This window comes from Siphonobacter curvatus (assembly GCF_002943425.1).
GTDB classification, from domain to species: Bacteria; Bacteroidota; Bacteroidia; order Cytophagales; family Spirosomataceae; genus Siphonobacter; species Siphonobacter curvatus.
Genome location: NZ_PTRA01000003.1, coordinates 57,672 through 115,342, shown reverse-complemented (window position 1 = coordinate 115,342; position 57,671 = coordinate 57,672). Strand labels below are relative to the sequence as shown.

Sequence of the window (57,671 nt, the reverse complement as noted above, 5' to 3'; positions counted from 1 at the left end):
CGTCGCTTTCGACTGCTCAGATTTACTATTGTATACCTGGATTTTATCAATAGTCTCGGCTCCCAGGTTCTTGGTGGCGGTTTTAGGGTCGCCACCAAAAAAGTTCTTCCCATCGACGGTTACGCGTTTCACCTCCTGTCCCTGAGCCCGGATACTTCCATCCTGTTCAATCTGGAAACCGGGTAATCGCCGAAGCAGGTCCTCCACCGTAGATCCGGGTGGTACTTTAAAGGAGCTGGCGTTGTATTCGATGGTATCGCCACGAATGTTCAAAGGAGCCTTTGCCGTTTTCACGACTACTTCAAAGAGTTCTTTGGAAATGGGCTTCATGGTTAGCTCACCCAAATCCGTAACGGCTGCTTCGCCGGGTGTAAACTCTTTCTGAAAAGGTAAATAACCGGTGTAAGAAGTCTTGAGCAAGTACGTTCCCCGCCTCACATTCTTGAATTCGAATGCTCCTTTTTCATCTGCCCGGGCGTAGCTCACCAGAGCCGAATCCTTGGGCGTCAGTAACATAACCGTTGTAAAGGGTAAAGCAGCGTTGGTCGTATCAACCATACGACCTTTCACCACCACCCGCGTTTGGGCATGGGTACAAAAAGCCAATACGAGCAGACAGGCACTCAATAGAAAGTGACGCATAGAGAAGGTTTAGATAGGGAGGCTTGCAATCAGAGGTCTAAAGATGAACGAGATTTTTAGTTTAACAACGAATACATTAGTTAAAATGTGTTAAACGGAAAATATCGTTGCTTAATGGTATACCCCTAAAAGATGTAAATCACACCCAAAGGGTTGCATTGTTTTTGTAGAAAATATTTAAAAAATTCCGCTATTCTAATTTTATACAAAAACAATACATATTAAAAAATTCATAAATGACTATATACACTATCCTAGCGGATTGACTAGGTCGAAATAACATATTCTATCCAAGTAATTTATCTCACTTAAAAAAATGATTGCTTTTAGACTTCTCCTGCACTTTCTTTACGGCCTTTAAATATTTTTAACCTTTCATAAAATGAGAATCTTTTCTGCTTTTATTACTATTTTTCTATTTGCCTTCAGCATACAAAACTCACAAGCTCAGATTCAAATTGGTGCCCATGGAGCATATGCTATTTCTACACCCAAGGTAGAAGGTGATAAAAATACATGGGGTGGTGGTCTTCAAGCACGTTACTTTATTACACCTCAATTTGCCGCAGGAGTAGGCGTAAATCTTCTGAGTCAAAAAGTAGATTTTGCAGGTGTAGATGTAAAAACTTCTATTTTACCTATTACAGCAATGGCTGAATACTTTTTTACCGAAGAAGGAATTCGTCCCTATGCAGGCGTTAAAACGGGTATATATGTACAGAGTGTTTCTGCTCTTGGCAGTAAAGAATCTGAATCAGTTTTTGGAGTTGCTCCTAAGATTGGTTTACAAGTACCTATTGTAGATAACCTTGCTTTATTTGCTGAAGGAGAATACAATTTTATGTTTAACAAAAAGGAGTACGTAGATCAAGGTGCGGATAAAACGGAAAGATATATTCAACTTAATTTAGGAGTTGTATATACGTTAAATTTCAAATAATGACTTAAACAACAAAGGTAGGCTTCTATTAAGCTTACCTTTGTTGCTTCAAACCTATCGTAAATACAAATTCCCCAACGCATCATACGCCATTACTTCTTCACTCACTAACTCCCGAACGAGCAATAGAAAAGCGTTTTCATTCTTCGGAGCTAAACGAGCCACTAATTGCTGAATGGTAATGGGTCCACTCGCTAATGCATCTACGATTCGTTGCTTTTCCTGCGTCATCGAGCCCGCCGTTTGACGGGCTTTTTTTCGAGCCACGCAGGTATCACAAATCCCGCACTCGTAATCGGTAGACTCGTCAAAATATTCGAGTAATAGCTGCGTTCGGCAACGGGTCGTATTGCCCACGTACGCAATCATGGCCTGTACTTTGCTCAAGTCGCGGTCCCGGCGGGCCGCAATGGCCCGTACCGAAAGCGGTAGGCCAGCGGCATCGTAACGGGCCGTAATGAAGGTTAGTTGCGGTTTGGTTTTTTGCGGATCGTATTCGATCACATTTAGTTCTTCCAGCCGGTACAACAGCGTCCGTACCTCGGCTTCGGATACCAGAAAAGCTTTAGCAATGGCCGATTCTGAAATAATCAGGTATTCTGTAAATAAGGCCCCTCCGTACAGCCGTAACAGCAGTTTCGTAAAGCCATCAAAGCGTTCGTTGCGTACCTGAAATTCGTATAATTCGCGGCTGTTGACCGTAAAATGCAGTTTGGACGGATTGTGATACGATTCACTCATCTGAATGAACCCTTCACTTTCCAGAATTTTTAGGGCGTAGTAGGTCTCAGTCGTAGCCAGTCCAAACGTCGATTGAAAGTCATTCAGATCAAAATCGTAACTACTCCCCTCACCCGCTCCAATGGCCAGCCGGAAATAATTCGCCAGACATTGGTAAACCCGGCGGACAAAATCCAGTTCGGGATACTGCTGCTCTACCTGTTTAACCAACTCTTTTCCATCCCCCGGAGCTACCAGAGCTACGGCGTAGGCTTTTTCCCCATCCCGACCGCCGCGTCCGGCCTCCTGAAAATAGGCTTCGAGGGTATCCGGCAAATCCAGGTGAATGACCGTCCGCACGTCGGGTTTATCGATCCCCATCCCAAAGGCATTCGTCGCCACCATCACCCGTATACGCCCCTTAAGCCAGGCTTCCTGCCGCATGGCTCGGTCCGAGGCACTTAAGCCCGCGTGATAAAACGTCGCCGGAATACCCCGGCGGCTGAGTTCGTTGGCAATGGCCTGCGTACGGCGGCGGCTCCGGGCGTACACCACGGAGGTACCGGGGACATTGGTAAGGATTTTCTGTAAGCGTACTTCCTTATCTTCCGTCGTAATAATCGAATAGGAAAGATTAGGCCGGGCAAAGCTTTGCTGAAAAATCCGCTCGTTCCGCATGGCCAGTTTTTGCACGATGTCGGCTTTGACTTCTCGTGTAGCCGTAGCCGTCAGAGCCAGCAAAGGCAGCTTGGGGAAAAGCTCCCGGAACTCAGCGATTTGCAGGTACGGTGGTCGAAAATCGTAACCCCAGGCCGACACGCAGTGGGCTTCATCCACTGCAATCAGGTTGATTTTCATTTGCTTGGCCCGTACCCGAAACAGCTCGGTTCGTAAACGCTCGGGTGATACGTACAGAAATTTCACATCACCGTAAATACAGGCATCCAGCGTATGATCAATTTGTCGGTAGCTCATGCCCGAGTACACGGCTTCGGCGTGTATACCGCGTTTTCGCAGGTTTTCCACCTGATCCTTCATTAAAGCAATCAAAGGCGAAATGACAAGGCACAAGCCCGGCTGAGCCAGGGCCGGCACCTGAAAGCAGACGGATTTTCCTCCTCCCGTGGGCAACAGGGCCAGTACATCATGCCCAGCCAGCACTGATTCAATAATTTCCCGTTGCATGGGTCGGAAGACATCGTATCCCCATACTTGCTTTAATAGTTCGTCAATCGTCATGGTCAAAAGCTACCTCTTTTTCCGGTTTTCCAGGCTCCTTAAATTTTGTCCAAAAATAACACGAGCTTGTGCCGCGTTTGACTATAAAATCGCGTAATTGAAAGAGAATCCTTTCTGGGTTCTTACGCAAGGGTTGTAAAAACAATTCACAGATAGAATTTGTATCGTTAGAAAGATTACCTTACTCGTGCTATGAAAAAAATTTTACTCTTATGTTTTTGCTTGGTTAGTGGACTGGCCTGGGGTCAGAGAACGTTGCCACAAGCCAAGAAAATTCGTACGAACGCTTCCTCTGACCTGATCTTTTTACCCGCGAAAGGAACCGTTTGTTATTCAACAGGGCAGACCGATAGTCGTATTGGTCCTCCACCGGAATTCCTGCGGCGACGTGGTGGACGTACCACCGCCACGACAGCCCAGATCATTGTGGAATACGAAGGTTTTTCGGATAGTGCCCGCACGGCTTTTCAATACGCCGTCGATATCTGGTCTTCCCTGATTGTCTCCCCCGTTCCCATTCGCGTGCGAGCCATCTGGACTAACCTGGGCGGTACTGCCAACGGATCCATCGTGCTAGGTGGGGCCCGTCCGTACGCGTACGTAGCGGGTGTGCAGGGAGCCTTGAAAGCCAATACTGCGTATCCGATTGCACTGGCCGAGAAACTAGCCCGTCAGAATCTCAACGGCGATCAACCCGATATTTACTGTCAATTTAATAGTAACAGTCAGGTAAACTGGTATCTGGGTACGGATGGGGCGGCCAACGGTTCACGGGGTCGTCAGGATCTGGTCACCGTCGTCACGCATGAGCTGGGTCACGGCTTAGGCTTTACGAGTTCTTTCTACGCTGAAAACCCAATCGGCGTATGGGGCAATGATTCGAATTATGGCTATCCCGAAGCGTTCGACCACTTTGTAGTGAATGCCAATAATCAGCAGCTCATCGATCAAACGCTATTTAGCAACCCTTCCAACGAGCTGTACCGACAACTGACCAGCAATAACCTGTTCTTCAACGGCCCCCTTGCCACGCAACGCAATGGCGGTACAAAACCGAAACTATACGCTCCCACTACTTACAGCGTCGGGTCCAGTATTTCGCACCTCGACGAAACGACCTACCGTACGGGGACGGCCAATGCCCTGATGACGCCCTCGCTGGCCCGGGGAGAAGTCAACCAGAATCCGGGCCCCATCGTCATGAACATCTTTACGGATATGGGTTGGAAATCTACCTCTATTCTGCACGAACGGCTTCGGGATTCAGAAGATCTACTCGGACGACCCATTACGTTCCGGGCAACGGTCGTTAGTGATACCACATTGAAAGGGAACGTACGACTTTCCTACACGATCAATGATACGACCCGGGCGAATGCCACGACTGTTAACATGACCCAGTCGGGTTCGGAGTATACCTATACGCTGGCGGCGTCGAATACGCCCCGGATCATCCGTTACTGGATTACGGCCGAGGATAACTCTAACCGCGTTTTCACTAGCCCCGCCGAAGCTCCCAGTCGGGCTTTCTGGACCTTCCGTATCGGTACCGACAATACGCCACCCACCATTACACACGTTCCGCAATCAACGATTTTATCCACGGCAGATTCGCTGATTCTGGATGCCGATGTTTTTGATGACTTTGATTTCGGTATTGATACGACTTACATTGAGTACCGGATCAATGGCGTAGCTCAGGCTTCAGTGCCCATGCCTCGCTTAGGCTATTACGTCACCAATGGGATTCGCAGCAACAACATCTACGCAGTTGGCGTACTAACGTTTCCATCGGGACGGATTAAGGGCGGCGATAAGATTGAATACCGTATTGTAGCTCGTGACCGTTCCAAAGCCCGTAACCAGGGTACACTACCCGCCACGGGGTACTTCACCGTCAACGTAGCGGGCGTAGGTACTGCGGTTGCGGAGTACGTCAATGATTTTAATGCCACGACCGCAGCGAATGATTTTTCGGGGAATGGTTTCCAGATTACTACGCCGACGGGTTTCCTCGACGCAGCTATTCATTCCGATCACCCCTACGTTGATGGCCCTGCCAGTCAGGGGTACGAAGCAAACTACGTCTACACTTTACTGAAACCCATTCGGCTTTCGGATCAGGACCCCTTTATTCGGTTCGATGAAATCTGTCTGGTCGAACCAGGAGCTGCAGGTTCCATTTTCGGTAGTTCTGACTTCTATGATTATGTGGTGGTGGAAGGCTCAAGGGACGGGGGAAAAACCTGGGTTCCTTTCGATGACGGCTGGGATGCCCGGGCCAACAACGAATGGCTGACGGCCTATAATTCGCAGCTAGTTCGGGCGAACGGAGCCGAAAACTCTACCTACGCCGGTACGGCAGGGCTGTACAAACGCCGGGAAGTAAACATGCTGGGTTCGGGTTATTTCAGTCCGGGTCAGCAGGTACTGGTCCGTTTCCGCTTATTCGCCGATCAGCTTTCGCACGGCTGGGGCTGGAGCATCGATAATTTGTATATTCAACGGGCAAAACCGGTCGTTACTTCGGTAGAGCCTACGCTGCAACGGGCCATGATAGCGGTATCTCCAAACCCTAGTAATACGGGTGAATTTTTGGTGGAAGCGGACTTTCCTTCAGTCACCCAATCTTTAGGTCTTTCAGTCACGAACCTGTTTGGCCAATCGCTTTATCAGAAAACCATCGCCAATCCAGGTTCCTTGCGGGAACGCTTGTCGCTGACAAATCTGCCCGCGGGTACGTACCTGATTCGCTTCCAGACGGACGCCGAAGTCATTACCCGACGGGTCGTGATTGCCAAATAAAAACCAATACGTTACCAAAAGCCGGGTGCCTTATCTCACCCGGCTTTTTTGTGCTTCTAACGCTCTTCTTTAACCTGGTGACGCGTACCTTTAAGGCACGAATTACCCTTTCTCCCATGAAATTTCTCTGGTATTGCCTCCTTTGCCTAGTCCTGCTTGGGCAGTCTTCCTGCCGCGTAAGTCGTCAGCGGTCCTCGCTTACTTCGCTGGATACGCTCTGGCAGTCGAACGCGTTTCAGCATCACCACGCCGGACTGATGATTCTGGACGCGGATACCCGCAAGGTGGTCTACCAGCACAATGCCGAACGCTATTTTGTACCCGCATCCAACACTAAGCTTTTTACTTTTTATGCGGGAATGAAAATGCTGGGCGATTCCATCGAAGCCCTGCGATACGTCGTTCAGCAGGATTCACTAATCTTCTGGGGTACGGGGGATCCTTCGCTGCTCAATCCCAATCTGCCGAGTACCAAGGTGGTGGATTTTCTGCAATCCCGTTCGGAAAAGCTGTACTTCTGGCCCGGCAACCCGCTCCTTAAACCCTACGGACCCGGCTGGGCCTGGGATGATTACAACGACTATTACCAAGCCGAACGAACCAGCCTTCCCCTATACGGCAATGTCGTCCGGTTTACCCGAAAATCGGACCAAACAGTACAGGCTAATCCCAGCCAATTCCGGTATACACTGGATACGTTGCATCGGGATTTTCAGGTTCGCAGGGCGGAAACCGAAAACCTCTTTTACGGTACGAAGGCACCGATTCCCCTGCGGTATGAGCAGGACGTACCTTTCCGGACTTCGACGGAAGTAACGCTGCAGTTACTCAGTGATACGCTGCAAAAACCCATTACTCCTTTACCGGCTTTTACGTCGAAGGTATACCAGCCCCTGCGTTCGGTAGCGAGTGATACGCTTTTTAAACGCATGCTTCAGCCATCGGATAATTTCCTGGCCGAGCAGATTCTCCTACTCGTTTGTGCCAAACTCGAACAGCCTTTCGATCCCGGTACAGCGATTGATTACATGCTCAACAACCACCTAAGGGATCTGCCCGATGCTCCACACTGGGTAGACGGTTCGGGTCTTTCCCGGTATAATCTCTTCACGCCCCGCAGTATCGTGGCGTTACTGGAAAAACTACTCGCCGAAGTGCCCCGCGAGCGGCTTTTTCCGCTACTGGCCGTGGGTGGACAAAGCGGTACACTCAGGAATAGTTACCGCTCCGCCGATCGGAAACCGTACCTGTTTGGGAAGACGGGTTCGCTATCTACCTGCTATAACCTGAGTGGCTATTTGCTGACCAAAACGGGTAAAACGTTGCTGGTCAGTTTTATGAATAATAACTTCAACCGACCCACGAGTGAGGTACGTAAGGAAGTTGAACGCGTACTCACGGCCATTCACGAGCAGTATTGAAGCAAGGGTTGCGTGTCTATTATCCGTATTTCTTGCGTACTTTTGTCGCGGAAATCCACAATACATGCAGTCCCAAAAACCTTTCATTGTTGGCATTACGGGTGGTAGTGCGTCGGGTAAAACGTTGTTTTTGAAAAGCCTTTTAGCGGCTTTTCCCCAGGAACAAATCACATTAATTTCACAGGATAACTACTACCGGCCCCGGCACGAAATTCCGCTGGACCGGCACGGTGTCCATAACTTTGATCTTCCCGAGTCCATTGATTTTCAGCAGTACGCTCAGCACATTCACGACCTGCGGGAAGGGAAACTGGTGGAAAAACTGGAGTACACGTTCAACAACCCGGAGATTGTTCCGGCCATGCTGACGTTCCAACCTTCGCCCATCATTGTCGTGGAAGGTATTTTCGTATTTTACTTCGAAGAAATCGCGAACATGCTGGATCTGAAAGTCTTCATCGATGCTAAAAACAAGGTGAAGCTAAACCGCCGGATTCGTCGTGATGCCGAAGAGCGAGGCTACGACATCAACGATGTATTATACCGCTGGGAGCACCACGTCAAACCGACCTATCAGAAATACATCAAACCCTTCCGGGCTCAGGCGGATATTGTCATTCCCAATAACGAACACTTCGAAAAAGGGTTGGACTTGCTGGTCCATTATCTAAGAATGCTGATTACTACGTCAGGAAGCTCAAATCTGGGTACAATTGACCCTGAACAGGCTCGGTAAAAAGGCTTCTCCGGAAAATTGATTTTTCAGGACTTTCAGACCACTGGCAAAATGCGTTACTTTGCAGGGCATTTTGCGGGATCAAAGAAAGCGGACGTGGTTCGCGAAGGTCACTTGCCTTCCCTCTTTCATCTCTTTTCACGACAGGAAATCACCATAAACTTTTCTCTTCTATGAGTACGATTCAGTACGTACACGCTCGCCAGATTCTGGATTCGCGTGGCAACCCAACCGTTGAAGTAGACGTTCGCACCGAAAATGGCTTCCTGGGTCGGGCTGCTGTACCTTCCGGAGCTTCTACGGGCGTTCACGAGGCGGTTGAACTTCGCGACGACGACAAGTCTGTATACTTAGGTAAAGGCGTGTTGAAAGCCGTTGAAAACGTCAATGAACTGATCTACCCTGAAATTCTTGGTATTTCTGTATTCGAGCAGAACATGATCGACAAAATCATGATCGAGTTGGACGGTACGCCCAACAAAAGCAAACTCGGAGCTAACGCCATTTTAGGCGTGTCGCTGGCAATCGCTAAGGCGGCGGCTCAGGAAGCGGGTCTGCCCCTGTTCCGTTACATCGGTGGTGTTAACGCCAACACGCTGCCCGTACCGATGATGAACATCATCAACGGTGGTGCTCACGCTGATAACGCGATCGACTTCCAGGAGTTTATGGTTGTTCCGGCTAAAGCAGAAACGTTCTCGCAATCCCTCCGTATGGGAACGGAAGTATTCCACGCCCTGAAAGGTGTACTGAAATCAAAAGGGTACTCAACCAACGTAGGTGACGAAGGTGGTTTTGCTCCGAACATTCAGTCGAACGTAGAAGCGCTGGAAACGGTATTACAGGCGATTGAAAAAGCTGGTTACCGTCCGGGCGAAGACGTATTCATCGCCATGGATGCTGCCGTATCTGAACTCTACAACGCAGAAACGGGTAAATATATCTTCAAGAAATCAACGAAAGACGAATTGACGTCTTCTGAACTGGTTTCTTACTGGACGGAATGGGTCAACAAATACCCCATCATCTCCATCGAAGACGGTATGGCCGAAGACGATTGGGATGGCTGGAAAGCTCTTACCGACAGCATCGGTTCAAAAACGCAGCTGGTGGGTGACGACTTGTTCGTAACCAACGTGAAGCGTCTGGAAATGGGTATCGAAAAAGGTGTAGCCAACGCTGTACTGGTGAAAGTAAACCAAATTGGTTCACTTACCGAAACGATCGATACCGTAAACCTCGGCAAGCGTAACAGCTACAACAACATCATGTCGCACCGTTCGGGCGAGACCGAAGATGCTACCATTTCTGATCTGGCCGTTGCTCTGAACACGGGTCAAATCAAAACGGGTTCTGCTTCTCGTTCCGACCGTATGGCGAAATACAACCAATTGATCCGGATCGAAGAAGAACTGGGCGATTCAGCGTACTTCCCCGGCTTGAAAGCGTTCTAATTCGCTGGCAGTCTTTTGGGCTATGGGCTTGGGTTCTTTTCGGAGAACTTAAACCCATAGCCCATTTTTTTGTTACAAAGGTGTAATCCCCTCTCGACTATGTCTCGTTTCAAGCCCTCTCAATTTCGTATCCTGGCCGGAATCGTCTGGTTCGTGATGATTTGTATTAGCGACTACAGCCCCTTCAAACAGTGGGAAATGAGTCGTGAATTGGTGGCGTTAAAAGAGCAGAAGAAATTCATGGAAAAGGAAATCGTCCGGGTACACGACGAGCGGAAAGCCATCAACGAATCGCCCACATCGCTGGAAACGTTTGCCCGGGAAAAGTACCACATGAAAAAGGAAAACGAAGAGGTGTTTGTACTGGTGGATGAGCAGGGGAATCCGGTGGAGTGAGGGTTTGAGGTTTCTAGGTAGGTTTGAGATTAGGTTTAAGGTTTGACACTTGTTAGGTTTCCGTGAGTCGGCTGCAGTATTGGCTGAGGTTTGATTACAGAAGGGCGACTAGTGTACATTTCCAAACTTGTACCCACCATTAAGTAGTCTTTAACTGCCTGGTTAGCCAATCCGAAAGCGATTCGTAAAGCTCCCATGTATTGCGAATGCATAGCTGCTAAGTTCCAGATTACAAATCTGAAACAGCGAAGAGTCTACCAGACGATCTGAGCCTTACCGGTTTAGTAGCATTATGGATAATACTCCTTAGATTAACACCTTCTAGTCAGGAAATACTAATTGATCTCTTTTCAGCATTGAAAACTGCCCATTGAAAACAATACAATGATTAACGTTCTTTTTGTTTGCCTAGGAAATATTTGCCGCTCGCCGCTGGCGGAAGCTTTGTTCAAGAAAGCGGTGGAAGAACGCGGGCTATCCGACCAGATTTACTGCGATTCTGCGGCAACGAGTACTTACGAAATTGGTAATCGTCCCGATCACCGTACCCGCCGCAATGCGGAGTCGCATGGGCTGCAGCTCGATCACCGGGCCAAGCAGCTTCGCAAGTCCGATTTCGTGGATTTTGATTACATCATTGGCATGGATGATTCGAATTTTGATAACATTCAAACCATGTCCTACAAATTCAGCGGAGCGTATCCCCGTCACGAGCAGGTATTCCTCCTACGGAAATTTGATCCACTGGTGGATTCGTCCAGCATGACCATTCCTTCCCTGCCCGATCCGTATTACGAGGCGGATGAAGCCTTTGAAGAAGTATACCAGATTGCCGAACGCAGTACAAAGAAGCTACTGGACTGGATTGTTGAGCAGCATGGCTTAACGGCTCGCCAGGATTAGAGCGGCTTTTATCCGCCGCTTTTCATAAACTTCTGTCCCGATTCTGATTCCTTCAAATTACCTTTGCTCCGAATTCCATTGATAGGTCCATTCTCATCCCCTAAATATCGTGAGCAAAAAAGTTCTCTTAGTCATCCTCGACGGATGGGGCATTGCCAAACAAGGTGAAGAAGACCGTTCGGCGATCATTGCCGCTCAAACGCCTTTCTACGATTCCTTATTTGCGAATTATCCGCATTCTACGCTCGTCACCTTCGGCCCGGCGGTAGGTTTGCCCGTGGGTCAGTTTGGCAACTCTGAAGTAGGTCACATGAACCTCGGAGCGGGTCGTACCGTTAAGCAAAGTCTAGTACGGCTGAATGATGCCATCGAGCAGGATACCCTTCGCCACGAACCCGTATTGGTAGAGGCTCTGGAATACGCCAAGGCGAACCAGAAACCGGTACACCTGATTGGACTGGTTTCCGATGGCGGTGTACACGCCCATATCAATCACCTCAAAGCCCTTTGCAACGTTGCCAAAGACAATGGTTTGCAGGACGTATTCATCCACGCCTTTACCGATGGCCGGGATACTGATCCTAAGTCTGGTGTAGGCTACTTAACAGATCTACAGCATTTTTTGCCGACTTCCGTTGGGAAAATTGCTAGTGTTACGGGCCGGTATTACGCCATGGACCGGGACAATCGTTGGGAACGCATCAAGCTGGCCTATGACGTGATGGTGAAAGGCGTAGGCCAACTAACGCCCGCTGATCAGCTGATTCCAACGATGCTCCAGTCCTACGCAGAAGGCGTAACGGATGAGTTCATCAAGCCGATCTTATTGACGGAAAATGGTCAGCCGATTGCGACTATTCAGGAGGGCGACGTCGTTCTGTGTTTCAATTACCGCACCGACCGTCCGCAGGAAATCACGAAAGCTTTAACGCAGGAAAATTTCCCGGAATACGGTATGCATACCCTCGACATCCGGTATCTGACGCTGACCAACTATAATAAGTCGTTTACGGGTGTTCATGTGATTTTTGACGATTCCAACCTGCCCGCTACACTGGGTGAAATCATCTCGAAAGCGGGCAAGAAACAAATCCGGATTGCTGAAACGGAGAAGTATCCGCACGTCACTTTCTTCTTCTCCGGAGGTCGTAACGAACCTTTCGAAGGAGAAAATCGGATTCTGTGCCCGTCGCCCAAAGTAGCTACATATGATCTGAAACCCGAAATGTCCGTCTACGACGTTCGGAATGCCTTAGTTCCTGAACTGGAAAAAGGAGAAGCGGATTTCGTATGTCTGAACTTTGCCAACCCGGACATGGTAGGCCACACGGGTAGCTTTGAAGCCGTAGTTGCTGCCTGCGAATCAGTAGATGTGTCGCTGAACGCCGTTGTTACCGCCGCCCGCAACAGTGGGTATTCGGTTATCGTCCTGGCCGACCACGGCAACGCGGATTACATGATCAACGACGACGGTAGCCCCAATACGCAGCACAGCCTGAACCTGGTTCCCTGCATCTTACTCGACGATGATCACAAAACGATCAAAGACGGAAAACTCGGCGACATCGCCCCAACCATTCTTTCCCTAATGGGCATCGAAAAACCCGAAATCATGACGGGAGACGTGTTGGTGTAGGCATTCGTTTTCGTTATTTAAATAAAAAAACGTCCGGACGTAAAGTTCAGACGTTTTTTTATGCCTCTACTGTTAACTATCGCGAAGTAAAACTTTGCTGTTCACGCTTGGTATCAGAAATCCGGCTGGTTTGCACGGGCAAGGCACGGGATTACAAATCCCGTTCAGATCGCTTTCGAATTACAAACCTAAAAGAGACGCTTCCTTCATCCAGCTTATCAACCCCGAAAGGGTTCAATGTGCTTAGCCCCGTATGCAATGCGGGGTATGGGTGCGTCCCGCCCGGTAGGCACACCAACTTCTGCATCCGTAGTAAATGCTACGGACAACCCGCCCCGCTCACTTTATCGGATTGTGCCCATCACAACTGGAAACCACAGCGGCGGCCGCTCAAAACTCTAAAGCCAAAACTCCCCTACACCGCATATTCCTTCCGCCGCCAGAAGTACCAGCCTGCCCCCAACAGAGCAATCAGTACCAGCGGACCGAGCAAATTGAGTACCTGCCAAGCCGTCCGGTTTTCGTCTACCTGTATTTTGTCGAGGGGGCGAAGTTTAAACTCCTTGGTACGGGCGGTAATAACGCCGTTATCATCAAGCATGTAATCCATCGCATTCAGGATAAAGTCCTTGTTGGCGTACACGTGCCGATCCGGACTGAAGCGGTCGAAACCCAGCGGTAAGGGTACTTCCCGCTTTGGATCAAAGTCATTGAGAGCCATATCTCCATCGGCAACGACCACAATTTTTGAAGGCTGATCCTGCAGGGCAAAGCCCTTGGCTCGCGGGTCGTCGGGTAACAAGCGATTCCGGAACAGCGACGAGAACTTCCCTTCCAACAAATACGCCACCGCTTTCGGTCCACCGTTGTACTGCGTCGGATCGGGTTTACGGCCGGCCTCATTATAGGGAATCACCGCCGGAGCGTGCAGACTTTGGGTGTACGCAGAAGTAAATAGCAAGGGCGTTTTCCGAATGCCTTCCGCCCCGACCGTATCGAGTGACCCCACGTAGCGTCCGTATATCGCATCCAGATTTCGGGTGATCGGCGATTTTCCGAAGGAATTCAGTAACGGATAAAACCGCCAGGGCATGAGCTGAATGTTGGCTTTATCGCCCATCGTTCCAATATTCAGTGGAATTTCGGCGGACAGTAAATCTTTCACTACAACCGGATTAGCCCGTAATCCGTACCGGAACAACAGTTCGTCCAGCTTCAGATTCGTGGGCTGAGCATAGACCCCTTCCCGGCCTACGGAATCCGTTTGTACCTGATCAATGAGGAACATGGCTTTTCCTCCATGCACAATAAACTGATCGAGTTTGAGCTGATCATCTTCCGAAAATTCCTGATCGGGCTTCACAACCAATACGGCATCGAGTCCACCCAGATTCGGAGACGTTTGCAGGTTGACCTGATAGATTTCGTAATGCTTCTGCAAAGCCACAATCAAATCCGAAATGCGTACGGGATTGAGTTTCTTCGAAAACGTCGAAAGCAGTCCGATCTTTTTCTTTTCCTTTTGGGTAAGCTCCCGCAGAGCCGTCGCCAACGTGTACTCGATATTTTCCGCCGAGAGATTCAGGTTTTCCTGAGCGGATTTAGAAATGTTGCCTTTCAGTAGTTGAACCGCCGTTTCCTTGTTCTGGTACGTCAGCAACGCTCCCGGCCAGACGAGTTTCTGGGTACGGCTGTCCTGGCCGCCTTCGACCACATTCGTCGGAATCAGCCCCTTTTCAGTCAGACTTTCGTAAAATGCATTGCGTTTCTCGCCATTCGTTTCCGCCGAGGGGTCGATGAATCGATACTCCAGGTGTCCGCCCGACTGAGCCTTAAATTCCTCCAGCGTTTCACGTACGGATTCCCGCAGGTGACGAAAGCCCGGATTTAGGTCACCATCTAGATACACCTTCACGTACACTTCCTCGTCCAGCTGATCGAGCAGGTTTTTAGTCGCATCCGAAAGGCTATACCGTTGATCTTCCGTCAAATCCAGACGAACGTAGAAAAAACTGGCCAGGACATTCAGGGCCACCATTCCAATGATTAAAAGCAGGGGACGCAGGTACTTGGATTTCATAGTGCAAAAATCACGCTTTTTACGGCTTTAGAACTAACGCCCCGCCCGATAAAAAATTTTCTTTCCTTAGATTGTAACCTTTCCCCCACCCTGGCGTATCCTTTCCCGAATTCTGAACCTTAGCCTACTCCATGACCGACGAACAGGCCATGCTAGCTGTCAAAGGAGGTGATTTGGACAAAGCGGCCATTTTGTACGAACGCTACAAAAAGTCGCTGCTCAATTTCTTCCTCTATCGACAACCGTCCCGGGACGTAGCCCGCGACCTTACCCAGCAGGTATTCCTGCGGGTGTTGCGGTATCGGCATACCTTTCGGGAAGAGGCCGTGTTCCGGACCTGGGTGTACGAAGTAGCCCGCAATGTATTTCACGATCACCTGAAAACAGTACGGCTGCAAACCAATGAAATTCCGGAATTACTGGATACGGAAGAGGAGCCCGAAGATCGCCATCAGCAATTACACCAGGCCCTGGGCCAACTGCCCGATTCGTACCGGGATGTACTCTTACTCAGTCGGTTTCAGAACATGAGTTACGAGGAAATTGGGCAGGTACTCGGACTGTCGGTGGCGAATGTGAAAGTACGGGCCTTTCGGGGCTTACAGAAGTTACGTGAATTGTATTTCCAGTTGAATGAATAAAGTCAACCAACGCATACGCTCGTGGAAAAAGATACGGTGATTATTGATTATTTGCTGGGACGCCTGTCGGAATCCGAACGGTTGGCCTTTGAGCAACAACTCGACGCCGACCTGCCCCTCAAGCAGGAAGCCGACGGATTGCAGAAAATCTGGTCCAATGTTCAACAACAGGAAGTCGAACCGGATGCGGGAATGGATACGTCTTTCTATGCTTTACTGGATCGGGAAAAAGAAAATCAAGCCATTGAAAAAGCTCGCCAACAACCCCTCAAGGCCTTACCCCGCCGACGCTCTTACTGGCCTTATGCCGCCGTACTGGCCGCTTTCGGACTCATGTTCTGGCTGGGCCGCCTGACGGTTACACCTACCGTACGGACGCTTACCGTCGAAAAAAAGGTCATGCAACCGTTGGCAATGCCCCCTTCAGAAGAGGTTGCCCAGGTAGAAACGCCGAAGGCCGCGGAAACAAAAGAGACATCGCTAACGAAGGTTCAGCAGGAAGTAGCTACGCTTCGCAAGGAGCTGAAGGTTACCCAGGAACTGGTCGTGCTGGGCTTATTACGGAAAGAATCAGCGGCCGAGCGGCTGAAGGGCTTACAGTACGCCAGTCATCTACCCGAGTTAAAACCGGAAGTACTACGCAGTCTGGTACGAACCCTTCGGCAGGATGAGAATATCAACGTACGACTCGCCGCCATTGAAACCTTACGGGCGTATGGACAAAATCCTAAAGTTCGGGAAGCCTTTCTGGCCCGGCTGGAAACCGCTTCCGAAGTCCCTGAGCAACTAAGCGTCATAGAAACGCTGGTGGGCTTACGCATTCAAGAAGCACTGCCGCAGCTCAAACACCTGACCGAAGACGAAACGGTCGATCCCCTCATTCGCCAAAAAGCACAGCAAAGCATTCAACTATTAACCATTTAATGTCATGAAGAAAGGATTTATCGCGGGGTTGATCCTGCTAAGTAGTAGCCTTTTCGCTCAGGAAAAACCGAGCACCCAAACCTATCGTACCACATTCGCGGGGAAGAAAGTCGTACTCCGCATTGAACATGCCAACGTAACCATTCAGGGAACGGATGGTAACGAAATCCTAGTTGAAGCGCAGGGTATTACGCCCCCACCTAAAGAGGCTGAAGGCCTGCGACCCGTTGGGGGCGGCGGTACGGATAATACGGGCGTAAACCTTTCGGCTCGTACGGAAGGCGATGTACTCAATCTCACCACCAGTATCCGGCAGGATGGCATCAGTTATGTCATTCGGTTGCCACGCCGTTTGAATATAAACTGGCAATCGAATAACCGGTATGGCTTCGATGATTCTGAACTATCCATCAACGGAATACAGGGCGAAATTGAGGTTCGTACGGCTTCCACCGCGATTAATCTGAAAGACATTTCAGGACCGGTCATTGCCTATTCTTCTATGGGAAAAATCAACGCTCAGTTCAGTAAGGTGAATCAGAGCAAACCCATTTCCTTATCCTCGGGCCACGAGTCTATCGACATTAGTCTTCCCGCGGATACGAAAGCTCAGGTAGCCTTAGTAACCTCCATGGGTAATGCGTTTACCGATTTTGACATTAAGCCTTTACCTGACTCGTTGGTAATACGTCCCAAAGCGGCCGCCCGAGCCCGAGCCGTTGCTGGCGTCGGGGTTAAGGGATCGGCCATCAGCATTAACCAACAACTCGCGGCTGCCGATAAGGTCAGAGAACTGGCGGCTAAACAGGTAACGATTGTTGAAGATCCGATTTCTTCTGAAGCGATCTCCATCAACTACGCTACTGAGCCTGGAAACGCTTCTGTATTTTTTCCTTCGGAAGGAACGTCGGGTACTCGGGGCATCATTAACGCGCCCGGTGTTTCCATTAGGGTTCATTCTTCCATGGGCAATATCTATTTGCGCAAACGCAAGTAATCGATACCGAGCTTCTGAGTGTATCACTCAGAAGCTCACTAATGTTTCTATCTGCTGACGAATCAGGGTTTTGATAAACTCGTCCTGAATTTCGCCTTCGACCCAATTCTTTTTCAGGAAGGGAATCTTCACCCGCAGCCCCAATACCGTCGCGTTCATAAAGCTCATAATATCCGTCAGGTGACTCATCCCCAGCGGATTTCCACTTCCTCCATCCGAAATTCCCACCAGAGCCACCATCTTACCGCTCAATTTACTGGGATAATGGAATCCATCCAGAAACGCTTTCAGTACGCCCGGAAAAGACCCGTTGTATTCGGGAACGATGAAAATCAGCTTACTCGCGTTTTCGACCGAATCCCGAATGGCATTGAAGGCATCGTGCTTGCCAAAGTTGGCGTACAGAGCCGAGTAGATAAAGTCAATGGGCAAATCCGCCAGATCCACAATACGGGATTCGGCTCCCGCCTGCTGAATCTGTTGCCGATAATACTCCGCAATCTGGCGACTACGGGAATTTTTCTGATTCGTTGAAGAAACGATGGTGATCATGAATAATTTGTCTTTTCTTAGGTACCCTTTTGCCAGCTAGCTAGATTGCTGCAAGGTAAAAGGTTTCTCCACTTTTGAAGTGATTGTCGTTTATTTCCATTGCCCGTATGGACCATCCTTCCATCCTCAACCTGTTTGAATCGCAGGCCAATCCTCAGCGAGCGGCCTTTGTCGCCCGTTACTTCAAAACGGGTCCGGGGCAATACGGTGAAAACGATCTGTTCCTTGGCCTTTCTGTGGGACAAACCCGGGCCATCGCCAAACAGTTTCGTACCCTACCCCAGAAAGACGTTTTGGGTTTATTACAGAGTCCCTATCACGAACATCGGGCGGCGGCTCTGTTTATTTGGGTTGATCAGTTTAAGAAGGGTGATCCGCTCCAAAGGATGGAAATTTTTGAAAGCTATCTAGCCTATCGGCCGTACGTGAATAACTGGGATCTGGTAGACGTTTCCGCCCGTGACATTGTTGGGGCTTTTCTATATGATCAAGATCGAAGTCTTTTGTACGACTATGCTCAATCCAATCACCTCTGGAGCGTTCGTATTGCCGTGATTGCCACACTGTATTTCATTAAAAGGAAAGAATATACCGATACGCTGGCGCTGTGTGCCTTACTCCTTTCCCATCCGCACGACCTGATTCACAAAGCTTGCGGCTGGATGCTCCGGGAAGTAGGCCAACAGGATCGGGAAGTTTTAAAAGAATTTCTCGACGAACACACCCTACAGATGCCCCGTACGATGCTTCGCTACGCCATCGAAAAACTACCGGAATCCGAGCGACAGTATTATTTAAAGTTGAAGTAATGCAGGAAGTATTAAGAGCCCATTTGGAGCAAATCATACCGTTGACGGACGAAGAATTCACCTTCATCGAATCGCACTTTATTCTCAAAAAGTATAAAAAGCATCAGTTTCTCATTCAGGAAGGCATGCCCGTCAAGTACGTCTATTTTGTCGTCTCCGGACTTTTGAAACTAATACACACCGACGATACGGGCAAGCAGCAGATTATTTCCTTTGCTATGGAAGACTGGTGGGAAAGCGATTATCAAGCTTTTTATACGCAAACCGAAGCTACCTTTTCACTGGACTGTATTGAAGATAGCGTCGTGCTTGGTCTTTCGCTGGAAAGCTATCAGACGCTTTGCGAGCATCTACCCAAAATGGAGCATTTTTTCCTTCAGAAAGCGAACCGGGGGTATATGGCTTTGCAGCGGCGTTTGTTATCACTGATGACTAGCCAGGCCAAAGAGCGGTACCAACAGCTTATCCACCAATACCCTACGCTGGTTCAGCGGGTTCCTAAAACCTTGCTGGCTTCTTATCTGGGCGTTTCCCGCGAAACGCTGAGTCGACTTTCTTTCGGAGTGTGATCTACGTCACTCGAAAACTGTGCGGTAGCTCACCGTTGGGCCGTTCGATTCGCCGGACCTTTGTTGCGTTCATGTAAAGCAGCAAATCAAATGGAAAAGCGAATCATTAACCCCTGGCAATGGCAGGACGCACGGAATTACGTACAGGCCGTAGAAGTAAAAAATGTAACCTCCACCCTCTATTGTGCCGGGCAGGCATCCGTTTTAGCCGATGGTACGTCGAGTAATGCGGACATGAAAACCCAATTGCTACAGGCCATCGAAAATCTGGAACGGGTGATCAGTCAGGCGGGCTATGCGTGCCAGGACATCGTTCGGTTAAACGTCTACACCACTTCTTCAAAAGAGCTGTTCGCTCATTTTGATATTTTTCAGGACTGGATCACCAAACACGGGATTCAACAGGCCAGTACGTTTTTTGAAGTAAAAACGCTTTTTGAAACGTTATCGGTGGAGCTGGAAGCGACGGCGGTGAAGTAAGCTAAAATGCAAAAACGCTGGCAGAACGAATTCTGCCAGCGTTTGTAATGAAGCGCTCTCGTGGAGTGACCCCAACTACTATAAGTACTGATTTACGTTTACGGCGTTCAGATCTTCGAACGCGGCTTTCAGACGCGTAACGAAAGCCTTTTCACCTTCACGCAACCATACGCGGGGATCGTAGTATTTCTTGTTGGGAGAATCTTCGCCCGTAGGGTTACCGATTTGTGATTGCAGGTAGCCTTCTTTGGATTTGTAGAAGCCCAGAACACCATCCCAATACGCCCACTGCATATCCGTATCGATGTTCATTTTGATCGCACCGTAGCTGATGGCTTCGCGGATTTCTTCGCGTGAAGAACCTGAACCACCGTGGAATACGAAGTTTACGGGTTTCTCTGCTTCCAGACTGAATTTCTCACGGATGTATTTCTGTGAGTTGTTCAGGATGATGGGTTGCAGTTTTACGTTACCGGGTTTGTATACGCCGTGCACGTTACCGAACGCCGCAGCTACCGTAAAGCGGCTGGAGATGGCGTTGAGTTTTTCGTACGAATACGCTACTTCTTCGGGCTGGGTATACAGACGTGAAGAATCTACATCGGAGTTATCCACACCGTCTTCTTCACCACCCGTTACGCCTAATTCAATTTCCAGCGTCATGCCCATTTTGGCCATCCGCTCGAGGTATTTCGAAGAAATTTCGATGTTTTCTTCCAGCGATTCTTCTGACAAATCAAGCATGTGCGAAGAGTACAGGGGCTTGCCCGTCTGAGCGAAGAATTTCTCTCCGGCTTCCAGTACGCCGTCAATCCAAGGAAGGATTTTCTTGGCACAGTGGTCCGTGTGCAGTACAACGGGCACACCATAGCGTTCGGCCAGTAAGTGAATATGTTGAGCTCCTGAAATAGCTCCGGCGATAGCGGCTTGTTCGTTATCGTTTTTCAGGCCTTTTCCTGCGTAAAACTGAGATCCGCCGTGGGAAAATTGAATGATGACGGGAGAATTCAGGTCGCGTGCTGTTTCCAGTACTGCGTTTACCGTACTGCTGGAAATAACGTTGACAGCCGGAAGAGCAAATTGGTGTTTCTTAGCGAGTTCGAATAACTCCTGAACGGCATCTCCTGAAAGAACGCCCGGAGCAATTTGAGTTGCATTGGCCATACTAAGCGTTGAAATGTGATGATTATGAACTAAATTTTTTTACTCGTATCGAAAGAAGTTCGTCGTTTCTGAAACTGTGTATCCCGTTGAAACCAACCATACGAGGTTCGTTGTACGAGAACTTCAAGTTGATGAAGAAGAAGCATCTTACCAGAATCTTCCGGCCTGACCGGAAGGCGGCTGGCCATCAGCGGCTACAAACTTAGGCATTTTTCCTTCATCCGTCGTACTTCCATTTAAATAAGGTACAGAATCACTTTTTCGTTTCCAATCGGGGCCTGAAAAATCCAAAAAATCATAAAAAACGCATTAAAGCCGCCTCGAAAAGTACAAAAACTAACCAATAGCTAGTTTGCAAACCTAGGAATGGCCTATCTTTGATGTCCCAAATCAAGCTTTAGGTTTAGTGCCCGTCTGTTAGGGCTGCCTAAGCACTAAACTTCAAAAACTCTAACACATGTCTTGGTTCACCCGGAAAGACAAGGGTATTCAAACCCCCACTGAAGCCAAGCGGGAAGCTCCCGACGGGCTTTGGTACAAGTGCCCTCAGTGCGGGAACATCATGCATACCCGCGAGCACAAGCTGCAGGCTTATACCTGCTCGAAATGCAATTACCACGAAAAAGTCGGTTCGCAGGAGTATTTTGAACTGCTCTTCGACGATACCCTTTATACTGAACTCGATCCGACGATGACGTCGGATGATCCGCTCCACTTCAAAGATACCAAAGCTTATCCCGACCGGATCAAGGCTACCGAACGTAAAACGGGCCTGAAAGATGCGGTTCGTACGGGTTATGGCAAAGTACAGGGCATCGATATGGTGGTGGCGTGTATGGACTTTAACTTCATCGGCGGTTCGATGGGCTCGGTGGTGGGTGAAAAAATCGCCCGGGCGATGGATTACTCCCTGAAAAACCGGATTCCCCTCCTGATGATCTCCAAATCAGGGGGTGCCCGGATGATGGAAGCAGGATTCTCGCTCATGCAAATGGCGAAAACGTCGGCGAAAATTGCTCTGCTCGATCAGGCCAAAATTCCCTACATCTCGCTTCTGACCGATCCTACCACGGGCGGCGTAACGGCTTCGTTTGCCATGCTGGGTGATTTCAACATCTCCGAACCCGGAGCCCTCATCGGCTTTGCGGGTCCCCGCGTCATTCGCGAAACCATCGGTAAAGATCTGCCTAAAGGCTTCCAGAGTGCCGAATTTGTGCAGGAACACGGCTTCCTCGACTTCATCGTGGATCGCAAGGATTTGAAAGATCGTCTGGCGAAATTGCTGGAAATCATCTGGGTCAAGCCTGCGTAAAACCCTATTTCAGTATAAAAAGCCTGGGTCCCACGACTCAGGCTTTTTTCGTATCCCTACAGATCGTTTGTTCTTAGTATCTTTATCGCAACCATTTTAACTTCTTCACTGTATGCGTGGTCGCTTGTCGCTGGCTTTTCTCTGGCTCTGTACCTTATTTTTTATCGGTTGTAAATCTTCGGAACAAGCATCGGAGGGCTCTTCGGTAGCGATCTCCTGGAAATTAATTTCCAACTTCACCGATACTCCCTCTGGTTTTAAAGCCCGTTTTATCTTCAAAAATAATGGTAGTGAAACGTTGGGTAACAAGGGCTGGACGCTGTACTTCAACATGTCTCCCCGCCCGATTCTGGCTTCCAAAACACCGTCTCCGGCTACCGTCGAACACATCAACGGCGACTGGTACAAGCTCACGCCCAACGAAAGTTTTGAGCTGAAACCCGGTGCCAGTCTGGAAATTCCCTACGAAGCTTCGGTCGCTATCATCAAGGAAACAGATGCCCCGATGGGTCTGTATTTTGTGCATACGGACGGAAAAGAAGAGAAAATCGAAGAAGTAGCCGACTATACAGTCGAACCGTTCACAGAAAAAGAACAAATCCTACGCGGCCCCAACGATCAGATTCCTCTGCCCACGGCGGCCTATCAGTATCAGCAAAATGCGGCCCTGAGTCTGGTTTCGCCGGAACAACTGCCGGTCTTGATTCCGTCTCCGGTGAAGGTGACTAAAACGGCGGGCTCCATTAGTCTGACGAAGGAATGGCCCATTTATTACGCGAAAGGGCTGGCCAATGAAGCTGCGTTTCTGGCTCAACGCCTCCAGGTACTGACGGGCACCTCGTTTGTGACCAAAGAAGGAACGAGTACGGAGCAACGGATTCAGCTCAGTACGGGTTCCGTGGCTGTCAACGGTGTTACGAGCGAAGCCTATCAACTGAACATAGCTGCCAACGGTATCCAGATCGTGGGAAGTGATGCGGCCGGGGTTTTCTACGGCGTAGAAAGTTTACTGGCTTTGGCTCCGGTTGCTGCCTACCAGAAAGCGACCGCTCCCCTGGCCCTACCGCAGGTACAGGTAGAAGACGCTCCCCGCTTCAAATTCCGGAGTATGCACTTCGACGTTTGCCGAAATTTTCAAACCAAGGAAACGGTCAAACGCATGTTGGATTTACTGGCTTTCTATAAAATCAATCACCTGCTGTTTTACCTGACGGAAGATGAAGCCTGGCGGCTGGAAATTAAGAGTCTGCCCGAATTGACCGAAGTAGGTTCGCATCGCCAACATACGGCGGGTATGCAAACGGCGGCCCTACACCCCGCTTACGGCTCCGGTCCCCACGCCGATGCCAAGGGCAAATACGGCAGTGGATACTACACCCGTCAGGACTTTATTGACATCCTAAAATACGCTCAGCAACGACACATTCAGATTATCCCGGAAATCGGATTTCCCGGTCACTCGCGGGCGGCTATCAAATCCATGGAAGCTCGGTACGAGCGCTTCATGAAAGAAGGCAAAACGAAAGAAGCCGAAGAATTCCGACTGATCGATCCCGAGGATACATCGGTTTATAGCTCGGCTCAAGCTTTTAAGGACAACGTGATCTGCGTGGCTCGCGAGTCAGCGTATCATTTCTTTGAAACGGTAATTGCTGACGTAGCGAAGATGTACGACGAAGCGGGATTGAAACTGACCGTACTCCACGTGGGTGGCGATGAAGTACCGCAGGGCGTCTGGACGAAATCGCCGATGGTGGACGAATTGCTGAAGAAACATCCCGAAATCAAAGGTCCTCGCTACCTGCAGAGTTACTTCTTCGGACAAATGCTCAGCCGATTGAAAAAATATAAGCTGGAAATCCACGGCTGGGAGGAAGTAGCCCTGAACGTAGACGCCTCGGGTCAGTACGTAGCCAATCCGGATTTTGTGGGCAAAGGCGTCGTTCCCTACATCTGGAATAACGTATTCGATGTGGATCTGGGGTATCGCATGGCCAATGCAGGTTATCCGGTGGTGCTGTGTAATGTGACGAATCTGTACATGGATCTGGCTTACAACAATGATCCGAAAGAACCCGGTTTGTACTGGGGTGGCTTTGTCGGACCGAAAAACGCCTGGACCTTTGCTCCCTACGATTTTGCCAAGACTACCTATACCAATTCGCTGGGGAAACCACTGGATTTTACGGGCAAGCAGAAGCTCAAAAATCGTCAGAACATTCTGGGTCTGGAAGCTCAATTGTGGAGTGAAACCGTCAAAGGCCGCGACATGATGGAGTATTACGTGTTACCGAAACTCATCGGGTTTGCGGAAAGTGCCTGGGCGGCTGAGCGGCCCTGGGAGACGATCGAAAACCGTGACCAACGCGAGAAGTCCATGCAAACGGGCTGGAATGTGTTTGCCAATACGCTGGCTCAACGCGAACTTCCCCGCCTGAGTTACTGGAACAATGGCTATAACTATCGCATCCCAACGCCGGGAGCGGTTCTGGAAAATGGTACCCTCCAAGCCAATGCCGAGTATCCCGGCCTGCAGATTCGGTATACAACAGACGGCTCCGAACCTGGACCACAGTCTACGCTGTACCAATCGCCCGTGCCGGTACAGGGAACGGTGAAACTGAAATGCTTCGATTCGGCGGGTAAATCAAGCCGTATGGTCACCGTGGGTAAGTAAGCCTAGCTGTAAACAAAAAAGGCAGTCAGGGTCTAGGCTCTGACTGCCTTTTCATTGATTCGACCACGATTCGTCTGGTCACTACCGCAGTTGCCTGCGTGGCTCGTAGCAGCCCTAAGGGGTGTTGGTTACCCTAAACGGCAGACCCGATCACCGAACTTAACCGTACGCATTTAGTTACTTATCAAAAGTCATAAATCCCTACTTTTTCAATGTTTTAGCTTCGTTCCAAAAGACGTCCATTTCAGCCAAGGTCATGTCTTTCAGGCTTTTTCCTAACTCTTTGGCTTTCGTTTCGATATACTGAAAGCGGGTAATGAACTTCTTATTGGTACGCTCCAGAGCCGTTTCGGGATTGATGTCCACAAAGCGAGCGTAATTAACCAGCGAGAATAATACGTCACCAAACTCACTCTCGGCTCGTTCCGTATCATGCACGGCTCCGGCTTTGAACTCCGCCCGGAATTCGTCAATTTCTTCGCGTACTTTATCCCAAACCTGTTCCCGATCTTCCCAGTCAAAACCCGCTCCACGGGCTTTTTCCTGAATCCGCATGGATTTCACCAGAGCTGGTAGCGAACCAGGTACGCCACCTAGTACCGACTTATTCCCTTCTTTAATTTTTAGCTGTTCCCAATTCTGTTTGACCTGTTCTTCGGTATCGGCCTGGGCTTCGCCGTAGATATGGGGATGCCGATCCACCAGTTTCTTACACAGGCTGTCCATCACATCCGTAATATCAAAATCGCCCGTTTCGGAAGCAATGCGAGCGTAAAAAACCAGATGCAAGAGTACATCTCCCAGCTCTTTTTTGATTTCATTGAGATCCTTCTCCAGAATCGCATCCGACAGCTCATAGGTCTCTTCAATCGTCAAATGCCGTAGCGAGTCCATGGTCTGCTTACGATCCCAGGGGCAATTTTCGCGAAGCTCATCCATGATCGTCAACACCCGATCAAAGGCCATCAATTGTTGTTTTCGCCGACTGGGCAACTCCTCAAATACCCGGGGCTGCTGGGAAGGGTGAAGTTCTTTTTGCATAAGAATACCGTTAAATCTAAAAGCAGTTAGGGTTTTGAGTGTAGTGTTTTGGAAGGAACCCCAGTCAAAACGCCAAACTCAAAACCCTAAACCTACTACGCATTTATTCATTTATTCCGCTAAAAACGGATAGCGATAATCCGTTGCGGGTACAAATCCTTCTTTAATCGTACGAGCCGATACCCAACGCAACAGGTTTTGCATCGAACCTGCCTTGTCATTGGTTCCGGAGCCCCGGGCACCGCCGAAGGGCTGCTGACCCACCACGGCTCCCGTACACTTATCGTTTACGTAGAAGTTTCCAGCGGAGTTCACCAACTTACGGCTTGCCAAGTCAATGGCGTAGCGATCCTGCGAGAAGATGGCACCCGTCAGAGCGTACGGCGACGTACGGTCAATCAGGCTCAGCGTTTCTTCAAACTGCGTAGGTTCGTACAGATAGATCGTCAATACGGGACCGAAGATTTCCTGTTCCATCGTTTCCGAATGCGGATCCGTCGTCAAGATCAACGTCGGATCGATAAACCAGCCTTTGGATGAATCGTACGTACCACCCCAGATAATCTCGTTGGCCGAGTTTTGGCGGGCCCGCTCAATGAAGCCCGTAATTTTCTGGAAAGCCCGCTCATCGATGACGGCATTCACGAAATTGGAGAAATCTTCCGTCGGCCCTACTTTCATCGTTTCCAGCATGGCTTTCATTTCTGACCATACGGATTCCCACAGCGTGGTCGGAATATAGGCCCGGGAAGCGGCGGAACATTTCTGGCCCTGGAATTCGAAAGCGGCCCGCAACAGGTTCGCTGCGTAGGCTTTTACATCGGCGGATTCGTGGGCAAGCATAAAGTCCTTCCCACCCGTTTCGCCCACAATACGCGGATAGTACCGGTAGCTATCCATGTGGCTACCAATATTTTTCCAGATCGTTTTGAACACGGCGGTACTACCCGTGAAGTGAATACCCGCAAACTCAGAATGACTGAAGACCAGATCACCAATCATCGGACCATCGCCCTGAATGAGGTTAATCACGCCGTCGGGCAAACCTGCTTCTTTAAGAATTTGCATCAACACATAGGCCGAATACATCTGCGTAGGGGCTGGTTTCCAGACGACCACGTTACCCATCATGGCCGCCGAAGCCGGTAAATTTCCGGAAATAGCCGTAAAATTGAAAGGCGTTAACGCAAACACGAACCCTTCTAAGGGACGGTACTCTACCTGATTCCAGATCGTAGGATCCGGAGAAATGGGTTGATTTCGGTAAATTTCTGTCGCAAAAGCCACATTGAAGCGTAGAAAATCCACCCACTCACACGCGGCGTCGATTTCGGCCTGGAAGGCGTTCTTCGACTGCCCCAGCATGGTAGAGGCATTCAACAGATACCGGTACTTGGTCGCAGACAATTCAGCAGCTTTGAGGAAAATCGCCAGACGTTGTTGCCAAGGTAATACAGCCCAGGCATGACGGGCCTGCAAAGCTACTTCAATGGCCTCGGTCACGTGTTCCGGACCACCTTCGTAGAAATAGCCCAGTACGTGCTGGTGATCGTGCGGCGGCGTAATGGCTACTTTTTTATTCGTACGAATTTGCTGATTTCCAATGTATAAAGGGACCTCAATCTCTTTGGAACGTAACTCAGCCAGGGTAGCTTTCAGTTTTTCACGTTCGGGTGAACCGGGGGCGTATCCGTATACGGGTTCGTTCTTCGGGATTGGGACGTTATAAATTCCGTTGGACATACTACTATGATGAAGTTTGATTTTAGCAAGCTTAGGAATAGCAATGAATGAACTTTACATCTGTTGTATGCAACACGAAGGCCATTCAAATAATTCAAATAGATTTGCGAAGGTACGGCTTTTCAAGAAATCCCTTTCAGAAGAATTTTTATGAAATCGTAAAATTTCACGCTTGATAGTCAGGGTACTAAGCCGCTAGGAAATAGTCTTTAGGTATGCAGGCACAGTTTTCTATAGACTTACACCCTATGGTTCAGCCATTTTGTCAGCAGTATTGAAGTGGCAGGCTTTTGTATTCATAATAATATTTTAGCTTTAGCCCGAAAAACTTATCACAGCCATGACAGCCGACGAATTTATCGCCGTCCGGCAATATACAGAGTCCGAAAAGTACGCCATCTTCGACCGGGAGCTCATGCCGCATATCCAGTCGATGTATAACTTTGCTTTTCGCCTGACTCAAGACGAGGACGATGCCAACGATCTGGTTCAGGACACCTATCTGAAGGCGTTCCGGTTCATCAATTCTTTCGAGAAGGGGACCAACGCTAAAGCCTGGCTGTTTCGGATCTTAAAGAATAGTTTCATCAACGACTACCGCCGTAAGTCGAAGGAGCCGAACAAAGTAGACTACCAGGAGGTAGAAACCTACTACGATTCGGAAGAAATGGCGGGTACTAGTCAGACCACCGATTTGCGGGCCGAAACGGTTCAGGAATTGCTGGGTGATGAAGTTACGAATGCCCTGAATGCCTTGCCCATCGATTTTCGTACGGTACTGATCCTCTGTGACGTGGAAGGATTTACGTACGAAGAAATGGCCAAAATTCTCGATATCCCCATTGGTACGGTCCGTTCACGGCTGCACCGGGCCCGTATGTTGTTGAAGGAAAAGCTCAAAACATATGCGACCTACATGGGTTATGATACGAGTGAGCGTTCGGAAGACGAAGAATCCTTGTAAGACGGAAACTTTTTGGCGGAGAAATCTGCTATAGCATGGACTGCCTCTAGCAGTCCTATTTTTCTGTCTGCCAAAAGATTAATCGTTCGTCTTACTTTCTTCCAGCGTAACGTACCTTAAAATTTATTTTCGAAAGAATTATCTGTAACTCAGGAACCAAAAGAACCAGGTATTGATTTTGGCCTCAGTTTTCCACGTTTAGAGAGGTGCATTGAGCCCCGCTAATTATCTTATTTTATCATGACTCCCATGACACCCGAATCCAGTTCATCTGCCGAAGCAGAGAAGGTGGTTAAGAAAGAGCACTGTGAGAACCATGCCAATTGCATGAAACTCATTCAGATGGCTTTGGACGGCGAAGCCAGTCCCGAGGAACTCGAACACGTTCGCCAGAATTTGGGCAATTGTCTACCCTGTAACCGCGGTTACAACTTAGAAAAAGCAATTAAGCAAGCCTTACAATTACGCGTTGAGCAAAAAGCAGTACCGCAAAGTCTGGTTGATTGCATCAAAAGTAAGATCCACGAACTTTAAAACGACACATATAGCCTTAAGACTATCCTTCTCATTGCTAAGAAGTTACGTTTTTTATATCCAATATTGATCCGTCTGATTTATTTTTGAGGCTATATCATGACCTCGGGGTACGCTCCGGGGTTATTCATTAACAGACCTTAACTATTTCATTGGTTTGAACGGTAAAGCCATTATTTTCTGTGCACCTTCCGGTTCCGGAAAAACAACACTCGTTAAACATTTGCTGGCCTCACAGCCCGATCAGTTCGGTTTCTCTATCTCTGCCTGCACGCGGGACAAACGCGGCCGGGCCGAAGAACACGGGAAAGACTACTACTTCCTGAGCATCGACGAGTTTAAACAAAAAATTGACGAAGACGCCTTTGCTGAATGGGAAGAAGTGTATCCCGGTGGCTACTACGGCACACTTAAGTCCGAAGTAGAGCGGGTTTGGGCTTCGGGCAAACACATTTTATTTGACGTGGACGTACGCGGGGGACTGAAGTTGAAGCAATATTTTGGCGACCGGGCGCTGGCTATTTTTGTGAAAGTGCCTTCCATGGAAGTACTCGAACAACGCTTACGTTCACGGGGTACCGAAACCGAAGACAGCATCTCCAAACGTCTTTATAAAGTACGCTTCGAAATGTCCTTCCAGGATCAGTTTGACGTCATTCTGGTTAATGATGATCTGGAAACGTCAACCCAGGAAACGGAACGACTCGTTTCGGAGTTTATTGGAAGATAATTATTCGTTGATGGTTATTCGTGGTTTGACGGAGCTCGAAACAACTAACTATCTACCAACAACCAACCACTAAGATCATGCGAATTGCGTTGGAACATATGCCGGATCATGCCCGCCTTTGGGTATATCAGGCCGATCGCAGCCTTTCGACGGCTGAGCAAAAAGCCATTCAGCAGCAGCTGGAGGCCTCGTTTGAAGAATGGGCCGCCCACGGCCAACCGCTGACGAATGCGGTACAAATCGTGGAAGGACGCTTTGTGTTGCTGGCCGTTGACGAAAAAGCCTACGCGGCGAGCGGCTGTTCCATCGACGCCTCTACCCGAATTATTAGCCAGATCGGTCAACAGGCGGGTATCAACTTCTTTGATCGCTCGATTGTATTCCGTACCCCGCAGGGGATTGACTCTGTAGACGGCCTCAAGGGTAAATCAGCCGTGAAAGCGGGTACCATTCAACCCCATACAATCCTGTTTAACAATCAGGTCAAAACGGTCGGCGAGTTCCGTACCCAATGGGAAGTACCCGCGGCAGAAAGCTGGATGAAACGGTTTTTTAATTTGGTTGTGAGTTAATCGTTTTTTGTAGACCGTATAAAAAAGGCCCGAACGTTCTGTAACGTTCGGGCCTTTTTCGATGGGTAGAAACCGAGTTGATTGACCAGATTGTATAATGGATTAAAAGATCAGCCGTCTCAGCGGGACGAAAACGGATCTACTATAGCATAAAACAATCATCCCCTAACAACTACTTCTTATAATGCTCCCGAGGCAACTCCCGCAGCCGCTGAGCACTTTGCTCAGGTGTGATGTCGCGTTGGGGATTGGCCAGCATTTCGTAGCCTACCATGAATTTCTTCACCGTTGCGGAACGCAGCAGCGGCGGCAGAAACACAAAGTGCCAGTGCCATTCTTCGTGTACGTCGCCGTCGGTTGGGGCTTGGTGAATACCCGCCGAGTACGGAAATGATACTTCAAAAAGATTATCGTAGATGATCGTCAGCTGGCGGTAGGCTTCCGCCAGCCCATCGCGTTCGGCACTGGTCATTTCCAGAATAGATGCCATGGGTCGTTTTGGAATGATCATCGCCTCGTACGGCCATACGGCCCAAAACGGGATCAGAGCTACGAAATGCTCGTGTTCGAACAGAATTCGTTCTTTCTTTTCCAGTTCTTTCGTCAGGTAATCGCTCAACAGCGTTCGCCCGTGGCGATCGTAGTACTTTTTCTGGGCGATCTGTTTTTTATACGGCTCATCGGGAATGCTGTACTGAGCCCAGATCTGACCGTGCGGGTGCGGATTGGAGCAACCCATGACGAAGCCCTTGTTTTCAAAAATCTGTACGTGATTGATTTTCGGGTCCGTACCCAGTCCTTCGTACTCCTGACACCAGGCATCCACCACGCGGCGAATGTCTTTGGCTTCCATTTCGGGAATGGTCAGATCGTGCCGGGGCGAGAAACAAATTACTTTGCAGATGCCTGATTCGCTTTCTGCCTGAAACAGTTCGCCATCGGAAACCTGTCCGGCGGGCGTATCGTGAATCAACGCGGAAAAGTCGTTCGTAAAGACATATACGTTTTCGTAATCCGGATTCTTTTCTCCGTTGGAACGCGTATTGGTTGGACACAAATAGCAGGTTGGATCGTACGAGGGTCGTTTGTCTTCCGCCGACTTTTCCACCTGTCCCTGCCAGGGACGTTTGGTCCGGTGGGGCGACACCAGCACCCAGCTTTCCGTCAGCGGATTGTAGCGGCGGTGCGGATGTTCGTCAAATTGAAATTCACTCATGAGGCGTGTTGCGTTTCAGATGTTCGGTTTGGCGTTGCTTGTTTAAACCCGTTCGTTCGATGATTCCAGACGAGAAGTGCCTTTTTTGATAACGACTTTATGCGTTACTAAATCCAGATTCAGCGATTCCTTGTACGCTTTCGTCATGGTTTCGATGAAAGCATCCGCCGCTCCTTTTTCAATCAGATTGATGGTACATCCGCCGAAGCCCCCCCCCATCATGCGGGCTCCCAGTACCGCCGGATTCAGGCGAGCCTGATCCACCAGAAAGTCGAGTTCTTCACAGCTTACTTCATACTCATGTTGCAGGCCTTCGTGGGTCTGATACATTTTCGTTCCGAACGCTTCCAGATCGTCTTTCTGCAAATCCTTACAGGCTTCCACAACGCGGTTGATTTCCTCAACAATGTATTTACAACGTTTATACGTTACTGGATCAAACTCAGCCTGGTGTTCCTGCAAGAACTCGATACTCACATCCCGCAGGCTCTGTATACTGGGTTTATGAGCCTGTAGAATAGCCACACCTCGTTCGCATTCGGCTCGCCGGGTGTTGTATTCAGAGGTTCCCAGGGAATGTTTTACGCCCGTATCGCACAACACCAGTACGTGTTGGTCCTGCGTAAAAGGAAAGTATTCGTATTCCAGCGAACGGCAGTCCAGACGGATTACAGCATCCGTATCCCCCATCAGCGAAGCGAACATATCCATGATCCCGCAGTTGAGGCCCACAAACTGATTCTCGGCCCGCTGGCAAAGTTGCACCAGGGCCATCTTGGGAATGCCCAGCTGATACAGTTCATTAATGGCAAAGGCCAGCCCCGCTTCCAGAGCCGCTGAAGAAGAGACGCCCGCTCCTACCGGAATATTTCCACCAAAGACCAGATCAAAGCCATGAAATTCGTAACCCAGTTTCTGAATCTGATCGATAACGCCTTTGAGGTAGTACGTCCACTTTTCTTCCGTTTTCTCCAGCTGATCCGTCGCAAACGTTTCTTGGCGGTTTAGGTTATACGCAATCGTACGACATACGTTATCCGTGCGGGGACTAATGGCGAAAAACATTTCGCGATCAATCGCCGCAGGTAGTACAAAGCCCATATTGTAATCCGTGTGCTCACCAATGAGGTTGATTCGTCCCGGAGAACGAACCAACAAGGCCGGTTCAGTTCCGAACGAAGCACGGAAGGTTTCTATAATGGCAGTAACGAGAGGATCCATAATCATTGAGGTAATGCGTCGTATTAAGATTTTGTATTCAAAAGAACACGTATTTTGTGAGATTCATTGGCGATCGTCCGTATTACATTCGTCCGCAAGACGTAGAAACCAATGGATCAGGGATTGCAAAGCATTGCACAAGTACACGAATGAAGTAGATTTAACAGGGGATCATGCAAAAAAGCCAAGCCACCATCAAGCAAATTGCCCAGGAGTTAGGCGTTTCGATCTCCACGGTTTCGCGGGCCTTGCAGAACAACCCACGCATCGGCCTGCGTACCCGCGAACGCGTCTGGGAACTGGCCCGTCAATTGCAGTACCGGCCCAATCCGGCGGCGTTGGTACTCAAGAAAAAACATACCCGTACCATTGGCGTAGTATTGCCCTTTCTGAAAGAAGAATTTTTCTCGACGGCCATTACGGCCATTGAAGATGTCCTAACGGGGTACAACGTCGTCATTAGTCAGTCGCGGGATGAACTGGAACGCGAAAAAGGAGCTTTGGCTACCTTTCTAGCCAGTCGGGTAGATGGCGTCATTGCTTCCATTTCGGCGGAAACGCATCATTATCTGCATTTCAAGGAGCTGGAAAGCTTTGGCATTCCCGTCGTGTTTTTTGACCGCGTCCCCCGGCGACTGCCTGCGCATAAAGTTCGCAGTAATATCAGTACCGCCGCCCGCGAGCTGGTTGATTTTCTGGCCGACCGTGGCCTCGAACGCATTGCTCTGCTCAATGGTCCGGCTCAGCTGGAAGTTTCCGAGGAACGTCAGCAGGGCTATTTACAAGCGATGAAAGAGCGGCACCTGCCCATCGATCCTTCGTACGTCTGTTCTTCGGATTTATCGAAAGCCGATACGCAGGCGAAAGTCGACTATCTGCTCAGCCGTGAACCAAAACCACAGGCCATTGTTGCCTTCAATGATTACATTTCCCTCTACGCCATGGAGCGGACCCAGGCTCTGGGTCTGATTCCAAATCAGGATGTGTATTTTGTAAGTTTTGCGAACCTGCCCATGATGGAATACGCTGCTCACCCGCCTCTGGCATCGGTCGATCAGTTTGCGTATACCATGGGCGAAAAGGCCGCTGAACTGCTCCTGCAACTCATCCAGAGTCCGGAGGAAATTCCGTATCAGGAACTTTGGGTAGAAACCCAGCTGGTCATTCATTAGCAAGCCAGCCATTGATTCAAAAGAAACACGTATTGTTAGTATGGCCGAAAACTTATTCATTCCCGAAACCACTTCCCGTCAGGAACTCTACGAAAGTCTGGTACCCCAGATTGAAGCCCTTGTAGAGGGTGAAGACGACTTTGTAGCCAATCTGGCCAACATTGCGGCTGCCCTGAAACAAACCTTTGATTTTTTCTGGGTTGGCTTTTACCTGCGGAAAAATAATCAACTTGTTCTGGGACCTTTTCAGGGGCCCATCGCCTGTACGCGGATTGACTTCAACAAGGGCGTTTGTGGGCACGCCTATACCACGCAGCAGACGGTTCTAGTACCCGATGTGGACGCCTTTCCGGGACATATTGCCTGTTCGTCGGCTTCCCGTTCGGAGATTGTCCTCCCCGCTTTTGATGTCAATCAGGAAGTTTTTCTGGTACTGGACGTGGACAGCGATCAGCTCGACGATTTCCACGAAGAAGACCGCCAGGGACTTGAGCAAATCATGCGAATCATTGAAAAACTGGCCCGTACGAATTACTGAGTTTGCCGTTGACGGTTTTCAGTTAATCCTGCGTTGTATGTATGCTTATAATGGGAAAGCCCTTCGCCTGAGAGGATCCGGACTTGAAGGGCTTTCTTTGTATTTACTACCGTATGCACTACGGCCCTCTATTGCTCTTACTTTTTAATAAACCAGTCCTGCACCGCAGACAGATTGTAAAACGCCCAGCTAAACACCACGGCCCAGAGTACGGCAAATACCAGCATCCAGCTCAGAATACGCAGCGGCGATGCTTTAAAGGATACCGCCAGCAGAGTACCGCCGATGGGCGTAAACAGTAAGGGTGTCAGACAGGCAATACCGGCAATACCGAATTTCCGGTAAATACGAACGGCCCGCCGCGTGCTTTTGCTAAAACGCTTCCGCTTGCTTTTACGTAAGTCTTCCCAAACCAGCCGAAGCCACTGGCCCAGAAAGGTAAACAGGAAGACGCTGACCATCATTCCAACGACGGTGCAAACGATGGTTTCCAGCAATGATAACTGGAGGGCTAAACCCGCCAGTGGTCCGCCGACAAACTTCAGCATGGAAGCCAGTACAACGGAAAGGTACTTACTAATCAGTGTCATGACCTACTACAGCTTTTCACCAAAGGCCAAATCACCGGCATCGCCAAGACCGGGGATAATATAATAATTATGATTCAATCGTTCGTCGATGTCCCCTACCCACAAACGACACTCGGGCATGCGGTCCTGCAGATATTTGATACCTTCGGGAGCCGCAATGGCCGCGGCAATGTGCGTACGAGCCGGAATGCCGTAACGGATGAGTGAGCGGTAGGAAGTTTCCAGCGACTTTCCGGTAGCCAGCATGGGGTCCACAATGATGAGCGTTTTTCCGGTTAAATCAGGGCAGGAAATATATTCCAGCTCGACGGTAAACTCTTCTCCTTCCGCGTGAAGCCCCCGGTACGCCCCAATAAAGGCATTTTGAGCTCCATCGAAAGCATTGAGAAAGCCCTGATGAAAAGGCAGACTAGCCCGCAAAACCGCCGCCAGTACGGGCTGCTGAGCCATGAGAAAGGTCTTACTCGTTCCTAACGGGGTCTGTACTTCCGTTTTGGAGTAGGTAAGGGTTTTGGAAATCTCGTAGGCCAGAATCTCCCCGAGCCGTTCCAGATTCCGCCGAAATCGCAGGGGATCTTTCTGAATACGGACGTCTCGAAGTTCGGCTATGAAATGGTTGGCTATGGAAGATTGCTCGGTCAGGACAAACATGTAAAAATGAATTTCAGAATCCTTTTGTAATTTGCAGGGCCTTTTGGCTGTTTACAAAGTAAGTAATAAAACGTTAAACCCGAGGGTACGCGTCTTTCTCCTATGCCAAGATTTACCCTATTCTTTTTTCTTTTGTGGTTACAGGCTGCGGTTGCGTGGAGTCAAAGCGTATACGCCCCTCTTAATTCGGATTATTATCATCTCATTGATCGATATGAAATCAAAAGCGGAAAACATGCTCCGGGTTATCAAAGTACGGTAAAGCCCTACCTGCGTAAAAATATTGTGCAATTGATCGACAGCCTTTCCTGCGATGAATGTGCTGATTTATCGGATGTAGACCGCTTTAACATTAAGTATCTCCGGGAAGATAGCTGGGAATGGAGTAAGAAGCCCGAGCAAACAGCCAATAGCAAAGAATCCTTCTGGCAATATTTCTACCACAAGAAGAACGATATGTACAGCGTATCCAACGATGACGTTGAGCTGCATGTCAATCCCGTTCTTTATGGCTTGCTGGGCGTTGGCAAAGATGCCTCGCCTTACTCTTACATCAACACCCGTGGAATTGAGATTCGGGGTTCCATTGGCAAGAAGCTGGGTTTTTACACGTACGTGACCGATACGCAGATGCGTCTGCCGGGCTATTATCAGGACCGGATCAACTTTTTTAAAGCCGTTCCTAACGAAGCCGCTTACAAAATTTTCCGCAGTACGACCAGTTCCGACGGCGTAACGGTTACGCCGGAAACGGCTACTGATTTCTTTACGGCTCGCGGCTACATCACCTTCGATCCTATCAAGCAGATTAATCTTCAGTTTGGTCACGATAAGGTTTTTATTGGCAATGGCTTTCGTTCGATGATTCTCTCGGATAACAGCGGCCCTTACCTCTTTTTGAAGCTTACTACCAAAATTGGCCCCTTTCAGTACGTCAACTTATTCAGTGAAATCAGTAACCAGCAGGATAGCATTCCGGCATACGGTGCTCTGCCTACCAAAAAATACATGGCCTATCATCGTCTGGGCCTGAACATTGGTGATAACGTAAACATTGGCCTTTTCGAAACGATCATTCACAGCCGGGATAAATCGCAGGGCTACTTCGATTTGAGCTACCTGAACCCCGTCATTTTCTACCGGGCTATTGAAGCTCAGAAATTTAGTGCCGACAACTCCATGGTGGGTATGGACGTACGCTGGACTTTCCTGCGAAAATTTCAGGCGTACGGACAGCTTAATCTGGATGAATTCAACTTTCAGGAATTACGCAAAGGCCGCGGCTGGTGGGGCAATAAATTTGGCTACCAGTTGGGCGGAAAATACATCAATGCCTTTGGCGTCGATAACCTTGATTTACAGCTCGAATGGAACGGAGCCCGCCCGTATACCTTCCAGCACGTTTCCAACAAAACCAATTTTGTGCACTACAATCAGGTCATGGCCCATCCCTTGGGAGCTAACTTTCAGGAAATAGCGGGTACCATTCGCTATCAGCCCCTGCCTCGTTTGAACGTAACGGCCGTGATTCTGAGTGCCAACTATGGGCTTGATCTGCCGGGTCGTAACTACGGAAGTAATCCCTTGCTTAACTACAACGAAGCCGACCGCCCCGCTGGACGCGAATACGGCAACTTTATCGGTCAGGGCGTAGGAACTAATCTTTTTTACGGCGAACTCGTAGCCTCGTATCAGTTCCGTCACAACGTCTTCATCGACTTTCGTCAGGTATTCCGTGATCAGAAATCTGCTCTTTCCCAATTTGACCGTAGCACAGTTTTTTCATCCCTTTCCATTCGAATTAATTCGCCACAGCGTTTGCTGGCTTTTTAATTTCTGTTATTTTTACTGTATTTAAAGCCTATTAATCTGACCGCCATCAAGATTATGACTTGGAAGTGCATTGCTAGTTCAGCGAATTTTCCCGCCTTTGTAAGCTTCGGAACATTCCCGTATGCTCTGGGTTGGCATCAGCCCCTGCCTTTCCCTCGTCCATCACACTTGATGGCTTCTTTTTCCTGCTCTACCCCAAATTTTTATATCAACGCGTAACGGAAGCAAGCCACGGGCCTTGCGGCTATGCCCTTTCATACGCTAATCGCGTAGTCCACCCTTAACAGCTTTTGGGAATCATCCCAATTCATTTATTACAGCTACATGAGTACGAAAAAAAGTGCAGTAGACGGGGGCAAATGGATAACCTTATCCACGGTTATCTCCACGGTCTTTCAATTCTTACAGGTTACCATCCTGGCTAGAATTTTAGACCCCTCGGTATTTGGGGTAGTGAGTGTGAGTGCATTACTTATTAACTTATTTTACATCTTTAGTAATCTCGGTTTTTCCAATTCCATCATCTACAAGCAGGAAAATGACCGTAACGTCTTATCCAGCATTTATTTCACCAGTTTACTGCTGGGCCTTACCATCTTTTGTATAGCCTATCTGAGTGCTCCGCTGGTGGTAGCGTACTATAAAGAACCCAAGCTCGACTACGTAATCAAGCTGGCGTCGATTTACTTTCTCATCATCTATTTTGGTCAGATTTACCTGTTTTTACTGCAAAAAGAGCTGAAGTTTAAAACGATTGCTCTGATGGAAATCATTGCCACCGTTGCGGGTACGGCCATTACCATTGCCTTAGCCTATAATCATTACGAAGAACTCTCACTGATTTACGGACAACTAGCTACGCACGTTATCCGTACTTCTTTGCAAGTTATTTTAGGTCGCCACCTGTTTACGCCCAGATTTTATCTGAACTTCGGTGCCATTAAAGAGCATTTAAAGTTCGGCGTATATAACGTAGGGGATGGCTTATTAGGCTTCATTCAGGGCAATTCTGACAACATCATTGTGGGAGGATTACTCGGCGTTAAAGCCCTGGGTTATTATACCATTGCCTCGCAGTTAGCTATCTTCCCCATTACCAAATTAAGTCCCATTATTTTACAGGTCGCCTACCCGATTCTAGCTAAAATGAAGGAAAGTGATTCGGAGTTAAAGAAAGCCTATCTGAGCATTTTAGACCTGGTAAGCTACCTCAATATTCCTTTGCTGGCGGGATTGTATATTACGGCAGACAGCGTAGTCCCGCTGATGTATGGTCCGGGATGGGAAGAAACGATTCCACTCATTAAGATTTTCGTATTCGTCAGTATTTTCTATTGCCTTTCCAATCCGTTGTTTACGCTGGCCTTTACCAAAGGGAAGCCCAATTTACTTTTCTATCTTAACCTGGTTACCCTGCTGGTAAAAGTCCCCTTACTCTATCTGCTGGGTACCCGCTGGCAGGTTTACGGTATTGCTACGGCTTTCCTGCTGAGTACGTTTATTAACCTGATTCTAAACTTCTTTATCGTTCAATATTTAGTCGGTGATTTTATTCGTGATTTCTTCGCCAACTTCATCAAGCCCGTCCTTTTCTGTGCCCTGATGATTCTTTTTATTGTGGCGTATAAACACTACGTAGGTAGCGACGGACTATTCCATACGCTCGCTCAGATTCTCATCGGTGGCAGTATTTATTTGCTACTGACCTTTAAATACAAGATTACGCTGAAAGAAATTGTAGCGTTTAGACGAAGCGTTTCCTAGCCTAAGTCGAATCCTAAGCTGACCAGAACGATGAAACACCGATTCGATGTACTAGATATTTTCAGGGGTATTTTTGCCTCTTTAGTGGTATTATTCCACATGGCTCTATCGTCCGATACGCCCTTGCTTAACAACCAATTCATTGATCACGCCGATGTTTTCGTTGACTTTTTCTTCGTTCTCAGTGGCTTTGTGATCACGTATCGCTATCAGGCCATTGCTACCACGCAGGATTTTTCGCTGTATTTCAGCAAGCGTATTCTTCGTATTTATCCGTTGCATTTATTCATGCTGGCGATCTTTCTCATTATGGAAGTAACGAAGAAATACATGACTTCCTACGTTCACATTAACCAGCTTGATAATGAAAATAACAACGTCGTTACTTTCTTTACTTCCTTGTTTTTGCTCAACTCAGTCAAGCTATTTGGAGTCAAGGATTTGAGCTGGAATATACCCAGCTGGTCGATCAGTGCCGAAATGATTTCCTACTTTTTCTTCGGCGTTTGTATGCTCTTCATTGCTCAGGTAAAATTAACTCGCTGGAAAAAGGAAGTCTACGCACTGGTTGTTCTACTCAGTATTGCTATTCTTTACGCAGTAACCGGAGCTTTTCGAATGAATTATGGCTATGATTACGGTTTCTTGCGAGGACTCATTGGCTTTTTTACGGGGGCCGTCTGTTTTTGTGTGTTCCAACAGGTGTATCCCCGCTGGCATACCGGCAAAGAGTCCTGGTTTAGTGTGGCCGAATTCCTCTCCGTAGTCTTGATCTTTCTGGCTATTTACTTTGGGGCGTATTTGAAGGATATAGGCGTCGTATATGACCTCATCTTCTTCATTCCAATCTTGATTTTCTCTTTTGAAAAAGGATTCGTTTCCAAATTTTTAAAACGAATTCCCTTTTTACATAAAGTTGGGTTGTACAGTTACTCCATTTACCTGACACACCCCTTCACCCTGAGTATTTTCAACATTCTATTTATTCGAATTTTACATTTCCAGAAAGAGGATTACAGTTATTTATTTATTCTCAACTATACCTTTATTTTCCTTTTTGCCCGCTGGACGTACCATCATGTAGAAATGAAATTTAAGGATTATAAGTGGTTGGATTCCCTACGTGGTTCCCCCAAAAGGACCCTTCCGGACCAGCACTAAGAGGCCGTTTTCTGTTTTACCGCCGTCTTTACCATCCGATTTATGGGTACTCATTTTGCTGAGGTTACGCTATTGATTACACACTACAATCGTAGCCAGTCGCTGCAACGGTTATTGCAGGGTTTTGAGGAATTGAACTGTACATTCGGTCAGATTGTCGTTTCCGACGATGGTAGCAAACCTGAACACCTGCAGGTACTCCAATCGTTGCAACATTCGCACACATTCGATTTGATTACGACGCCCGTCAATAAAGGACTGGCGAATAATATCAATAAAGGCCAGGATGCTGTCAAACAGCCCTATACGCTCTATGTGCAGGAAGATTTTATTCCAAAGCAGGCCTTTGCCACGCATTTTCAGGATGCCCTGCAGTTAATGCATCAGAACGAGCGTTTAGACATCATCCGACTGTATGCTTACTTTCCCTATCCCTACCTAAAGCCGTACGAAAAAGGATTTTCGGAGATGGTATTTAAAGGCCAGCTCTGGAATATGGATCACCTGAAATTTTACTACTACAGCGATCACCCTCACCTGCGTCGGAATACATTCTTTCAGAAGTTTGGCCGCTATAAGGAAGGCACTAACAGTGATCAAGCCGAGTTTCAGATGTGTCTGTCGTTCATTAAACACGACGGGAAAGGCCTATTTTTCGATGCTTTCACCACCCTTTTTGATCAGGCGAACTCGTCTAGTGAACCCAGTACGGCGACATTCCGGGCCGATTGGAAACAGAATTCCACGCCCTGGGTGCGAATGCTGCGATGGGGGTATTTGAAATATCGGTTTTTGAAAAATACCGTCCAGTTACTGACCTATCAACGCTAAGATCCCACTACGCGAATGAATTATTCCTTTCCCGAGGTTACCTTACTGGTAACCCACTATAACCGAAGTGGTTCACTGGAGCATTTGCTGACTAGTTATCGGCAGATCGGTTGCCAGTTTGGAGATACGGTGGTGTCAGACGACGGCAGTAAACCCGAACACGTAGAGAAACTTCGGGAACTCCAGCAAATATTTAACTTTCAGCTCATTACCACGCCGCAAAACCGAGGCCTTGGTAACAATATCAATAAGGGCCAGGATGCGGTAAAAACGCCTTTGACCCTGTACGTTCAGGAAGACTTTGAACCCAGTACGGATTTTCCGCTGCATTTTAACCACGCCCTGGAATTAATGCAGGCGAATAAAAACCTGGACTACATTCGGTTTTACGCCTACATTCCCTATCCCTACCTGCGGCCCTACGCGTACAACTTTTCGGAGATGTACCTTCCTGCCTTTGGTATCGATTACACGAAGATTTATGCCTACAGTGACCATCCTCACCTGCGTCGGAGTACGTTTCTGCAGAAGTTTGGTCGCTACGCAGAAGGCATTAAGGGCGATCGGATGGAGTACCGGATGTGCATTTCGTTCTTACAAAAAGGCGGGAAGGGTCTGTTTTACAATGACTACCAGTCGCTGTTTACGCAACGCAATTCAGCCGCCGAACCGAGTACCATGACCCGCAGTGCATTGACGCAAAGTAATAATAAGCTGATTGCTCTGGTACGGGACGTCTACCGGCAGATTAAATACAATTACGATATTCATTTCATGCGAACGTAGCCCTTCTGCGTACCCCACCTATGGCATTGAAGCACTATATTGATTCTAATCCAGGCCTTAAAAAGCTGGTTCACTGGTTACTTATTCCCTCGGGTGAAGCCCGGCCCCGGCGTTGGGTTAGCTGGTTTGTGAATCCCTTTGTACACCGGAAGCACCGCTCGGCTATTGTTCGATCATCGGCTCGCATGGACGTACTTCCTTTTAAACAATTTGCCCTGGGAGCCAAAAGCGTGATCGAGTCGTATTGCGTAATCAACAACGGCGTAGGCGATGTAATCATTGGCGATCATTGTACCATTGGGATTTCTTCCGTGGTTATCGGACCGGTACAGATTGGATCAGATGTTATTATGGCTCAGCACGTGACGGTATCCGGACTGAATCACGTCTACGAAGATGTACGTACGCCCATTCACCGCCAGCCGATTGTGACGGCTCCCATCGTGATTGAAGATGAATGCTGGATCGGGGCGAACGCTGTCCTTACGGCGGGCGTAACCATTGGTCGGCATTCCGTCGTAGCGGGCGGTAGCGTAGTAACCAAAGACGTGCCGCCGTATTCGGTGGTCGGTGGTAATCCAGCCCGCCTGATCAAACAATACGACGCCGCTACGCAACAGTGGGTACGGACACCCAAAGCCTAAAGCTGACTTTTGACGGCTTTCACCTGCTCAAATACGGCTTCAAACTCTTCCGCCCGTCGTTCCCAGGAATTTGCCTGAGCCAACGCAACCTGCTGCCGTTGTTTCTCGGGCGTATCTTCGGCTATGCGTTGACCGAGGCTTTGCTGAAAGGCTTCAGGGGTTGCGGCAATAGCGATGGCATCGCTAAAATCGTCCAGAATCGAAAAAGGCGTAGATACTACTGGTAACCCCGCCGCTAAGTACTCATTGATTTTGAGCGGATAGATGGTGTAGGTATGTTCGTTACACACGAAGGGAATCATCCCTGCTTTCCACTGAGCCAGTATGGGGGGTAGTTCCTGGGGAGGAACGGAGGGAATAAATCGTACGTTCGGATAAACGGATAATTCTTCTTGAACCCGCGGATCCACGATTAGTCCTACAAATTGAAACTCCACGTGCGGCATCGTACGGGCACAATACCCGACAACCTTCGTATCAATCCGATTATCGGCCGTACCCAGATAACCCACGATGGTCCGTTCGGCAGGTTGTTGCTGACGCAGGGCGTAAGCTTGATTGAATAAGTCAAAATTAGCCCCGTTTTTTACGCAGAACGTATGGGGTTGCGTCTGGGATTTCATGCGGTACAGGGCTTCAGAAGTAGTAATGACCGCATCTACTTGCTTCATAAATTCCTGTTCGTACCGAGTCCCGTGTTTTCCCATCCAGGCCTCGGCGGATATCTCGTCGAAGCAGTAATAAATGGTAGCAAACTCATGAAGCTGATGCACCAGAGGCAGTCCTAACACGGGATTAAACGCGTTAATGACCAGCGGCTTTTGCATACCCAATTGCTGCATAACGCCTCGCAAGCCTTTGATAAGACGACCTGTATTGAGGGGCAGAAAGGTATCGTGCGAAGCCGCCGACATCCAGTTGATGGGAAATAATACCGGCGGTGTCCATACGTGAACGCTCCGATTCGGTCCCAGCGAAAGCTGCGTCAGTGGGTTTTCTACCCGAGTTAAGGCTTTAACAGGGACTTGACGTTTACCTCGCAGACCCGCAACGAGATCTTTTACCGTGTAGGGGTAGTCTACGTACAGGATTCGGTAACGTTCGGAAAGTACAGTCAGGAGTTGAACGGCTGAGTTTTGAAACTTTCCCTGCCAGGGAGTCTGGCTGACACAAATGATACTATCGAACTGTTTGGCGGAATTACGGTCGATTGCCTTCATGAAGCGTAATGGTAGAACAGATGTTACGTTATAGCGGCGGTACGGAGCATCTATAATTCTTTACAAGGTACTATTTTTATTCAAAAAAGAAGCACTTTTTTATGCTTTCCTGGTTTCAATAATCGGAAATCATTTGCTTATGTTTAAAGCCTAGAAATAATAAGTATAATTACTTAATAAATTAGATCTCTAAACCTCTGAAAGTCGCTATAGCGCGTTCACAAAAAAATAAATTAAGCAATTTTTGCCCATTTTAATCGCTTAACTTATCTTTAAAAAATGATACCCAGTACCTTAGGGCTATATAAGTATTTACTAATTCCGCCAAGCAAAATATGCTATACTTAAACTTTATCCGTCCCTTGATTTATCCTATTCTTCGATCTCCTTGTCTATAACTAATCATCGGAACGAACGCTCTAGAAAGAGTTACTGGCCTTGGTTTCTACGCCTCTAAAAAACTTAATCGTTCTAGAATGGTTTTTTCAGGAATTCGCTATTTTCATTTCTCCTTTCGCTTAAAAACGTTTGGGAGCGACGCTGTGAAAAGCCAACGAATACGCCTGCTTACTGAATTTGTTTAAATTTCTTTCAACCTTTACGGATCGAATTCGTGTTCGGTTACTGAATGGTTCACCTGCCGAAGGCAAGCTTTGATTTTTATCAATACATATTATTTGTCCCTTATGAATCCGCCAAATTCCACCCTCGAAAAGTCAACGATTTTAATACTGGACGATGAGCCCATGACGCGAAAAGTACTCCAGTTATGCCTCAACAAAGAATTTGATACGATTATTAAAGACGACGGAATGGCTGGCATGTCTTACATTGAGACGGGTAGTCCGGTAGACTTGGTCATTGCTGATTTAAACATGCCTCATTTGAATGGCAAAGAATTTTTGAAGGTATTACGAGGCAGTAATCTATTTGGTCATATTCCAGTAATTATTTTGTCAGGCAGTGAAGAAAGCAATGACCGGATTCAGTGTCTGGAACTAGGTGCTGACGACTTTATGACGAAGCCTTTTAATCCCTTGGAAATCATTGCTAAAGTAAAAGCAGTACTCCGCCGGGTTTATAAATAAGTTATTTTTTAGTGTGCGAAGTAAGTTTTCATTTCGTAATGAGGCACCGCCATGTCTGTTGTTACCCATCCACCTTTACGTATCCTGTACGTAGAACCTGATAGTAGTGCGAGTGATACGTTTAAGCAAGCGTTCGCTGAGCCATTGAATATATGGCAGCTTACCTCTGCGGAAGAAGCATTGGCAGCACTGAAAGACCACTATCCGGCCGATGCTGTGATTATAAGCTACGAAGCTCAGGCTATTTCATTCCTGAAGCAGCTTCGGTCTATTCCCTGGTTGAGTGCGCTACCGGTTATTGTAACCGTACCTACCCTGAACAACACCTACAAACAAGAGGTGCTTCAAGCAGGAGGTAATGATCTATACCCCAAAGACTTTAGTCGCGGTGATCTGCTCACTCGACTTCATTACTTCGTTCGGAAAAGTCAGCTTCTGGCTCTACAGCCGACGCGTATGCCTCGTTTTCGCGTACGCGTGACGTGGTGGAAACGCTTCATTGATGTGACCACTACGGGTCTGGCCCTGCTCCTGCTTTCGCCCCTGTTCTTACTGGTGGCCCTCTTGATTCGTATCGATTCCAAAGGACCTATTATTTATCGCTCTAAACGCGTAGGTGGCGGTTATAAGGTATTCGATCTGCTTAAGTTTCGGACCATGCGTACCGATGCCGACAAACTCGTGAAGGAAATGGCTGCCTTCAATATGTACAACAAAGTAGAAGAAGTGCCTGAAAAAGAGCAGTTCGCTTTGTGTGCCGAGTGCGTGTATAGCGGCAAGAATACCTGCCAGCGAATGCTGTACCTCGACAATGAGGAAGTTTGTGAGAAGGTATATCTCCAGCGGAAACACAACAAAGCGGCGTTCATGAAGTTTGGCAACGACCCCCGTATCACGCGAATTGGTCGGTTTTTGCGGAATTCCAGTATTGATGAATTGCCACAACTCATTAACATCTTCCGGGGCGATATGTCGCTGGTCGGCAACCGTCCCTTACCGCTTTACGAAGCGGAAAAACTGACGTCTGATCAATACATTCAGCGTTTTGCGGGCCCCGCCGGACTGACGGGCCTTTGGCAAGTGACCAAACGTGGAAAAGGCAAGCAAGACATGTCGGAAGAAGAACGCATGCAACTGGATATTGAATACGCTAAAAACTATTCGTTCTGGATGGATGTAAAGATTATTCTGAAAACTTTCCCGGCTTTAATTCAATCCGAAAACGTATAAGAGTTTCTTCCCTGGCGTAGGAATCGTCCTTCCCAAAGTCATAAATCGTACGAATGAAAGCGTTTTTTTTTCTTAGTCGCCACTACGCAGGTAGGCTGTTTGCGAAGGTATTCTTGCTGGGATTTATGCTTGAAGTAAGTACTGTTTCGGTACAAGCTCAGGAAGCGACTCAGTCGATGATGCAGGATATCTCCTATCCCTATCTCGAAAAATTAATCGAAATAGCTAAAGCAAATTACCCCCGTAGTAAGTCGTTCAAAGAACGCGTAGGTATTGCTGACTTAGGCATCAGAAGAGCCAAAGTAGCCTATTTTGACGCCTTGTCTGTTTCCTACCTCTACAGCCCGGCCAATACGCCTACGTACATTACCAATCCTACCTCTCCCGTACCAACGGTAGTTAACCCGAACTGGTTTAATAACTATCAGATTGGCCTGCTACTGAACATAGGATCCATCTTACAGAAAACTCCGCTTTTGAAACAGGCCCGAGGAGAGAAAAAAGTGGCCGAGTACGAGCAGCAAGCCTTTGATCTTAATTTAGAAGCTGACGTCAAGCAACGCTATTTTGCCTACATCCAACGACGAGCCGTTTTACGCGTCAAGCATGAATTGCAACTGGATATAGAGAGCATGCTGAAGGACGTAAAATATAAATTTGAAAAGGGTGAACAAAGCCTTGAAAACTACAATAACGTGTTGGTGATGTATTCGGACAATAATCAGCAACTGATTATTGCTGAAAGTGAGGTGCTCATCTCTAAAACCCGACTGGAAGAACTTGTGGGGGAAAAACTTGAAAACATCAAGTTAGATCAATAAGCAATTTATCCTTGACCCATACTACATAAGTTAAGCATCACGCAATCGAATGGCAGATTTCATTAGATTTCTTAATTTCTTATATAAAAAGAAGTGGCTGCTGCTGGCAGTCCCCTTACTAACCGTCATTGCCGCCTATTTCCTGGTTCAGAAACTCCCCGACGAGTACACATCAACGGCACGAATTGCGACGGGGCTAGTGGATAAAACGGATCAGGGATTCACGGGCGGTGGCAACGAACAGCAGTCGGAAGTAACGCAAAAGTTTGACAATATCATACAGAGTATGCAGCTGAAGAATACCTTAAATATGGTTTCTTATCGGCTCATTCTGCATGATCTTACCCAGCCCGCCAAAGCTTTTCATAAACCCAGTAAACCCGTACAGGAGCTGAGTTCCACTGAAAAGAGTCGGGCTATTGCCATCTTTAATCAAAAGCTTTCTACCCAGCAGGATCTTTTCATTGAAAGTCCCGAAGAAAAGAAGTTACTGAATATTCTGCAATCCATGCATTACGATACGGATGCTATTTCCGGTAACCTCACGGTTTCTCGGGTGAAGGATAGTGACTATATCCGGGTTGAATTTGATGGCGATGATCCTGAATTTACGGCTTTTGTGGTCAATACCTTATGTACAGATTTTATCAGTCGCTATTCCATTCGATTACAGACGAGTAATGATCGTTCCATTGAATTTCTAGAAAAATTCATGAACGAAAAAATGCGGAATCTGACCGGATTGATGGATCAGCTGAAACAGTATAAAATTAAAAATCGGGTTTTAAATCTCAATGAACAAGCCCGAAGCATGTATGGTCAAATCATTGATTTCGAGACACGTAGAGAAGTAGCTATTAAGGATGTAGTCGCGTATACGGCAGCCTTGAAAAATATTGATAATAAATTTAACCCCAGCGATCGGCGGTACCTCGAAAGTACGCTGGCGGCCATTAACCAGAACATTGTTGTAACCAAGCAGCAGTTAAGAGCGGCGAATGATATCTACTTCCGTTCCAATTTTGACCCTAAATACAAAGCTCGCCTTGATTCGCTTCAGAATAAACTGACCACCCAGATCAATCAATCGACGGATAGTTACATTTACAATCCTTTGGTGGCCAAAACGGAGCTGGTGAGTCAGAAATTAAACATGGAGATTGCCCTGGAGCTGGCTCAGAATAGCATTGCAACGGTTGAAAAAGAGTTAGTTCGCTTGAATCGGAAATTTGATGGGTTAGTACCCAACGAGGCGAAGATTCAGGAATTTGAAACCAGTATTGATATTGCCAGTAAGGAATACATTGAGGCTTTGCAACGCTACAACAATGCCAAAATGCAATCCCAGCAAATTACGCAGTTGAAGCTCATTGAAAAAGCTTTGCCGGGTACCTTAACGCCTTCTAAAAAAGTAATCCTCATTGTTTTCTCGGGAATTATCAGTTTTGTTCTCTGCTTGTTGATTCTCTTCCTGGTTTTCTATCTGGATAATTCGATTCATGATGCTAAACAACTGGCCAATTCAACTGATATTCCAGTCATTGGAACGCTCCATAAGATTGATACCAGTTCGGATCTAACGCAATTATGGCATGATCCGTCCCCGAGTAAATCCGTACTAACGTATCGGAATGCTTTACGTTCGATACGGTTTGAACTCGATCATGAATTAACTACGGGCAAGGTTATTGCCTTAACCAGCTTACGACCGGAAGAAGGGAAAACAACGCTGCTTTTAAGTCTGGCTCATGCGTTTGCCATGATTAATAAAAGGGTCTTGATTGTAGATGGAAACTTTAGCAGTACCCACAGCACTTCCCTCACTCCTAAAGCCGTATATGTGGAAGATTTCCTGCATACAACCATGCCTCTGGAATCACTGTACGTTGAAAACGGCATTTATTCCCTGAGTAATAATCGGGGTGATTACTCCCTCTTTGAGCTGGCCAGCGAAACGCACATTGCCGCTAAAATTGCTGAACTAAAAAGCTATTTCGATGTCATACTGATCGAAACGCCGGCTTTAGAAACGCGAAATAAGGCGAAAGAATGGATTCAGTTCGCCGATAAAGTAGTGGCCGTTTACGAAGCCCATACTACGATTCGAGATTCACACACTCCAGGCATTCAGTATTTAAAGAGTCTGGGCGATACCCTGGTAGGCTGGGTATTAACTAAGGCGACTACGGTATCTTAACCAAGGAATTGAATGGATGTACGTACCCTAGCTTATAACCTGTGGCTACTGCTGCAATTAAGTATCGGATACAATCTGGTTTTACCCGTAGTTTTACTGGTAGGGTATCTGATTCGAAAAGCTTTTGTTTCCAAACGCCAGTCCGCTCCGCTAACCCTTGAGCCGGATTACGCCATTATTGTTACGGCTTATGAACAAACGGTGCTGTTACCCAGCGTAGTAGCTTCTCTGCTGAAATTAAATTATACGAATTACGTCATTTACATTGTGGCCGATAAGTGTGACATCAGTACCTTACACTTTGACGATCCCCGGGTGCAACTGCTCCGGCCGGAGCAAGTACTGGCCAGTAACACCCGCTCCCATTTTTACGCCATCCAACGGTTTATCCGGCCGCATGAACGGCTCACGATTATCGACAGTGATAACCTGGTTGATCCGGAGTATCTCAATGAGCTAAATCGTTACTTCGCTCAGGGTTTCACCGCTGTACAGGGAATTCGGGAGGCAAAAAATCTGGATACTACGTTCTCCTGTCTGGATGCTGCCCGGGATATTTACTATCATTTCTACGATGGTAAGGTGCTTTTTGAAGTAGGTTCTTCGGCTACGTTAGCGGGCTCAGGTATGGCCTTTACTACGGAATTGTACCGGGCCAGCCTGGAACACCTGGACGTGACGGGAGCAGGTTTTGACAAAGTATTACAAAATGCCATTGTAGGGGCTGGCCACCGCATTGCCTTTACGGAGTCAGCCATCGTATACGATGAAAAAACGGCCAAATCGGATCAATTGGTCAAGCAACGGGCTCGCTGGATTAATACCTGGTTCAAGTATTTTTCGTACGGGTTCGGTTTGATTTTCAAAGGCCTCACCACCTTCAACTGGAACCAGTTTGTATTTGGACTCATCCTGTTACGGCCACCGTTGTTTATTTTTCTGCTGTTGTCGGTGGTTTTTATGCTCATCAACGTATGGGTGGCTCCGACCCTGGCTCTGGTATGGTTCCTGGGTTTACTCACCTTCGTAGCTGGGTTTTTCATAGCCCTGCTCCTATCTGACACGCATCCGAAAATTTACAAGTCGCTCTGGAATATTCCCCGGTTTATGCTTTACCAAATCATGGCTTTGCTAAAAGTTCGAAAAGCCAACCAGATTTCAGTGGCAACCAAACACGGTTCTTCCGAATAGGATTATGAAGATTTATCCGGATCGCCCCAAACGAACCCCAGGAAAAACGGATGCTCCCGAGGGGTTAACTTCTACGGAAGCATTGATGCAAAAAATTGCCATTCTACTGGCCTTGGGTAGCGTTTATTTCTTCTTTTTCAAACTCGTATTTTTATAAGTGAGCTCCTTTAAACTGCCCGTATCGAATGATTCTGCCCAGCGATCCATCTTTACGTGGATTCGGCAAAAGCTGTGGGTGGAAAAATTCTATAACCTACCAGGAGCCGCTTTGCTGCTACTGGCCTCACTGGGCTTGGGCTGGATTGCCATTGAAGTCGATATCAAGCTGAGCTTCGCTATTTTGGGGGCAGGTATTGCTCTGCCCATTCTGTATGCGATTGTAGCCAAACCCGAGTTTGGGATCCTAACGCTACTCGTGATGGCCAATCTGCTGTTTTTTATTTTGCGGCTGGGTGTCGAATTTCCCCTAGGCACCTTACTCGATGGCTTACAGTACCTACTGATTCTGGGCTTTTTCATCGGTCAACGTTCCCGACCCGACTGGTCCGTTTTCAAAGGGCCCGTTAGTACGATGGTGCTGGTATGGGTAAGTTTCAATATTCTACAAGTACTGAATCCCGTAGCGGATTCGCGGCTAGCCTGGGTGTATACCGTACGTTCGGCGGCCATTGTCGTACTGATGTATTTTGTATTCAAATACCAGATCCGTACCGTCCAGTTTATCCGCGTCATTCTAAAAATCTGGCTCTTTATCTCGGTCTGGGCCGCATTACTAGCCTATAAACAGGAATACATTGGCTTTGCTGCTTCAGAACAGGCCTACCTTGACTCCGATCCTAGCATTGGTAGTCTGCTCTTTATCGACGGTCACTGGCGGAAGTACGCGCTTTTTGCCGATCCCGTGATTTTCTCCTACAACATGGTCATTGCGAGTCTGATTTGCGTAGCCCTGTTGACCGGCCCGCTGGTTCTCTGGAAGAAGATAAGCCTGGTAGGCATGATCTTTCTATTCATTAGTGCGATGCTTTTCTCAGGAACGCGGGGAGCGTATGTACTATTACCCGCCGGACTAGCCCTGTTTGCCATTCTTAAGTTCAACCGGATCATTCTATTTTTCTCGTTGATCGCGGGCTTTTGTATGGCCGTACTGATTATGATTCCGACGTCGAATCCAACGTTGTACCGCTTTCAAACGGCCTTTCGCCCGACCAACGACGCTTCCTTTAACCTGCGGGCCCAGAACCAGAAAAAAATTCAGCCCTTTATTCAGTCCCATCCCATCGGGGGTGGATTGGGTGCTGCGGGTAGCTGGGGCAAACGCTTTTCGCCCGATTCGTTTCTGGCTAATATTCCTCCCGATGGAGGTTATGTACGCGTGGCCATGGAAACCGGGTGGGTAGGTCTGCTGCTCCTGTGTACGCTGATTTTCCTAATTATTCGAGCAGGAATTATCAATTTTTACCGGATCAAAAACCCGGAGCTTAAGACGTACTGTCTGGCGATGACCTTAAGCGTCTTCGTTTTGAATATCGGTAATTACCCCCAGGAGGCCTTGGTACAGTTTCCCCTCAATATCTACATTTATTTAATGGCCGCTCTAATCGATGTTACCTATACACTCGATCAGAAACAGCGGGCTGCTACCGCGAAGGCACTGAGCTAATCTACACGGCAGAAGTAGAGGGCGAGGTAAGATTCCAGCGTACCCCTTTCAAAAAGGCTTTGGCGTGCGTCAATTTTCCTTTCATCAGGTAGGTAAACACGTGTTTGGGCAGTACACAAGTGGCGAAGAATACGTAAAAAATGAGCCGTTGAAAGGCCGATCCGTGCCGCCGCATGTACAAAATACGATTGCGGGTGAGGTAATACGTTTTAAGGGGGTTGGACGCCCCTACCGATACGGATTCCTTGTGCAAAATCAGAGCCGAGGCCTGGTAATAAATCAAAAATCCGCCGTCTTTGATGCGTTGCGACCAGTCAAGCTCTTCGTAGTATAAGAAGAAACGTTCCGCAAAACGCCCTACCTTAGTAATGACCTCCCGCTTGACCAGCATCGCACAGCCGTGAGCAAAGTTCGTATATCCTGAATGGTTAAAACGTTCGCTATCGCGTTCGTTTAGCCCCACGGGCGTAGCCGTACCCGTGTACAGATTCATGGGATTATAACCCGCATACTGAACAATATCGGGATAATCGTAAAATTTAATTTTAGGGCAGGTAACGCCAATCCGGGAATCCTGCTGAAAGGGTTTTAGTAGATCGTCCAGTAAAGTTGGTGTCAACTCCGTATCGTTGTTGACGATGAAGAAGTAATCACCCCGGGCCGCTTCCATCCCCAGATTATTCCCCCCCGTAAAGCCCAGATTTTCCTCGCTGCGTACAATAGTTACGCCGGAATAATCGGCCACGTTAATTACGGTAGACAATACTTGCCGCGAGGCATTGTCCACCAGAATGACTTCGTAATTGGGATACGTCAAGCCGCGACAGGACTCCAGAAAATCCCGGGTTACTTCGGCCTGATTGTAATTGATACTAACAAGGGAAATGAGCGGATAGGATTCCGGTGATGTGGCCAGCATAGAAATGGGCAATGAAAGGATGGAACGGCTTATTCGGGTTTGTGAAACAGGCGGGACAATTCTACCGAAATACGCTTCTGGAAGGCTTTCGCCACTCCTCCGTCGCGGTTCAGTACGCGATCGCTCGTCCAGACGTGAGCCCCCCGGATAACGTGTTTCAAGCGTCCTTTGTCCAATAGCGTCATGGCCATCCAGCCGTCTTCGCACACACCCGTAGCGGCCACATTTCCCTGGTGCCCGGCATCGACTCGGAACCCACCTACGGCTAGTCCATCAGCTCGCCGGAAACCAAAATTGAAGCCCAGTACATTAATATACTCCAGCCCTTTCCATTCCCGAAGCTTAAATCCTAGGTGCGAAACGGATTCGTGCAGAAACAGAGCCAAGCGGGAATTTTGAGCACTCGGGATAAATGAATACGTTCCATAGGTACAGGAAACGTCGGGTTTGGTCAAGGGCTCCACGAGTGCATCCACCCAGGTAGGCGGATAAATACAGTCGCAGTCGGCGTTAAGAAAATACGTTCCCCGCCCCGCTTCCAAAGCCGCCTGTCGGGCGTAACCAATACCTTGTTGCGTAACCAGAATCGATTTAACGCCGCAGGCATCGAGTAGTGCCTGGGTTCGGTCCTTGGAATTATTGTTAGCGACAATAATTTCGGTACGAAAGCGGGTCTCCTGACTGGCCAGGGAAGAAAGCGTATTAAGCAGGTTTTTCTCCTCATTATACGCCGGAATAGCAATGGTTACCTCTGGATCTTCTACCTGAAATTTGGCTAGACGTTCCCGTAATTCCCGTAAAAATTCCGGACTCAAGGTATCGGGAGAATAGCTAAAACGATGTTGCTGCATCCTGGCGGGGATTTTATGGATATTAGACAAAAATAATTATTCATCAAGGAACTAAGTATCAAAGAATTAGTTTATTTTTGAAACTACGCTTTATATACGTCTTCAATCCCACGACTGTATTCTACTCTTTTTTTGCAATTTTTTTATATTTTTTTATTGCAAATGTCAATTCTTCATTTTTATATTTCACACCACGTTTTATTCACTGTCAATCCACCCTTGACAAGTCGGTTCTTAAAAAAGCTTTTTCTTGGAAAGTTTTAAAAGAAACAATTGTCCGCCAACAAAGTTTCAATGAAAACATCTCTAATTTCATTAGTGATTGGGATCCTATTGGCTCCAGGTTTCCTTTTCGCCAGCCCACTGGCCTACCAGCCCTTGCCCGCAAAGATTGAAGCGGAAAGCTATGTCGCCATGAGCGGCATTCAAACGGAAACCAGCTCCGACGTCGGTGCGGGTCTAAATGTCTCGCATATTGATGACAATGACTGGATGGATTACGACGTCAGCGTTCCTTCGGCTGGTGTGTATGTCTTTCAATTCCGTATCGCCAATGCCTATGGTAATGGTCTTATTGAAGTCCGTAATGCAGCCGGCTCCGTACTTAACCCTACCTTGAGTGTACCGCAGACGGGCGGCTGGCAAAGCTGGCGGACCATCACTACCAGTCTTACACTACCCGCTGGCAACCAACGGATTCGGATCTTCGCCAAACAGGGAGCCTTTAACTTCAACTATTTTGAAGTGGTTGCCCCCGTATCGCTGCCCGGCAAGATTGAAGCCGAAAGCTACATATCCATGAATGGCATTAATACGGAAACCACTACGGATGTCGGTGGTGGTTTAAACATTAGCTGGATTGACGACGATGACTGGCTGGATTACCTGGTGAAAGTTCCTACGGCGGGTACCTATACCTTCCAGTTCCGCATTGCCAATGCCTACGGCAACGGCAAGATTGAGATCCGCAATGCAGCGGGTTCGGTACTGAATGCTACGCTGAGTGTACCGCAGACGGGCGGGTGGCAAAGCTGGTCTACCATTAGTACAACGGCGACGCTACCCGCGGGCTCACAACTGCTTCGCATTTACGCTCGCCAAGGAGCCTTTAATCTCAACTATTTTGAAGTTACTACGGGTGGTGCAGTAGTACTACCTCAGGCCGTACTATCCTTTACCGCTCCGGCGAATAAAGTCATTGGCGATGCTCCCTTTGATCTAACCGTTAGCAGTTCGCAGTCGGGTACGCCCATTCTCGTGACGTCTTCCAATGCCAGCGTACTTTCCGTTTCCAATGCCAGCGGTTCCTGGAAAGCTACGGTAGTTGGGGCGGGTTCCGCGACGCTGACGGCTACGCAGGCGGGTTCGGCCCTGTATACGGCGGCGACTGCCGTTAGCCAAACGGTTACGGTAGCTGCGGCACCTCCGTTTACTGGTGTAGTCGGTACCAAGATTACGCTCGATCCCAAACGTTGGTACCAGATGAACAACGTCAGCAATGGCTTGGATGCCTTATTTGATGGCATTACGGATGTAGACGTACACACGGGTTATGGGAAACCCCTGGCCAATTATGATTCGTATTATCCGTTGTTGGAAGGCGAGTCCATGACCTTGCAAAGCATCAAGTTTTTTGACGGTCCGGGTAATCTGGAAGAATATCCGCTGAAAATTTTCATCATCAATGATCAGTGGGAACGCATTCCGGTAGCCACTTTTACCGGAAAATCGTACGGCACCTGGGTCGGTCCGTATCCGGATCGTGAATCCGTTTTTAAACTCGATGTCCCCATTTCCGGAGCCCGTTACCTCATCATCAATGCCTGGTATCAGTATCCGACCGAAATCGAATTGTACGGCACGCATACGCCCGCAACGGTACAACCCTCGCCCGCTCCGCAAAAATTTGTGAAGTTTAAGGACATGCTGGGTGTGAATGGCTTTGAGTGGAACTTTGAAGATGCCAATAATCCCAGTGTCATTAACGAGTCCCGCATGAACGTGGTGAAAAACTTCACGGGAATTCGGCATTACATGGACTGGGAACGCCTGGAAGCCAACGAAGGCAAGTACACCTATAACCCAACGCACAGTGGCGGCTGGAATTACGACATCATTTACGAACGCTGCAAAGCCGCGGGCATCGAAGTACTGGCCTGCTTGAAAAACCTGCCCAACTGGCTCCAGCAGACGTATCCGGAAAGCGAACGCGATGGCGAAAACGTACCGCTTCGCTACGGAAAGGATTTCACCGACCCCCTATCCTACCTGGAACAGGCCAAAGTTGGCTTCCAGTACGCAGCCCGCTACGGTAGCAATCCGAACGTTAATCCGAGTCTGGTTACGGTAAACAGTGCTCAACGCTGGACTGGCGACGGTATCAACGTCGTGAAGATCGGTATGAATGTCATTAAGTATCTCGAATGCGATAACGAACGGGACAAATCCTGGAAAGGCCGTAAAGCGTACCAAACGGGTCGGGAATACGCGGCCAACCTCTCGGCGTTCTACGACGGCCATAAGAATACGATGGGCCCGGGCGTAGGTGTGAAAAATGCTGACCCGAACATGAAAGTCGTCATGGGAGGTATTGCCTCCGCTACGGTTGACTACGTGAAAGGTATGATCGACTGGTGCAAGCAGTACCGGGGTTATAAAGCTGACGGTAGCGTAAACCTCTGCTGGGACGTCATCAATTACCATTTCTATACGGACGATGCCTCTTCTTCACAAAGTGGTACGTCTTCGCGGGGAGCCGCTCCTGAAGTAACGAAAGCCGCTTTGGTGGCCGATAGCTTCAATCAATTAGCTCACCAGCAGGCTCAGGATATGCCCGTTTGGATTACAGAAGCGGGTTATGATCTCAACCAGGGTAGTCCGCTCAAAGCGATTGCCATTGGTAATAAAACGGTAGAACAAACGCAGGCCGACTGGATTTTACGTACGGCTTTGCTCTACGCTCGTTCCGGAATTGATAAACTGTTCTTGTATCAGTTATACGATGACAATCCACAGTCACCCATTCAGTTTGGCTCGATGGGTCTGATCAACGGGGATATGACGCGTAAGCTGGCAACGGACTATCTGGTGCAGGTCAATAAACTGCTCGGCGAATACAGCTATCAGCAAACTTTAAGCACGAGTCCTTTCGTGGATCGTTACGAAAACAACGGCCAATCGATCTACGCACTGGTGGTACCCGGCGAAACGGGCCGTACGGTTTCCTACACACTGGACTTGAAAGGAGCGGCTTCCGCTCTGGTGTACACCCCCCGGGCAGGAGGCGATGCCATGCAGGTGACCACGGTTACGGCAACGAATGGAAAGGTTACGCTGACGGTTACTGAAACGCCTAGTTTTGTCATACCCCAGGGAACGGCGAGCGGCGGACGGGTAGCGGCGG

At 48.2% G+C, this 57,671-nt stretch carries 49 protein-coding genes and 1 pseudogene (2 of these 50 cut by a window edge); 36 read left to right on the top strand and 14 right to left on the bottom strand.

Translation table 11 applies throughout. The features are described 5' to 3' along the window. Positions 1-642: the start of an outer membrane beta-barrel protein gene (locus tag C5O19_RS17520; protein ID WP_104714699.1), read on the bottom strand. Its footprint begins 2,184 nt before the window's first position; only the first 642 of its 2,826 coding nucleotides appear in the window; its start codon is at positions 640-642; its stop codon lies beyond the left edge, outside the window. A gap of 382 nt (positions 643-1,024) precedes the next feature. On the opposite strand from C5O19_RS17520, the gene C5O19_RS17515 reads away from it, so the two are divergent. Beyond that, positions 1,025-1,582, top strand: a complete 558-nt coding sequence (locus C5O19_RS17515; protein WP_104714698.1) for an OmpW family outer membrane protein — start codon at positions 1,025-1,027, stop codon at positions 1,580-1,582. 54 nt (positions 1,583-1,636) lie between these two features. Here C5O19_RS17515 and C5O19_RS17510 read toward each other — a convergent pair whose 3' ends face one another. Further along, the gene (locus tag C5O19_RS17510; protein ID WP_104714697.1) at positions 1,637-3,541 is read right to left on the bottom strand and encodes a RecQ family ATP-dependent DNA helicase; all 1,905 of its coding nucleotides are present in this window, start codon (positions 3,539-3,541) and stop codon (positions 1,637-1,639) included. 192 nt (positions 3,542-3,733) lie between these two features. On the opposite strand from C5O19_RS17510, the gene C5O19_RS17505 reads away from it, so the two are divergent. The 7 genes from C5O19_RS17505 to gpmI all read left to right on the top strand — a co-directional run bounded on the left by C5O19_RS17505 (position 3,734) and on the right by gpmI (position 12,892). Then, positions 3,734-6,346, top strand: a complete 2,613-nt coding sequence (locus tag C5O19_RS17505) for a T9SS type A sorting domain-containing protein (RefSeq protein ID WP_104714696.1) — start codon at positions 3,734-3,736, stop codon at positions 6,344-6,346. Between the two features lie 116 nt (positions 6,347-6,462). Further along, a complete protein-coding gene (locus C5O19_RS17500; protein ID WP_133163385.1) occupies positions 6,463-7,767 on the top strand; it encodes a D-alanyl-D-alanine carboxypeptidase/D-alanyl-D-alanine-endopeptidase in 1,305 nt (434 codons plus the stop codon). Positions 7,768-7,831: 64 nt separating this feature from the next. Then, positions 7,832-8,503, top strand: a complete 672-nt coding sequence (udk, locus tag C5O19_RS17495; protein WP_104714694.1) for a uridine kinase — start codon at positions 7,832-7,834, stop codon at positions 8,501-8,503. Between the two features lie 173 nt (positions 8,504-8,676). Further along, a complete protein-coding gene (gene eno, locus C5O19_RS17490; protein ID WP_094810647.1) occupies positions 8,677-9,957 on the top strand; it encodes a phosphopyruvate hydratase in 1,281 nt (426 codons plus the stop codon). 99 nt (positions 9,958-10,056) lie between these two features. Then, positions 10,057-10,353, top strand: coding sequence for an FtsB family cell division protein (locus C5O19_RS17485; RefSeq protein WP_104714693.1), 297 nt, complete (start codon positions 10,057-10,059; stop codon positions 10,351-10,353). A 384-nt stretch (positions 10,354-10,737) separates the two neighbouring features. After that, the gene (locus C5O19_RS17480; RefSeq protein ID WP_104714692.1) at positions 10,738-11,256 is read left to right on the top strand and encodes a low molecular weight protein-tyrosine-phosphatase; all 519 of its coding nucleotides are present in this window, start codon (positions 10,738-10,740) and stop codon (positions 11,254-11,256) included. 109 nt (positions 11,257-11,365) lie between these two features. Next, positions 11,366-12,892, top strand: a complete 1,527-nt coding sequence (gene gpmI / locus C5O19_RS17475) for a 2,3-bisphosphoglycerate-independent phosphoglycerate mutase (RefSeq protein WP_104714691.1) — start codon at positions 11,366-11,368, stop codon at positions 12,890-12,892. 415 nt (positions 12,893-13,307) lie between these two features. Here gpmI and gldG read toward each other — a convergent pair whose 3' ends face one another. Then, positions 13,308-14,972 (bottom strand): gliding motility-associated ABC transporter substrate-binding protein GldG, encoded by a 1,665-nt coding sequence (gene gldG, locus C5O19_RS17470; RefSeq protein WP_104714690.1) that lies wholly within the window; start codon positions 14,970-14,972, stop codon positions 13,308-13,310. A gap of 131 nt (positions 14,973-15,103) precedes the next feature. Between gldG and C5O19_RS17465 the strand changes: the two genes are divergently transcribed. Genes C5O19_RS17465 through C5O19_RS17455 form a run of 3 tightly spaced genes read left to right on the top strand, consistent with a single transcriptional unit; the run spans position 15,104 to position 17,534 of the window. Further along, positions 15,104-15,613 (top strand): RNA polymerase sigma factor, encoded by a 510-nt coding sequence (locus tag C5O19_RS17465; protein ID WP_094811711.1) that lies wholly within the window; start codon positions 15,104-15,106, stop codon positions 15,611-15,613. Between the two features lie 21 nt (positions 15,614-15,634). Next, on the top strand, positions 15,635-16,537 hold the full coding sequence (locus C5O19_RS17460) for a HEAT repeat domain-containing protein (protein WP_104714689.1): 903 nt from the start codon (positions 15,635-15,637) through the stop codon (positions 16,535-16,537). Between the two features lie 4 nt (positions 16,538-16,541). Continuing rightward, entirely contained in the window at positions 16,542-17,534 is a 993-nt protein-coding gene (locus C5O19_RS17455) for a DUF4097 family beta strand repeat-containing protein (protein WP_104714688.1), read from the top strand. 27 nt (positions 17,535-17,561) lie between these two features. On the opposite strand, the gene C5O19_RS17450 is transcribed toward C5O19_RS17455, so the two are convergent. Beyond that, positions 17,562-18,086 (bottom strand): NADPH-dependent FMN reductase, encoded by a 525-nt coding sequence (locus tag C5O19_RS17450; RefSeq protein ID WP_104714687.1) that lies wholly within the window; start codon positions 18,084-18,086, stop codon positions 17,562-17,564. Positions 18,087-18,193: 107 nt separating this feature from the next. Here C5O19_RS17450 and C5O19_RS17445 point away from each other — a divergent pair, with 107 nt between their 5' ends. The 3 genes from C5O19_RS17445 (at position 18,194) to C5O19_RS17435 (ending at position 19,944) form a co-directional block, all read left to right on the top strand. After that, positions 18,194-18,895 (top strand): DNA alkylation repair protein, encoded by a 702-nt coding sequence (locus C5O19_RS17445; protein WP_104714912.1) that lies wholly within the window; start codon positions 18,194-18,196, stop codon positions 18,893-18,895. Further along, positions 18,895-19,464: a Crp/Fnr family transcriptional regulator gene (locus C5O19_RS17440; protein ID WP_104714686.1), complete on the top strand. Its 570-nt coding sequence runs from the start codon at positions 18,895-18,897 to the stop codon at positions 19,462-19,464. The genes C5O19_RS17445 and C5O19_RS17440 overlap by 1 nt, the downstream gene beginning before the upstream one ends. A 90-nt stretch (positions 19,465-19,554) precedes the next feature. Then, on the top strand, positions 19,555-19,944 hold the full coding sequence (locus tag C5O19_RS17435) for a RidA family protein (RefSeq protein ID WP_104714685.1): 390 nt from the start codon (positions 19,555-19,557) through the stop codon (positions 19,942-19,944). Between the two features lie 78 nt (positions 19,945-20,022). Here C5O19_RS17435 and fbaA read toward each other — a convergent pair whose 3' ends face one another. Then, positions 20,023-21,108, bottom strand: a complete 1,086-nt coding sequence (gene fbaA / locus C5O19_RS17430; protein WP_104714684.1) for a class II fructose-bisphosphate aldolase — start codon at positions 21,106-21,108, stop codon at positions 20,023-20,025. Between the two features lie 457 nt (positions 21,109-21,565). Between fbaA and accD the strand changes: the two genes are divergently transcribed. Both accD and C5O19_RS17420 read left to right on the top strand, forming a co-directional pair. Beyond that, entirely contained in the window at positions 21,566-22,420 is an 855-nt protein-coding gene (accD, locus tag C5O19_RS17425; RefSeq protein WP_104714683.1) for an acetyl-CoA carboxylase, carboxyltransferase subunit beta, read from the top strand. A 112-nt stretch (positions 22,421-22,532) separates the two neighbouring features. Beyond that, positions 22,533-25,097, top strand: coding sequence for a family 20 glycosylhydrolase (locus C5O19_RS17420; protein WP_104714682.1), 2,565 nt, complete (start codon positions 22,533-22,535; stop codon positions 25,095-25,097). 201 nt (positions 25,098-25,298) lie between these two features. On the opposite strand, the gene mazG is transcribed toward C5O19_RS17420, so the two are convergent. Together mazG and pruA are read right to left on the bottom strand one after the other, a co-directional pair. After that, positions 25,299-26,138, bottom strand: coding sequence for a nucleoside triphosphate pyrophosphohydrolase (mazG, locus tag C5O19_RS17415; protein ID WP_243406433.1), 840 nt, complete (start codon positions 26,136-26,138; stop codon positions 25,299-25,301). Between the two features lie 111 nt (positions 26,139-26,249). Next, positions 26,250-27,881 (bottom strand): L-glutamate gamma-semialdehyde dehydrogenase, encoded by a 1,632-nt coding sequence (gene pruA, locus C5O19_RS17410; protein ID WP_104714681.1) that lies wholly within the window; start codon positions 27,879-27,881, stop codon positions 26,250-26,252. 340 nt (positions 27,882-28,221) lie between these two features. On the opposite strand from pruA, the gene C5O19_RS17405 reads away from it, so the two are divergent. From C5O19_RS17405 to C5O19_RS17390, 4 genes are all read left to right on the top strand, one after another. Further along, positions 28,222-28,845 (top strand): sigma-70 family RNA polymerase sigma factor, encoded by a 624-nt coding sequence (locus C5O19_RS17405; RefSeq protein ID WP_104714680.1) that lies wholly within the window; start codon positions 28,222-28,224, stop codon positions 28,843-28,845. Between the two features lie 240 nt (positions 28,846-29,085). Next, a complete protein-coding gene (locus C5O19_RS17400; RefSeq protein ID WP_133163384.1) occupies positions 29,086-29,379 on the top strand; it encodes an anti-sigma factor in 294 nt (97 codons plus the stop codon). A gap of 157 nt (positions 29,380-29,536) precedes the next feature. Next, positions 29,537-30,109 (top strand): guanylate kinase, encoded by a 573-nt coding sequence (gene gmk / locus C5O19_RS17395; RefSeq protein ID WP_104714679.1) that lies wholly within the window; start codon positions 29,537-29,539, stop codon positions 30,107-30,109. Between the two features lie 77 nt (positions 30,110-30,186). After that, positions 30,187-30,681, top strand: a complete 495-nt coding sequence (locus tag C5O19_RS17390; protein WP_104714678.1) for a hypothetical protein — start codon at positions 30,187-30,189, stop codon at positions 30,679-30,681. A 172-nt stretch (positions 30,682-30,853) separates the two neighbouring features. On the opposite strand, the gene C5O19_RS17385 is transcribed toward C5O19_RS17390, so the two are convergent. Continuing rightward, positions 30,854-31,897, bottom strand: coding sequence for a UDP-glucose--hexose-1-phosphate uridylyltransferase (locus tag C5O19_RS17385; RefSeq protein ID WP_104714677.1), 1,044 nt, complete (start codon positions 31,895-31,897; stop codon positions 30,854-30,856). 42 nt (positions 31,898-31,939) lie between these two features. After that, a complete protein-coding gene (gene galK / locus C5O19_RS17380; protein WP_104714910.1) occupies positions 31,940-33,118 on the bottom strand; it encodes a galactokinase in 1,179 nt (392 codons plus the stop codon). Positions 33,119-33,291: 173 nt separating this feature from the next. Between galK and C5O19_RS17375 the strand changes: the two genes are divergently transcribed. Together C5O19_RS17375 and C5O19_RS17370 are read left to right on the top strand one after the other, a co-directional pair. Beyond that, the gene (locus C5O19_RS17375) at positions 33,292-34,290 is read left to right on the top strand and encodes a LacI family DNA-binding transcriptional regulator (RefSeq protein ID WP_104714676.1); all 999 of its coding nucleotides are present in this window, start codon (positions 33,292-33,294) and stop codon (positions 34,288-34,290) included. A gap of 40 nt (positions 34,291-34,330) precedes the next feature. Continuing rightward, positions 34,331-34,828, top strand: coding sequence for a GAF domain-containing protein (locus C5O19_RS17370; RefSeq protein ID WP_104714675.1), 498 nt, complete (start codon positions 34,331-34,333; stop codon positions 34,826-34,828). Positions 34,829-34,965: 137 nt separating this feature from the next. On the opposite strand, the gene C5O19_RS17365 is transcribed toward C5O19_RS17370, so the two are convergent. Then, positions 34,966-35,418, bottom strand: a complete 453-nt coding sequence (locus C5O19_RS17365) for a hypothetical protein (RefSeq protein WP_104714674.1) — start codon at positions 35,416-35,418, stop codon at positions 34,966-34,968. A 6-nt stretch (positions 35,419-35,424) separates the two neighbouring features. Continuing rightward, complete coding sequence (upp, locus tag C5O19_RS17360) at positions 35,425-36,069, bottom strand: uracil phosphoribosyltransferase (protein ID WP_104714673.1); 645 nt, start codon at positions 36,067-36,069, stop codon at positions 35,425-35,427. Positions 36,070-36,171: 102 nt separating this feature from the next. On the opposite strand from upp, the gene C5O19_RS17355 reads away from it, so the two are divergent. The 6 genes from C5O19_RS17355 (at position 36,172) to C5O19_RS17330 (ending at position 43,088) form a co-directional block, all read left to right on the top strand. Beyond that, on the top strand, positions 36,172-37,902 hold the full coding sequence (locus tag C5O19_RS17355; RefSeq protein WP_104714672.1) for a hypothetical protein: 1,731 nt from the start codon (positions 36,172-36,174) through the stop codon (positions 37,900-37,902). A gap of 324 nt (positions 37,903-38,226) precedes the next feature. Then, on the top strand, positions 38,227-39,666 hold the full coding sequence (locus C5O19_RS17350; protein ID WP_104714671.1) for an MOP flippase family protein: 1,440 nt from the start codon (positions 38,227-38,229) through the stop codon (positions 39,664-39,666). Between the two features lie 30 nt (positions 39,667-39,696). Next, positions 39,697-40,827: an acyltransferase family protein gene (locus C5O19_RS17345; protein WP_104714670.1), complete on the top strand. Its 1,131-nt coding sequence runs from the start codon at positions 39,697-39,699 to the stop codon at positions 40,825-40,827. Between the two features lie 42 nt (positions 40,828-40,869). Further along, entirely contained in the window at positions 40,870-41,658 is a 789-nt protein-coding gene (locus tag C5O19_RS17340; protein WP_104714669.1) for a glycosyltransferase family 2 protein, read from the top strand. A gap of 15 nt (positions 41,659-41,673) precedes the next feature. After that, positions 41,674-42,444, top strand: a complete 771-nt coding sequence (locus tag C5O19_RS17335; RefSeq protein WP_104714668.1) for a glycosyltransferase — start codon at positions 41,674-41,676, stop codon at positions 42,442-42,444. A 20-nt stretch (positions 42,445-42,464) separates the two neighbouring features. Further along, a complete protein-coding gene (locus C5O19_RS17330) occupies positions 42,465-43,088 on the top strand; it encodes an acyltransferase (RefSeq protein WP_104714667.1) in 624 nt (207 codons plus the stop codon). Here the strand turns inward: C5O19_RS17330 and C5O19_RS17325 are convergent. Further along, positions 43,085-44,308 carry a glycosyltransferase gene (locus C5O19_RS17325; RefSeq protein WP_104714666.1) on the bottom strand — a complete coding sequence of 408 codons (1,224 nt, stop codon included), beginning with the start codon at positions 44,306-44,308 and terminating at the stop codon, positions 43,085-43,087. The genes C5O19_RS17330 and C5O19_RS17325 overlap by 4 nt on opposite strands. A 686-nt stretch (positions 44,309-44,994) precedes the next feature. Between C5O19_RS17325 and C5O19_RS17320 the strand changes: the two are divergent. The 7 genes and pseudogenes from C5O19_RS17320 to C5O19_RS17295 all read left to right on the top strand — a co-directional run. Continuing rightward, a pseudogene (locus tag C5O19_RS17320) lies at positions 44,995-45,384 on the top strand (response regulator transcription factor); the annotation flags it as partial. Between the two features lie 63 nt (positions 45,385-45,447). Then, positions 45,448-46,626 (top strand): sugar transferase, encoded by a 1,179-nt coding sequence (locus C5O19_RS17315; protein ID WP_104714664.1) that lies wholly within the window; start codon positions 45,448-45,450, stop codon positions 46,624-46,626. A gap of 53 nt (positions 46,627-46,679) precedes the next feature. Next, positions 46,680-47,447, top strand: coding sequence for a TolC family protein (locus C5O19_RS17310; protein WP_243406432.1), 768 nt, complete (start codon positions 46,680-46,682; stop codon positions 47,445-47,447). Positions 47,448-47,496: 49 nt separating this feature from the next. Next, the gene (locus C5O19_RS17305) at positions 47,497-49,644 is read left to right on the top strand and encodes an exopolysaccharide transport family protein (RefSeq protein ID WP_104714663.1); all 2,148 of its coding nucleotides are present in this window, start codon (positions 47,497-47,499) and stop codon (positions 49,642-49,644) included. A 12-nt stretch (positions 49,645-49,656) separates the two neighbouring features. Next, positions 49,657-50,835, top strand: coding sequence for a glycosyltransferase (locus C5O19_RS17300; protein ID WP_104714662.1), 1,179 nt, complete (start codon positions 49,657-49,659; stop codon positions 50,833-50,835). Between the two features lie 4 nt (positions 50,836-50,839). Continuing rightward, the gene (locus tag C5O19_RS26065; protein ID WP_165796051.1) at positions 50,840-50,992 is read left to right on the top strand and encodes a hypothetical protein; all 153 of its coding nucleotides are present in this window, start codon (positions 50,840-50,842) and stop codon (positions 50,990-50,992) included. After that, entirely contained in the window at positions 50,993-52,498 is a 1,506-nt protein-coding gene (locus C5O19_RS17295; protein WP_243406431.1) for an O-antigen ligase family protein, read from the top strand. It begins immediately after the preceding gene. Position 52,499: 1 nt separating this feature from the next. On the opposite strand, the gene C5O19_RS17290 is transcribed toward C5O19_RS17295, so the two are convergent. Together C5O19_RS17290 and C5O19_RS17285 are read right to left on the bottom strand one after the other, a co-directional pair. Beyond that, entirely contained in the window at positions 52,500-53,417 is a 918-nt protein-coding gene (locus C5O19_RS17290; RefSeq protein ID WP_104714661.1) for a glycosyltransferase family 2 protein, read from the bottom strand. A gap of 29 nt (positions 53,418-53,446) precedes the next feature. Further along, positions 53,447-54,268 carry a glycosyltransferase gene (locus C5O19_RS17285; protein ID WP_104714660.1) on the bottom strand — a complete coding sequence of 274 codons (822 nt, stop codon included), beginning with the start codon at positions 54,266-54,268 and terminating at the stop codon, positions 53,447-53,449. A gap of 294 nt (positions 54,269-54,562) precedes the next feature. Here C5O19_RS17285 and C5O19_RS17280 point away from each other — a divergent pair, with 294 nt between their 5' ends. After that, positions 54,563-57,671 carry the 5' portion of a carbohydrate-binding protein gene (locus C5O19_RS17280; protein ID WP_104714659.1) on the top strand. It continues 281 nt past the right edge of the window, so only the first 3,109 of its 3,390 coding nucleotides appear in the window; it begins with the start codon at positions 54,563-54,565; its stop codon lies off the right edge, out of view.

Excerpts from the sequence above, each read along its gene's own strand:
- C5O19_RS17390 (WP_104714678.1), top strand. The coding sequence starts at position 30,187 with ATGCGAATTGCGTTGGAACATATGCCGGATCATGCCCGCCTTTGGGTA.
- galK (WP_104714910.1), bottom strand. The coding sequence starts at position 33,118 with ATGGATCCTCTCGTTACTGCCATTATAGAAACCTTCCGTGCTTCGTTC.
- C5O19_RS17405 (WP_104714680.1), top strand. The coding sequence starts at position 28,222 with ATGACAGCCGACGAATTTATCGCCGTCCGGCAATATACAGAGTCCGAA.
- udk (WP_104714694.1), top strand. The coding sequence starts at position 7,832 with ATGCAGTCCCAAAAACCTTTCATTGTTGGCATTACGGGTGGTAGTGCG.
- C5O19_RS26065 (WP_165796051.1), top strand. The coding sequence starts at position 50,840 with ATGAAGATTTATCCGGATCGCCCCAAACGAACCCCAGGAAAAACGGAT.
- C5O19_RS17500 (WP_133163385.1), top strand. The coding sequence starts at position 6,463 with ATGAAATTTCTCTGGTATTGCCTCCTTTGCCTAGTCCTGCTTGGGCAG.
- C5O19_RS17315 (WP_104714664.1), top strand. The coding sequence starts at position 45,448 with ATGTCTGTTGTTACCCATCCACCTTTACGTATCCTGTACGTAGAACCT.
- upp (WP_104714673.1), bottom strand. The coding sequence starts at position 36,069 with ATGTTTGTCCTGACCGAGCAATCTTCCATAGCCAACCATTTCATAGCC.
- C5O19_RS17350 (WP_104714671.1), top strand. The coding sequence starts at position 38,227 with ATGAGTACGAAAAAAAGTGCAGTAGACGGGGGCAAATGGATAACCTTA.
- C5O19_RS17485 (WP_104714693.1), top strand. The coding sequence starts at position 10,057 with ATGTCTCGTTTCAAGCCCTCTCAATTTCGTATCCTGGCCGGAATCGTC.
- C5O19_RS17440 (WP_104714686.1), top strand. The coding sequence starts at position 18,895 with ATGCAGGAAGTATTAAGAGCCCATTTGGAGCAAATCATACCGTTGACG.
- gldG (WP_104714690.1), bottom strand. The coding sequence starts at position 14,972 with ATGAAATCCAAGTACCTGCGTCCCCTGCTTTTAATCATTGGAATGGTG.
- C5O19_RS17370 (WP_104714675.1), top strand. The coding sequence starts at position 34,331 with ATGGCCGAAAACTTATTCATTCCCGAAACCACTTCCCGTCAGGAACTC.
- C5O19_RS17325 (WP_104714666.1), bottom strand. The coding sequence starts at position 44,308 with ATGAAGGCAATCGACCGTAATTCCGCCAAACAGTTCGATAGTATCATT.
- mazG (WP_243406433.1), bottom strand. The coding sequence starts at position 26,138 with ATGCAAAAAGAACTTCACCCTTCCCAGCAGCCCCGGGTATTTGAGGAG.
- C5O19_RS17305 (WP_104714663.1), top strand. The coding sequence starts at position 47,497 with ATGGCAGATTTCATTAGATTTCTTAATTTCTTATATAAAAAGAAGTGG.
- C5O19_RS17435 (WP_104714685.1), top strand. The coding sequence starts at position 19,555 with ATGGAAAAGCGAATCATTAACCCCTGGCAATGGCAGGACGCACGGAAT.
- C5O19_RS17510 (WP_104714697.1), bottom strand. The coding sequence starts at position 3,541 with ATGACGATTGACGAACTATTAAAGCAAGTATGGGGATACGATGTCTTC.
- C5O19_RS17400 (WP_133163384.1), top strand. The coding sequence starts at position 29,086 with ATGACTCCCATGACACCCGAATCCAGTTCATCTGCCGAAGCAGAGAAG.
- C5O19_RS17340 (WP_104714669.1), top strand. The coding sequence starts at position 40,870 with ATGGGTACTCATTTTGCTGAGGTTACGCTATTGATTACACACTACAAT.
- C5O19_RS17420 (WP_104714682.1), top strand. The coding sequence starts at position 22,533 with ATGCGTGGTCGCTTGTCGCTGGCTTTTCTCTGGCTCTGTACCTTATTT.
- C5O19_RS17300 (WP_104714662.1), top strand. The coding sequence starts at position 49,657 with ATGGATGTACGTACCCTAGCTTATAACCTGTGGCTACTGCTGCAATTA.
- C5O19_RS17450 (WP_104714687.1), bottom strand. The coding sequence starts at position 18,086 with ATGATCACCATCGTTTCTTCAACGAATCAGAAAAATTCCCGTAGTCGC.
- C5O19_RS17505 (WP_104714696.1), top strand. The coding sequence starts at position 3,734 with ATGAAAAAAATTTTACTCTTATGTTTTTGCTTGGTTAGTGGACTGGCC.
- C5O19_RS17515 (WP_104714698.1), top strand. The coding sequence starts at position 1,025 with ATGAGAATCTTTTCTGCTTTTATTACTATTTTTCTATTTGCCTTCAGC.
- C5O19_RS17465 (WP_094811711.1), top strand. The coding sequence starts at position 15,104 with ATGACCGACGAACAGGCCATGCTAGCTGTCAAAGGAGGTGATTTGGAC.
- fbaA (WP_104714684.1), bottom strand. The coding sequence starts at position 21,108 with ATGGCCAATGCAACTCAAATTGCTCCGGGCGTTCTTTCAGGAGATGCC.
- C5O19_RS17455 (WP_104714688.1), top strand. The coding sequence starts at position 16,542 with ATGAAGAAAGGATTTATCGCGGGGTTGATCCTGCTAAGTAGTAGCCTT.
- accD (WP_104714683.1), top strand. The coding sequence starts at position 21,566 with ATGTCTTGGTTCACCCGGAAAGACAAGGGTATTCAAACCCCCACTGAA.
- eno (WP_094810647.1), top strand. The coding sequence starts at position 8,677 with ATGAGTACGATTCAGTACGTACACGCTCGCCAGATTCTGGATTCGCGT.
- C5O19_RS17310 (WP_243406432.1), top strand. The coding sequence starts at position 46,680 with ATGAAAGCGTTTTTTTTTCTTAGTCGCCACTACGCAGGTAGGCTGTTT.
- C5O19_RS17335 (WP_104714668.1), top strand. The coding sequence starts at position 41,674 with ATGAATTATTCCTTTCCCGAGGTTACCTTACTGGTAACCCACTATAAC.
- C5O19_RS17445 (WP_104714912.1), top strand. The coding sequence starts at position 18,194 with ATGGACCATCCTTCCATCCTCAACCTGTTTGAATCGCAGGCCAATCCT.
- C5O19_RS17285 (WP_104714660.1), bottom strand. The coding sequence starts at position 54,268 with ATGCAGCAACATCGTTTTAGCTATTCTCCCGATACCTTGAGTCCGGAA.
- C5O19_RS17480 (WP_104714692.1), top strand. The coding sequence starts at position 10,738 with ATGATTAACGTTCTTTTTGTTTGCCTAGGAAATATTTGCCGCTCGCCG.
- C5O19_RS17330 (WP_104714667.1), top strand. The coding sequence starts at position 42,465 with ATGGCATTGAAGCACTATATTGATTCTAATCCAGGCCTTAAAAAGCTG.
- C5O19_RS17385 (WP_104714677.1), bottom strand. The coding sequence starts at position 31,897 with ATGAGTGAATTTCAATTTGACGAACATCCGCACCGCCGCTACAATCCG.
- C5O19_RS17365 (WP_104714674.1), bottom strand. The coding sequence starts at position 35,418 with ATGACACTGATTAGTAAGTACCTTTCCGTTGTACTGGCTTCCATGCTG.
- pruA (WP_104714681.1), bottom strand. The coding sequence starts at position 27,881 with ATGTCCAACGGAATTTATAACGTCCCAATCCCGAAGAACGAACCCGTA.
- C5O19_RS17290 (WP_104714661.1), bottom strand. The coding sequence starts at position 53,417 with ATGCTGGCCACATCACCGGAATCCTATCCGCTCATTTCCCTTGTTAGT.
- C5O19_RS17375 (WP_104714676.1), top strand. The coding sequence starts at position 33,292 with ATGCAAAAAAGCCAAGCCACCATCAAGCAAATTGCCCAGGAGTTAGGC.
- C5O19_RS17345 (WP_104714670.1), top strand. The coding sequence starts at position 39,697 with ATGAAACACCGATTCGATGTACTAGATATTTTCAGGGGTATTTTTGCC.
- C5O19_RS17355 (WP_104714672.1), top strand. The coding sequence starts at position 36,172 with ATGCCAAGATTTACCCTATTCTTTTTTCTTTTGTGGTTACAGGCTGCG.